At 67.0% G+C, this 56,274-nt stretch carries 54 protein-coding genes and 2 tRNA genes (2 of these 56 cut by a window edge); 23 read left to right on the forward strand and 33 right to left on the reverse strand.

Annotated features, from left to right (window positions below):
- Window positions 1-473, forward strand: partial view of an HpcH/HpaI aldolase/citrate lyase family protein gene (locus tag AC04ME_RS10615; protein WP_475434891.1) — the 3' portion only. Its footprint begins 334 nt before the window's first position; the window shows 473 of its 807 coding nt (coding positions 335-807); the start codon falls outside the window, past its left edge; its stop codon occupies window positions 471-473.
- A gap of 26 nt (window positions 474-499) precedes the next feature.
- On the opposite strand, the gene AC04ME_RS10620 is transcribed toward AC04ME_RS10615, so the two are convergent.
- Window positions 500-1,087, reverse strand: coding sequence for a histidine phosphatase family protein (locus AC04ME_RS10620; RefSeq protein WP_042536690.1), 588 nt, complete (start codon window positions 1,085-1,087; stop codon window positions 500-502).
- Window positions 1,084-1,923, reverse strand: coding sequence for a Sir2 family NAD-dependent protein deacetylase (locus AC04ME_RS10625; protein ID WP_042536689.1), 840 nt, complete (start codon window positions 1,921-1,923; stop codon window positions 1,084-1,086). The genes AC04ME_RS10620 and AC04ME_RS10625 overlap by 4 nt, the downstream gene beginning before the upstream one ends.
- Window positions 1,924-2,020: 97 nt before the next feature.
- On the opposite strand from AC04ME_RS10625, the gene AC04ME_RS10630 reads away from it, so the two are divergent.
- A complete protein-coding gene (locus tag AC04ME_RS10630) occupies window positions 2,021-2,824 on the forward strand; it encodes a TrmH family RNA methyltransferase (RefSeq protein ID WP_475434894.1) in 804 nt (267 codons plus the stop codon).
- A gap of 13 nt (window positions 2,825-2,837) precedes the next feature.
- Here AC04ME_RS10630 and AC04ME_RS10635 read toward each other — a convergent pair whose 3' ends face one another.
- Window positions 2,838-3,665 (reverse strand): SGNH/GDSL hydrolase family protein, encoded by an 828-nt coding sequence (locus AC04ME_RS10635; RefSeq protein ID WP_079112780.1) that lies wholly within the window; start codon window positions 3,663-3,665, stop codon window positions 2,838-2,840.
- Window positions 3,666-3,810: 145 nt separating this feature from the next.
- Between AC04ME_RS10635 and AC04ME_RS10640 the strand changes: the two genes are divergently transcribed.
- Both AC04ME_RS10640 and AC04ME_RS10645 read left to right on the forward strand, forming a co-directional pair.
- Window positions 3,811-5,553, forward strand: coding sequence for a DEAD/DEAH box helicase (locus tag AC04ME_RS10640; RefSeq protein ID WP_042536686.1), 1,743 nt, complete (start codon window positions 3,811-3,813; stop codon window positions 5,551-5,553).
- A 124-nt stretch (window positions 5,554-5,677) separates the two neighbouring features.
- Window positions 5,678-6,775, forward strand: coding sequence for a VIT1/CCC1 transporter family protein (locus AC04ME_RS10645; protein WP_042536685.1), 1,098 nt, complete (start codon window positions 5,678-5,680; stop codon window positions 6,773-6,775).
- A 122-nt stretch (window positions 6,776-6,897) separates the two neighbouring features.
- Here the strand turns inward: AC04ME_RS10645 and AC04ME_RS10650 are convergent.
- Window positions 6,898-6,980 (reverse strand) — tRNA-Leu (locus AC04ME_RS10650).
- Window positions 6,981-7,093: 113 nt separating this feature from the next.
- On the opposite strand from AC04ME_RS10650, the gene AC04ME_RS10655 reads away from it, so the two are divergent.
- Together AC04ME_RS10655 and AC04ME_RS10660 are read left to right on the forward strand one after the other, a co-directional pair.
- Window positions 7,094-8,389, forward strand: coding sequence for a M20/M25/M40 family metallo-hydrolase (locus AC04ME_RS10655; protein ID WP_042536684.1), 1,296 nt, complete (start codon window positions 7,094-7,096; stop codon window positions 8,387-8,389).
- Window positions 8,390-8,434: 45 nt separating this feature from the next.
- A complete protein-coding gene (locus AC04ME_RS10660; protein WP_079112782.1) occupies window positions 8,435-9,259 on the forward strand; it encodes an undecaprenyl-diphosphate phosphatase in 825 nt (274 codons plus the stop codon).
- A gap of 26 nt (window positions 9,260-9,285) precedes the next feature.
- Here AC04ME_RS10660 and AC04ME_RS10665 read toward each other — a convergent pair whose 3' ends face one another.
- The gene (locus AC04ME_RS10665) at window positions 9,286-10,134 is read right to left on the reverse strand and encodes a PAC2 family protein (RefSeq protein ID WP_042536682.1); all 849 of its coding nucleotides are present in this window, start codon (window positions 10,132-10,134) and stop codon (window positions 9,286-9,288) included.
- Between the two features lie 124 nt (window positions 10,135-10,258).
- Between AC04ME_RS10665 and AC04ME_RS10670 the strand changes: the two genes are divergently transcribed.
- The 9 genes from AC04ME_RS10670 to lnt are packed head-to-tail and all read left to right on the forward strand — an operon-like array spanning window position 10,259 to window position 19,941.
- Complete coding sequence (locus tag AC04ME_RS10670; protein WP_475435045.1) at window positions 10,259-10,909, forward strand: HAD family hydrolase; 651 nt, start codon at window positions 10,259-10,261, stop codon at window positions 10,907-10,909.
- Window positions 10,906-11,925, forward strand: a complete 1,020-nt coding sequence (locus tag AC04ME_RS10675) for a tRNA (adenine-N1)-methyltransferase (RefSeq protein ID WP_042536680.1) — start codon at window positions 10,906-10,908, stop codon at window positions 11,923-11,925. Before AC04ME_RS10670 ends, AC04ME_RS10675 begins: the two co-directional genes overlap by 4 nt.
- 10 nt (window positions 11,926-11,935) lie before the next feature.
- The gene (locus tag AC04ME_RS10680) at window positions 11,936-12,853 is read left to right on the forward strand and encodes a hypothetical protein (protein WP_475434898.1); all 918 of its coding nucleotides are present in this window, start codon (window positions 11,936-11,938) and stop codon (window positions 12,851-12,853) included.
- On the forward strand, window positions 12,853-13,848 hold the full coding sequence (locus AC04ME_RS10685; protein WP_475434900.1) for a helix-turn-helix transcriptional regulator: 996 nt from the start codon (window positions 12,853-12,855) through the stop codon (window positions 13,846-13,848). The genes AC04ME_RS10680 and AC04ME_RS10685 overlap by 1 nt, the downstream gene beginning before the upstream one ends.
- Complete coding sequence (locus AC04ME_RS10690) at window positions 13,845-14,834, forward strand: helix-turn-helix transcriptional regulator (protein WP_042536677.1); 990 nt, start codon at window positions 13,845-13,847, stop codon at window positions 14,832-14,834. The genes AC04ME_RS10685 and AC04ME_RS10690 overlap by 4 nt, the downstream gene beginning before the upstream one ends.
- Window positions 14,835-14,861: 27 nt before the next feature.
- Window positions 14,862-15,119: a Sec-independent protein translocase subunit TatA gene (tatA, locus tag AC04ME_RS10695; protein ID WP_042536676.1), complete on the forward strand. Its 258-nt coding sequence runs from the start codon at window positions 14,862-14,864 to the stop codon at window positions 15,117-15,119.
- A gap of 54 nt (window positions 15,120-15,173) precedes the next feature.
- The gene (gene tatC, locus AC04ME_RS10700) at window positions 15,174-15,932 is read left to right on the forward strand and encodes a twin-arginine translocase subunit TatC (protein ID WP_475435047.1); all 759 of its coding nucleotides are present in this window, start codon (window positions 15,174-15,176) and stop codon (window positions 15,930-15,932) included.
- Complete coding sequence (locus tag AC04ME_RS10705; protein WP_475434902.1) at window positions 15,929-18,406, forward strand: DEAD/DEAH box helicase; 2,478 nt, start codon at window positions 15,929-15,931, stop codon at window positions 18,404-18,406. Before tatC ends, AC04ME_RS10705 begins: the two co-directional genes overlap by 4 nt.
- A gap of 11 nt (window positions 18,407-18,417) precedes the next feature.
- A complete protein-coding gene (gene lnt / locus AC04ME_RS10710; RefSeq protein ID WP_475434904.1) occupies window positions 18,418-19,941 on the forward strand; it encodes an apolipoprotein N-acyltransferase in 1,524 nt (507 codons plus the stop codon).
- Here the strand turns inward: lnt and AC04ME_RS10715 are convergent.
- From AC04ME_RS10715 to AC04ME_RS10730, 4 genes are all read right to left on the reverse strand, one after another.
- Window positions 19,938-20,321: an RNA polymerase-binding protein RbpA gene (locus AC04ME_RS10715; RefSeq protein ID WP_042536672.1), complete on the reverse strand. Its 384-nt coding sequence runs from the start codon at window positions 20,319-20,321 to the stop codon at window positions 19,938-19,940. The two genes, lnt and AC04ME_RS10715, sit on opposite strands and share 4 nt — an antisense overlap.
- 125 nt (window positions 20,322-20,446) lie before the next feature.
- Window positions 20,447-21,220 carry a glycerophosphodiester phosphodiesterase family protein gene (locus tag AC04ME_RS10720; protein WP_475434907.1) on the reverse strand — a complete coding sequence of 258 codons (774 nt, stop codon included), beginning with the start codon at window positions 21,218-21,220 and terminating at the stop codon, window positions 20,447-20,449.
- On the reverse strand, window positions 21,217-22,143 hold the full coding sequence (locus AC04ME_RS10725) for an SPFH domain-containing protein (RefSeq protein WP_042536670.1): 927 nt from the start codon (window positions 22,141-22,143) through the stop codon (window positions 21,217-21,219). The genes AC04ME_RS10720 and AC04ME_RS10725 overlap by 4 nt, the downstream gene beginning before the upstream one ends.
- Window positions 22,144-22,152: 9 nt before the next feature.
- Window positions 22,153-22,626: an NfeD family protein gene (locus tag AC04ME_RS10730; RefSeq protein WP_056376841.1), complete on the reverse strand. Its 474-nt coding sequence runs from the start codon at window positions 22,624-22,626 to the stop codon at window positions 22,153-22,155.
- A 120-nt stretch (window positions 22,627-22,746) separates the two neighbouring features.
- Between AC04ME_RS10730 and AC04ME_RS10735 the strand changes: the two genes are divergently transcribed.
- The gene (locus AC04ME_RS10735) at window positions 22,747-23,511 is read left to right on the forward strand and encodes an SDR family oxidoreductase (protein WP_042536668.1); all 765 of its coding nucleotides are present in this window, start codon (window positions 22,747-22,749) and stop codon (window positions 23,509-23,511) included.
- 63 nt (window positions 23,512-23,574) lie between these two features.
- Here AC04ME_RS10735 and AC04ME_RS10740 read toward each other — a convergent pair whose 3' ends face one another.
- Window positions 23,575-24,174: an HdeD family acid-resistance protein gene (locus AC04ME_RS10740; RefSeq protein ID WP_309688469.1), complete on the reverse strand. Its 600-nt coding sequence runs from the start codon at window positions 24,172-24,174 to the stop codon at window positions 23,575-23,577.
- Window positions 24,175-24,356: 182 nt separating this feature from the next.
- Between AC04ME_RS10740 and AC04ME_RS10745 the strand changes: the two genes are divergently transcribed.
- Genes AC04ME_RS10745 through AC04ME_RS10755 form a run of 3 tightly spaced genes read left to right on the forward strand, consistent with a single transcriptional unit; the run spans window position 24,357 to window position 27,548 of the window.
- Complete coding sequence (locus AC04ME_RS10745) at window positions 24,357-24,755, forward strand: helix-turn-helix transcriptional regulator (RefSeq protein WP_228385702.1); 399 nt, start codon at window positions 24,357-24,359, stop codon at window positions 24,753-24,755.
- A 5-nt stretch (window positions 24,756-24,760) separates the two neighbouring features.
- Window positions 24,761-25,171: a VOC family protein gene (locus AC04ME_RS10750; protein ID WP_079113976.1), complete on the forward strand. Its 411-nt coding sequence runs from the start codon at window positions 24,761-24,763 to the stop codon at window positions 25,169-25,171.
- A 25-nt stretch (window positions 25,172-25,196) separates the two neighbouring features.
- Complete coding sequence (locus AC04ME_RS10755) at window positions 25,197-27,548, forward strand: ATP-binding cassette domain-containing protein (RefSeq protein ID WP_475434911.1); 2,352 nt, start codon at window positions 25,197-25,199, stop codon at window positions 27,546-27,548.
- A gap of 14 nt (window positions 27,549-27,562) precedes the next feature.
- Here the strand turns inward: AC04ME_RS10755 and AC04ME_RS10760 are convergent, their stop codons facing one another.
- The 5 genes from AC04ME_RS10760 to AC04ME_RS10780 all read right to left on the reverse strand — a co-directional run bounded on the left by AC04ME_RS10760 (window position 27,563) and on the right by AC04ME_RS10780 (window position 30,604).
- Window positions 27,563-28,408 (reverse strand): class I SAM-dependent methyltransferase, encoded by an 846-nt coding sequence (locus AC04ME_RS10760; protein WP_475434913.1) that lies wholly within the window; start codon window positions 28,406-28,408, stop codon window positions 27,563-27,565.
- A 251-nt stretch (window positions 28,409-28,659) separates the two neighbouring features.
- Window positions 28,660-29,220 carry a GNAT family N-acetyltransferase gene (locus tag AC04ME_RS10765; protein ID WP_475434915.1) on the reverse strand — a complete coding sequence of 187 codons (561 nt, stop codon included), beginning with the start codon at window positions 29,218-29,220 and terminating at the stop codon, window positions 28,660-28,662.
- Window positions 29,221-29,314: 94 nt separating this feature from the next.
- Window positions 29,315-29,647 carry an ArsR/SmtB family transcription factor gene (locus AC04ME_RS10770; RefSeq protein WP_079112789.1) on the reverse strand — a complete coding sequence of 111 codons (333 nt, stop codon included), beginning with the start codon at window positions 29,645-29,647 and terminating at the stop codon, window positions 29,315-29,317.
- Between the two features lie 27 nt (window positions 29,648-29,674).
- Window positions 29,675-30,124: a GNAT family N-acetyltransferase gene (locus AC04ME_RS10775; RefSeq protein ID WP_475434917.1), complete on the reverse strand. Its 450-nt coding sequence runs from the start codon at window positions 30,122-30,124 to the stop codon at window positions 29,675-29,677.
- A gap of 111 nt (window positions 30,125-30,235) precedes the next feature.
- Window positions 30,236-30,604, reverse strand: a complete 369-nt coding sequence (locus AC04ME_RS10780) for a VOC family protein (protein WP_042536660.1) — start codon at window positions 30,602-30,604, stop codon at window positions 30,236-30,238.
- Window positions 30,605-30,698: 94 nt separating this feature from the next.
- Here AC04ME_RS10780 and AC04ME_RS10785 point away from each other — a divergent pair, with 94 nt between their 5' ends.
- The gene (locus AC04ME_RS10785; protein ID WP_475434919.1) at window positions 30,699-32,024 is read left to right on the forward strand and encodes an MFS transporter; all 1,326 of its coding nucleotides are present in this window, start codon (window positions 30,699-30,701) and stop codon (window positions 32,022-32,024) included.
- A gap of 20 nt (window positions 32,025-32,044) precedes the next feature.
- Window positions 32,045-32,470 (forward strand): GNAT family N-acetyltransferase, encoded by a 426-nt coding sequence (locus AC04ME_RS10790; protein ID WP_079112791.1) that lies wholly within the window; start codon window positions 32,045-32,047, stop codon window positions 32,468-32,470.
- 2 nt (window positions 32,471-32,472) lie between these two features.
- Here the strand turns inward: AC04ME_RS10790 and AC04ME_RS10795 are convergent, their stop codons facing one another.
- From AC04ME_RS10795 to polA, 6 genes are all read right to left on the reverse strand, one after another.
- Entirely contained in the window at window positions 32,473-33,213 is a 741-nt protein-coding gene (locus tag AC04ME_RS10795; protein WP_475435049.1) for a formylglycine-generating enzyme family protein, read from the reverse strand.
- An 11-nt stretch (window positions 33,214-33,224) separates the two neighbouring features.
- Window positions 33,225-33,983 (reverse strand): SGNH/GDSL hydrolase family protein, encoded by a 759-nt coding sequence (locus tag AC04ME_RS10800; RefSeq protein ID WP_475434922.1) that lies wholly within the window; start codon window positions 33,981-33,983, stop codon window positions 33,225-33,227.
- Window positions 33,984-34,020: 37 nt separating this feature from the next.
- The gene (locus tag AC04ME_RS10805) at window positions 34,021-35,373 is read right to left on the reverse strand and encodes an MFS transporter (protein ID WP_475434924.1); all 1,353 of its coding nucleotides are present in this window, start codon (window positions 35,371-35,373) and stop codon (window positions 34,021-34,023) included.
- A 43-nt stretch (window positions 35,374-35,416) separates the two neighbouring features.
- Entirely contained in the window at window positions 35,417-36,451 is a 1,035-nt protein-coding gene (locus AC04ME_RS10810) for an LLM class flavin-dependent oxidoreductase (RefSeq protein ID WP_309688551.1), read from the reverse strand.
- A 53-nt stretch (window positions 36,452-36,504) separates the two neighbouring features.
- Window positions 36,505-38,181, reverse strand: coding sequence for a DUF885 domain-containing protein (locus tag AC04ME_RS10815; RefSeq protein ID WP_475434926.1), 1,677 nt, complete (start codon window positions 38,179-38,181; stop codon window positions 36,505-36,507).
- A 93-nt stretch (window positions 38,182-38,274) separates the two neighbouring features.
- A complete protein-coding gene (gene polA / locus AC04ME_RS10820) occupies window positions 38,275-40,908 on the reverse strand; it encodes a DNA polymerase I (RefSeq protein ID WP_475434928.1) in 2,634 nt (877 codons plus the stop codon).
- A 45-nt stretch (window positions 40,909-40,953) separates the two neighbouring features.
- Here polA and AC04ME_RS10825 point away from each other — a divergent pair, with 45 nt between their 5' ends.
- Window positions 40,954-41,382, forward strand: coding sequence for a hotdog fold thioesterase (locus tag AC04ME_RS10825; RefSeq protein ID WP_079112796.1), 429 nt, complete (start codon window positions 40,954-40,956; stop codon window positions 41,380-41,382).
- Here the strand turns inward: AC04ME_RS10825 and AC04ME_RS10830 are convergent.
- Window positions 41,357-41,920 carry a GNAT family N-acetyltransferase gene (locus tag AC04ME_RS10830; protein ID WP_082040985.1) on the reverse strand — a complete coding sequence of 188 codons (564 nt, stop codon included), beginning with the start codon at window positions 41,918-41,920 and terminating at the stop codon, window positions 41,357-41,359. The genes AC04ME_RS10825 and AC04ME_RS10830 overlap by 26 nt on opposite strands.
- 3 nt (window positions 41,921-41,923) lie before the next feature.
- The gene (locus AC04ME_RS10835; RefSeq protein ID WP_042536652.1) at window positions 41,924-42,544 is read right to left on the reverse strand and encodes an ANTAR domain-containing response regulator; all 621 of its coding nucleotides are present in this window, start codon (window positions 42,542-42,544) and stop codon (window positions 41,924-41,926) included.
- A gap of 101 nt (window positions 42,545-42,645) precedes the next feature.
- Between AC04ME_RS10835 and AC04ME_RS10840 the strand changes: the two genes are divergently transcribed.
- A tRNA-Leu gene (locus AC04ME_RS10840) sits at window positions 42,646-42,728 on the forward strand.
- 7 nt (window positions 42,729-42,735) lie between these two features.
- On the opposite strand, the gene AC04ME_RS10845 is transcribed toward AC04ME_RS10840, so the two are convergent.
- From AC04ME_RS10845 to trpC, 10 genes are all read right to left on the reverse strand, one after another.
- Window positions 42,736-43,221: a hypothetical protein gene (locus AC04ME_RS10845; RefSeq protein ID WP_475434931.1), complete on the reverse strand. Its 486-nt coding sequence runs from the start codon at window positions 43,219-43,221 to the stop codon at window positions 42,736-42,738.
- 116 nt (window positions 43,222-43,337) lie between these two features.
- Window positions 43,338-44,015, reverse strand: coding sequence for an esterase/lipase family protein (locus AC04ME_RS10850; protein WP_475434932.1), 678 nt, complete (start codon window positions 44,013-44,015; stop codon window positions 43,338-43,340).
- Window positions 43,994-44,749, reverse strand: a complete 756-nt coding sequence (locus AC04ME_RS10855) for an alpha/beta fold hydrolase (protein ID WP_475434934.1) — start codon at window positions 44,747-44,749, stop codon at window positions 43,994-43,996. Before AC04ME_RS10855 ends, AC04ME_RS10850 begins: the two co-directional genes overlap by 22 nt.
- Before the next feature lie 124 nt (window positions 44,750-44,873).
- Window positions 44,874-46,325, reverse strand: coding sequence for a pyruvate kinase (pyk, locus tag AC04ME_RS10860; RefSeq protein ID WP_042536648.1), 1,452 nt, complete (start codon window positions 46,323-46,325; stop codon window positions 44,874-44,876).
- Window positions 46,326-46,381: 56 nt separating this feature from the next.
- Window positions 46,382-47,848 carry a glutamate synthase subunit beta gene (locus AC04ME_RS10865; protein WP_079112801.1) on the reverse strand — a complete coding sequence of 489 codons (1,467 nt, stop codon included), beginning with the start codon at window positions 47,846-47,848 and terminating at the stop codon, window positions 46,382-46,384.
- The gene (gene gltB / locus AC04ME_RS10870; RefSeq protein ID WP_153302177.1) at window positions 47,841-52,364 is read right to left on the reverse strand and encodes a glutamate synthase large subunit; all 4,524 of its coding nucleotides are present in this window, start codon (window positions 52,362-52,364) and stop codon (window positions 47,841-47,843) included. The genes AC04ME_RS10865 and gltB overlap by 8 nt, the downstream gene beginning before the upstream one ends.
- A 135-nt stretch (window positions 52,365-52,499) precedes the next feature.
- Window positions 52,500-53,528, reverse strand: coding sequence for a prolipoprotein diacylglyceryl transferase (lgt, locus tag AC04ME_RS10875; protein ID WP_475434937.1), 1,029 nt, complete (start codon window positions 53,526-53,528; stop codon window positions 52,500-52,502).
- Window positions 53,529-53,538: 10 nt separating this feature from the next.
- Window positions 53,539-54,342, reverse strand: a complete 804-nt coding sequence (gene trpA / locus AC04ME_RS10880) for a tryptophan synthase subunit alpha (protein ID WP_079112803.1) — start codon at window positions 54,340-54,342, stop codon at window positions 53,539-53,541.
- Window positions 54,339-55,607 carry a tryptophan synthase subunit beta gene (gene trpB / locus AC04ME_RS10885; protein WP_309688587.1) on the reverse strand — a complete coding sequence of 423 codons (1,269 nt, stop codon included), beginning with the start codon at window positions 55,605-55,607 and terminating at the stop codon, window positions 54,339-54,341. Before trpB ends, trpA begins: the two co-directional genes overlap by 4 nt.
- On the reverse strand, window positions 55,607-56,274 hold the 3' portion of the coding sequence (gene trpC / locus AC04ME_RS10890; protein ID WP_475435052.1) for an indole-3-glycerol phosphate synthase TrpC. Its footprint extends 103 nt past the window's final position; the window shows 668 of its 771 coding nt (coding positions 104-771); its start codon lies off the right edge, out of view; its stop codon occupies window positions 55,607-55,609. The genes trpB and trpC overlap by 1 nt, the downstream gene beginning before the upstream one ends.

The following is a 56,274-nucleotide window of genomic DNA, read 5'->3' on the forward strand; positions in this document are numbered from 1 at the left end:
AAACGGCGAGGGGCGTTCACGCCGCAGATCGCATCGCCGCCCACCCTCAGGTCGTCGCGATGATGTGGGGCGCGGAGGACCTGGTCGCCTCCCTCGGCGGCACGTCGAGTCGCACGGCGAAGGGCGGCTATCGCGACGTCGCCCGCTATGCGCGCTCACGGGTGCTCCTCGAGGCCGGAGCCCAGGGCAAGGGAGCCATCGACGCGGTGCACGTCGACATCGAGGACGTCTCCGGTCTCGAATCCGAGGCGGTCGATGCGGCCGCTTCGGGGTTCGTCGCCACCGCGTGCATCCACCCGAGTCAGGTGGCGGTGATCCGCGGCGCGTACGCACCGGATGAAGCCAGCGTCGACTGGGCCCGCGGAGTGCTCGAAGCCGCCGGGCGCGAACGAGGCGTCTTCCGCTTCAGGGGACGCATGATCGACGAACCCGTGCTGAGGCACGCGCGATCGGTGCTCAGCCGCGTTCGCTGATCAGACGTGCTGCACGGGTTCCCGGGTCAGACGAGCATGCCCTGGTCGATCAGGCGCAGCGAGCCGGGGGAGGCCTCGAAACGGTGGACCGAGCCGTTCGCGAGGACCTCGCCGACGCGCGGCAGTGTGCCACCGGAGACATGGTCGATCAGCGACCGGATCACGCCTCCGTGCGTCACGACGATGACGGACTCCGCCACCGGTGCGGAACGACGCCGAGCGTCGCGAGCGATCGTGTCGAGTGCGATGAGCGCTCTCTCTGCGACCCCCTCCAATGTCTCCGCCCCGGGGACCGGAGACAGCCAGTCGCCGTACTTCTCGATGTAGTCCGACACGAGCATGCCCTCGCCCTCGCCGAACTCGCGCTCGCGCATGTCCGGCACCAGCACCGGTGAGCCGAGGCCGAGACTCCCCGAGATGATCTCGGCCGTCTCCCGCGCGCGTTTCAGCGGGCTGGCGTAGATCGAATGGTGCGTGGTGCCCTCGAGGAGACCTGCGGCGGTCCGTGCATCCTCGCGGCCCTTCTCGTTCAGCGGGATGTCGGTGGAGCCCTGGATCCGACGGGCGAGGTTCCAGTCCGTCTGGCCATGGCGGATGAGCGTGAGCAGAGTCATTCGAGGAGCTCCTGGATCGCGGGGAGCACATCGCTGGTGCCTGCGGCGATGGTGGCATCGGCCCAGACGTCCGCGCGCGTGGGCTCACGGTTGATGATGATGAGCGGGATGCTGCGTCGTCGTGCGCGTTCGACGAGCCGCACGCCGGAGTTGACGACGAGAGACGAGCCGGCGACGATCAGAGCGTCGCTGGCACGGAGCAGGGACTCGGCAGCCTTGAAGCGGTCTTGCGGGACGTACTCGCCGAAGAAGACGACGTCAGGCTTCAGCATCCCTTCGCAGACGGTGCACACGGGGACGATGAAGCCGTCGGTGCTCTCCGGGAGCACATCGCCGTCGGGGTTCAATGCCACGTTCTCGGGGACGGTGATCCAGGGGTTGCGCTCTTCGATCTGCACCGCGACGTCGCGGCGATCGAACACCTGACCGCATTTCAGGCAGAGGACCCTGCGCATCGTTCCGTGCACTTCGATCACATGAGAGCTGCCTGCACGCAGATGCAGGCCGTCGACGTTCTGGGTGATGACGCCGCTGACGTGACCTGACGACTCCATGTCGGCGAGCGACAGATGACCCGGATTCGGCTCGGCCCGAGCGAACGCCCGCCACCCGAGATGGCCGCCGACCCAGTAGCGGCGCCGTGCAGCCTCGTCGGCGAGGTACCGCTGGATCGTCATCGGATCGGACCGGTTGCGGGATCCTTCGCCACGGTAGGCGGGGATTCCCGAGTCCGTGGAGATGCCGGCGCCTGTGAGCAGTGCGATCTTGCGACCACGCAGGAGTTCAGCGGTGCGAGCGATGGTGGCCGACAGTTCGACCGGACTCGATGCGCTCACAGGACCTCCCTGTGCGAGTCTACGACGTGCGCAGCGTGGTCGACGCGTCGCGGCTGACCGCGGAGCCGGTGGACCAAGCGATGGCAGACTGGGCCGCGTGGAACTGCTGCGCGTGACCGATCCGGACGACCGACGACTCGACGACTACCGCGGGCTCACCGACACCGCGCTCCGGACCGTGAGAGAACCGGCGGGTGGGCTCTACATCGCCGAATCGACGAAGGTGATCGCTCGGGCGGTCGGGGCTGGTCATCGTCCGCGTTCCGTGCTGGTGCAGGAGCGGCGGGTGGACGACATTCGGGCGATCGTCGGCGACCTCGACGTGCCGGTGTACGTCGTCCCCGACGAGGTGGCTGAATCGGTGACCGGTTTCGCCGTTCACCGGGGCACGATCGCGTCGATGCATCGCCCCGTGCTTCCGACCGTGCGCGAGGTCCTCGACGCCGCGAACCTCGTGCTGATCCTCGAGAACGTCGGCGATCACACCAACGTCGGTGCGGCGTTCCGTGCGGCCGCGGGCCTCGGGGCGGACGCGGTGCTGGTGTCGCCCGGGGGAGCGGACCCGCTGTACCGACGCAGCGTGCGCGTGAGCATGGGGACGGTGTTCCAGGTGCCATGGACTCGCATCACGGATTGGGAGTCTGCCGTGGCGGACCTCCACGCGGCGCGGTTCGACATCGCAGCTCTCGCTCTCAGCGATGACGCCGTGGCGCTCGATGCCTATGTCGCGAACCGCCCCGAGCGAGTCGCCATCGTCATGGGTTCGGAGGGCGACGGGCTCTCCCGCACGGCCCTCGACCACGCCGACACGGTCGTGACGATTCCGATGTCCGGTGGCGTGGATTCCTTGAACGTCGCGTCTGCCGCCGCAGTGGCGCTGTGGGCGCTCACCTCGCCCTGACCGCTGGCCGTCGTCAGTCTGACTTCGGGAGGATGATCGGGGAGGGCTCGGGGCGCTTGGCCACGATGTGATCGCCGGATGACTGGTGGCGCAGACGACGCAGGACCCAGGGCACGAGATGCTCTCGGGCCCAGCCGAAGTCCTCGGTGCGGGCCTCGCGCCAGGTGCGGAGCGGGATGGTCTCGGGCTGCATGGCCTCGAGATCGTTGGGCACGTTGAGCGCGCGCAGAACCATGCGGGCGACCTCGTGGTGGCCCAGCGAGTTGTAGTGCAGGCGGTCGTCGTCGAAGAACCGCATGTCCTGCACGACCTTGAGCGCCCACTGATCGGCGACGATGCAGTCGTGTCGCTCGGCGATCGCGCGCACGTTCTCGTTGTAGATGGCGACCTTGCCGCGGAAAGCCCGGAAGACCGGAGTGAAGGCCGTGTCGACTCCGGTGAAGAGCAGAATCGCGGCGCCCGTCGACGACAGACGCGCGACGGCGTCCTCGAGCTGGGCGGCGATCGCGTCGGGGTCGGTTCCCGGTCGGATCACATCGTTGCCCCCGGCGCAGATCGAGATGAGGTCGGGATGCAGCGCCACGGCGGGCTCGATCTGATCGCGCACGATCTGGGAGATCAGCTTGCCGCGCACGGCGAGGTTCGCATAGGCGAAGTCGTCGACCTGGCGCGAGAGCACCTCGGCGACACGGTCTGCCCAGCCACGGTGGCTGCCCGGCTGCGACGGGTCCGGGTCGCCGATGCCTTCGGTGAACGAGTCGCCGATCGCGACGAACCTCCGCCAGGGGTGCGGATTCTCGTTGTCGAGCTCGGGGGTTCGGATCGAATCCTGATCTGTCATCCAGCTCTCCTTCACGACGAGCGCAGCCGTGCGGTGGAGGCCGCGCAGTGACCGAGCCTACCCGGGTACGAGCGTGCGGGCGAGACGCGCGCGGCGGAACTCGTGAGCGTGCCGAGTGTCGGCGGCAGCGATTATCGTTGTCTCGATGCTCTCTCCGTCCTTTCCTCAGCGTGCCCCTTGGGGAACCGCGAACAAGCTGCGCGCCTGGCAACAGGAAGCGCTGGAGCAGTACTTCCAGGCCGATCAGCGAGACTTCCTCGTGGCGGCGACACCGGGTGCAGGAAAAACCACGTTCGCCCTCACCCTCGCCGTCGAGCTCATGCGCATGGGCGAGGTCAACCGCATCATCGTGGTCGCCCCGACCGAGCATCTGAAGACGCAGTGGGCGGATGCCGCCGCTCGCGTGCACATCCGTCTCGACCCCCGGTTCCGCAACAGTCATTGGGCGCCGGCACGGCATTACCACGGCGCCGTGGTCACCTACGCGCAGGTGGCGGCGAAGTCGTCGGTCCACCGTCATCTGACCGAAGACGCGAAGACGCTCGTCGTGCTCGACGAGGTGCATCACGGTGGCGACGCGCTCAGCTGGGGCGACGCGATCCGCGACGCCTACGGACCGGCGAAGCGCCGACTGCTGCTCTCCGGCACCCCGTTCCGCAGCGACACCGCACCGATCCCGTTCGTCGAGTACCACCCTGACGAGTCCGGCGCGCGCATCTCCCGCACCGACTACAACTACGGCTACGGCCGGGCGCTGGCAGACGGCGTGGTCAGGCCCGTGCTGTTCCACATGTACGCGGGCAAGATGCGGTGGCGCACGAGCAGCGGCGACGAGCTCGAGACGCATCTCGGTCAGGACAACACGAAAGACGTCACGTCGCAGGCCTGGCGCACCGCGCTCGACCCCGAGGGCGAGTGGATGCCTGCCGTGCTCTCGGCTGCGGATCGTCGTCTGACCGAGATCAGGCACCACGTGCCCGACGCCGGAGGACTGGTGCTCGCGACCGACCAGACGGTGGCACGCGCCTACGCCAAGATCCTGCACAGCATCACGGGACAGCAGCCGACGATCGTCCTGTCCGACGACGCGACAGCCTCGGAGCGGATCGAGAAGTTCAGCAACAGCGAGGATCGCTGGATGGTCGCGGTGCGCATGGTGTCGGAAGGCGTCGACGTGCCCCGACTGGCCGTCGGGGTCTACGCGACGTCGTCGTCGACGCCGCTCTTCTTCGCCCAGGCGATCGGTCGCTTCGTGCGGGCGCGTCGACGGGGCGAGGCGGCGAGTGTCTTCCTTCCGCAGGTTCCGGTGCTCATGGGACTCGCGAACGAGATGGACAAGCAGCGCGACCACGCTCTCGATCGTCAGTCGAAGGACGACGACGGGCTCGAGGACTCGCTGCTCGAGTCGGCGAACCGCGAAGACGACGCCTCGGATGCGCTGACACAGGAGTTCAGCTATCAGGCGCTCTCGTCTGTTGCGCACTTCGACCGGGTCGTGTTCGAGGGTCAGGAGTTCGGCCAGCTCGCCGAGCCGGGCACCCCCGAGGAGGAGGAGTTCATCGGGTTCCCCGGTCTTCTCGAGCCCGAGCACGTGCACGAGCTGCTGATGCAACGCCAGGCACGTCAGACTCGCCTGCGAGAGACACGGGAGGCCGAGGCAGGGCCGACCGAGACGACCACGCTCCCGGCGCCGCTGCACCGCACGCTTCGCGAGCAGCGCCAGCTGCTGAACAGCCTCGTCGGCCTGTACGCCCGCCAGAAGGGCGAGCCGCACGGGGCCGTGCACGCGGAGCTGCGCCGGATCTGCGGCGGGCCTGCTGTCGCGCAGGCGACCGTCACGCAGTTGCAGTCGCGCATCGACGTGCTCCGCAAGCGCGTCCGATCCTGAATCGCGCCTTCGGTTCGGAGGCCCGAAAAGCTGGCAATCCTGCTCCCAGTGCCGCCGAGAGAGTGGCTCGAAGCTAGCGTTGAACGGTTGCCCCGTTCCCGGGGATCGTCGATCAGGAGACTTCATGACAGCCCCCGCTGCCGCCGAGCCGACCGCCGCAGACCGTCGCCGCTGGGCGCGCTACCTCGTGGAAGAACGCGCCGAAGGGCTCGTCTACCAGAAGCTCGCGAACCGTCGCACGGGCGAGGAGCGCGAGATCCTGCTCAGCCTCGCCGATGCCGAGCGTCGCCACGAGCAGCACTGGCTCGATCTGCTGGGCGCAGAACCGGCGCGACTGCCGCGAGCCGGTATCCGGTCGCGCCTGCTGGGCTGGATGGCCGGGCGGTTCGGATCCATCTTCGTCCTCGCACTCGCGCAGAGCGCCGAGGACAGATCTCCGTATGATTCCGAGCAGTACGCGACTCCTGCCATGCGCGCAGACGAGAAGGTGCACTCCGAAGTCGTCCGAGGTCTCGCCGCTCGTGGGAGGCGCCGTCTGTCCGGGTCGTTCCGTGCTGCCGTCTTCGGAGCGAACGACGGCCTGGTGAGCAACCTCGCACTCGTGCTCGGCATCGGCGCCACGGGTGTCAGCTCCGCCTTCGTCCTGTTCAGCGGGATCGCGGGTCTGCTCGCCGGGGCTCTGTCGATGGGCGCGGGGGAGTTCGTCTCCGTGCGCTCCCAACGCGAGCTGCTGGCGTCGACGGAAGCCAACGAGGATGCCGCGGCATCCGCCGCAGATCTCGACATCGACGAGAACGAACTCGCTCTGGTCTACCGCGCGCGCGGAATCGGCCAGCAGGAGGCGCTCGAGCGCGCACGGCGGATAGTGGACGCCGCGCGTGCCGGAGTCGAGCGCACGACGACGGGGCCGATCCACCTTCACGCCGGAGACGACCACGAGATCGTCGGCAGCGACTGGACGGCGGCCATCTCGAGCTTCCTGCTCTTCGCGTCCGGCGCGATCATCCCTGTGCTCCCGTGGATCTTCGGACTCGATGGGACGACTGCGGTGGTCGTCGCGCTCGTGCTGGTGGGTGTCGCTCTGCTGTCGACCGGAGCGATGGTCGGCATCCTGTCGGGTGGACCGCCCCTGCGTCGCGCGCTGCGGCAGCTGGCGATCGGCTTCGGCGCTGCGGCCGTCACGTACGTGCTCGGGCTGGTGTTTGGCGTGAGCGCGCTCTGACGCGCCCGCCGGCCCGTGGGGCAGGGCTCGGGGGATTCACCTCGAGTTCTGCCGGACGACACGTCGACACCGAAGGTACGAAGAAGGCCTCGGATATCGTATGGATATCCGAGGCCTGTCTGTGCGCGGAGGGGGACTTGAACCCCCACGCCCTTACGGGCACTACGACCTCAACGTAGCGCGTCTACCATTCCGCCACCCGCGCAGGTGTTGGATGTTCGTTGCCGAACGAAGATTTACATTAGCACGAGCTTCGAGGCACTCAGAAACCGGCGGTGACGCCCGGGCGCGCCACGACGTTTCGATAGCCTGGACCTCATGACTGACGTGGCTCTCCCCGAGGTGGTTCGCATCGCGAGCGACCTGATCCGATTCGACACCTCGAACTTCGGCGGAGGCAACGCGAAGGGTGAGCGTGAGGCAGCCGAATATGTCGGCGCCTATCTGCAGGACCTGGGTCTGGATGTCGAATACTACGAGCCGATCCCGCGGCGCACGAACGTGATGGCGCGCGTGCCGGGGCGCGATCGGAGCAAGCCGGCTCTCGTCGTGCACGGGCACCTCGACGTCGTCCCGGCGATGGCCGAGGACTGGAGCGTCGACCCGTTCGCGGGCATCGTCAAGGACGGCATGCTCTGGGGGCGTGGGGCTGTCGATATGAAGAACATGAACGCGATGATCCTCACGGCCGTCGCAGACCTCCTGCGTGCGGGGGAGCAGCCGGAGCGCGATCTGGTGCTCGCCTTCTTCGCCGACGAGGAGAACGGCGGCGTCGAGGGCTCGGCGCTCGTCGTCCAGAACCACCCGGAGTGGTTCGCGGGAGCGACCGAGGCCATCAGCGAGGTGGGAGGCTATTCGATCACGGTCGACGATCGCCGCGCCTACCTGCTGCAGGTGGGGGAGAAGGCGCTCATCTGGATCCGCCTCGTCGCGCGGGGGCGTGCCGGCCACGGAAGCCGACTGCACGACGACAACGCCGTCACGAAGCTCGCAGAAGCTGTGGCGGCCCTCGGGCGCACTCGATGGCCCCTTCGTCTCACTCCCACCACGGAGGCGCTGTTGCAGGGCCTGAGCGCTCTCACAGGCCGCTCCATCGACGACCCGGACGCGCTTGCTGCCGCCGCCGGCCCCGCTGAGGCGTTCCTCCGCTCATCGTTCCGCACGACGACGAACCCCACGGCGCTCACCGCGGGGTACAAGCACAATGTGATCCCCGAACGAGCCGAAGCGCTGATCGACGTGCGGGTGATCCCGGGAACCGAGGACGAGGTGCTCGCCGAGCTGCAGCAGATCGTCGGCGATGACATCGAGATCCAGACCGTCGTTCGCGACATCGGCATGGAGACGCCGTTCGAGGGCGAACTCGTCGAGGCGATGGTGGCGAGTCTGGGGCGGCACGACCCGGGAGTGCCGGTCATTCCGTATCTGCTCGGCGCCGGAACCGACAACAAGGCGCTGGCCTATCTGGGGATCACCGGGTACGGATTCGCGCCACTCCGCCTCCCTGCCGACCTCGACTTCACGGGGATGTTCCACGGTGTCGATGAGCGAGTGCCCGTAGAATCGCTTGTCTTCGGTCAGCGGGTGCTGGCCGATCTGCTGCGCACGTATTGAGCTCTCTGCTCCACGTCCGCGCACCACGAATCAGAAAGCTCCTCCATGCACTTGTTCGAAGCGCTCATCCTCGGCATCGTCCAGGGACTCACCGAGTTCCTCCCGATCTCCTCCAGCGCCCATCTGCGCATCCTCGGCACGTTCCTGCCGTCCGGCGAGGACCCTGGTGCCGCGTTCACCGCGATCACGCAGATCGGCACGGAGGCGGCGGTCGTGGTGTTCTTCTGGCGCGACATCGTCCGCATCATCGCGCAGTGGTTCCGCTCGCTGACGGGCAGAGTGCCGCGCAGCGATCCGGATGCCCGGATGGGCTGGATGATCATCATCGGGAGCATCCCGATCGTGCTGCTCGGCCTGCTCTTCCAGGATCAGATCGAGACCGTCTTCCGGTCGCTCTGGATCGTCGCGATCATGCTGATCGTGTTCGGCATCCTGCTCGGCGTCGCCGACCACGTGGGCGCGAAGCGACGCAAGCTCGATCAGCTCACCTATCCGCATGGCATCGCATACGGCTTCGCGCAGGCGCTCGCGCTGATCCCGGGTGTGTCGCGCTCGGGCGGGACGATCACGATGGGACTGTTCCTCGGTTATGAGCGCGCGGCTGCCGCGCGCTACGCGTTCCTCCTGGCGATCCCCGCGGTGTTCGGCAGTGGCTTCTATCAGCTGTTCAAGAGCTGGGACGAGCCTTCGTTCTTCTCGTTCGGCGACACGCTCGCAGCGACCGGCATCGCGTTCGTCGTGGCACTGGGCGTGATCGCGTTCTTCATGAACTACATCTCGAAGCGCAGTTTCCTGCCGTTCGTGATCTATCGCATCCTGTTGGGCACGGTGCTCCTGGTCCTTCTCGGCACCGGCGTCATCGCGGCATAGCAGCGCGGCACCGGAGACCTCCGGGCTCAGCGCTTGTGGTCTCCGGGGCCGTCGCCTCTGCGCTTCAGATAGCGCTCGAAGGCCTGAGCGATCGCATCGCCGGACGCATCGGGGGAGTCCCACGTGTCGCGGGTCTGCTCGAGCTGGCGGATGTACTCCGTCATGTCCTCGTCATCGGCGGCGGCGGCGTCGATCGACGCCTCCCACGCGGCGGCCTCGGTGCGAAGGTGATCGCGCGGGACGTCGACGCCGGTCAGCTCCTCGAGCCTGTCCAGAAGAGCGAGGGTGACCTTCGGTGACGGAGTGGCGGAGGCGACGTAGTGAGGCACGCTGGCCCACAGGCTCGCGGTCGGGATTCCGGCGCTCTCGGCGAAGTGCTCGAACACGCTGAGGATGCCGACGGGGCCCTCATAGAGAGACCGCTCGAGGCCATGCGCTGCGCGGACCTGCTCGTTCTGGCTCGAGGCGAAGATCGAGATCGGCCGCGTGTGGGGCACATCCGAGAGCATCGCGCCGAGGGTCACGAACCCGGTGATGTCGTCGCGAAGAGCGACGTCGATGAACTCGGCAGCGAACGACTGCCAGGTGCGCGCGGGCTCGACTCCCGTCAGCACCCAGAACTCGGGACCGGGCCCCGGGTCGCGCGGGCGCCACAGACCGGCCTCGGGCCAGGTGAGCTGGCGGCGGCCTTCGGCGTCCGTCTTCGTAGCCGGGCGGGTGTACTGATAGTCGAAGTACAGCTCCGGGTCGATGGAGTGCACGAGGTCGTAGTCGTTCGCGGAACGCAGCGCGGCGATCGCACCGCTCGCGGCCTCACCCGCGTCGTTCCAGCCATCGAAGGCGACGATGACGATGCGTGAACCGAGGACATCCATCGTGGGCTCCCTTCGCCAATTCCGGATCGGTATCCCTCCAGGCTAGTCCGACCGCGCGGGGACCGGGCGGAGCCACGGGTAACATGGTTCGGTGAGCAGACAGCCCCGCGCGATCCTCTGGGACATGGACGGAACCCTCGTCGACACCGAGCCGTATTGGATGGCAGCCGAGACGGCGCTGGTCGAATCCTTCGGCGGGTCATGGACCCACGAGGACGCCCTTCAGCTGGTCGGCAACGGTCTCATCGACAGTGCGATCATCCTCCAGCACGCGGGGGTGGACATGGACGCGGAGGCGATCATCTCGCTCCTCACCGATGGAGTGCAGGAGGCGCTGCGCACGCAGGGAGTGCCTTTCCGCCCCGGTGCCCGCGAGCTGCTGCAGGACCTGAAGTCGGCGGGGATCCCCACCGGCCTCGTCACGATGTCGCTGCGCCGCATGGCGTTGAGCGTCGTCGACCTGATCGAGTTCGACGCCTTCGACATCGTCGTCGCGGGCGATGACGTGATCCACCCCAAGCCTCACCCCGAGCCGTACCTGCACGCGGCGTCGCTGCTCGAGATCGACATCGCCGAGGCGGTGGTCATCGAGGACTCGCCGACCGGACTCCGTGCAGGCATCGCCTCCGGCGCCGTCGCTCTCGGCGTGCCGCACATCGTCTCCCTCGACGACGTCGGCGCTCACGAGCTCTGGCCGACCCTCGAAGGCCGCACCGCCGCAGACCTGATCGAACTCTTCGACCGCAAGTCCTCCATGACGGGAGCCACCCGATGACCGACATCACCTCACCGCGGCCGAGCGGGCCGTTCCGGGAGGGCGATCGGGTGCAGCTGACCGGCCCCAAGGGTCGTCTGCATACCGTGACCCTCCGCGAGGACGGCGAGCTGCACACCCATCAGGGAGTGCTGCGGCATCGTGACCTCATCGGTCTTCCCGACGGTTCGGTCGCCGCGAACAGCTCGGGGCACGAGTACCTCGCGCTGCGGCCGCTGCTGCGCGATTTCGCGATGTCGATGCCGCGCGGCGCGGCGATCGTCTACCCGAAGGATGCGGCGCAGATCGTGATGCAGGCCGACATCTTCCCCGGCGCGGTTGTCGTCGAGGCGGGCGTCGGTTCGGGCGCCCTCTCGCTCTCGCTGCTCCGGGCCATCGGTCCGGTCGGTCGACTGGTGTCGTTCGAACGTCGTGAGGACTTCGCCCAGGTCGCCCGCGGGAACGTCGAGACATTCTTCGGCGAGACGCCGGACACCTGGAACGTGGTCGTCGGGGATCTCGCCGAGGCGCTTCCAGCCGAGTTCCCGGCCGGCACGGTCGATCGCGTCGTGCTCGACATGCTCGCACCGTGGGAATGCATGGACGTCGTCGCCGACGCACTCACACCCGGCGGCGTCGTGCTCTGCTACGTCGCGACGGCCACACAGCTCTCGCGCGTCGCCGAGTACATCCGCGGTACCGGGCTGTTCACCGACCCCGAGGCGTCCGAGACGATGGTGCGAGGGTGGCACGTCGAAGGCCTCGCCGTCAGGCCCGATCACCGCATGGTGGCGCACACCGGCTTCCTCCTCACGGCGCGCCGGCTGGCACCGGGTGCCGTGGCGCCGCAGGTGAAGCGCAGGGCCTCGAAGAGCAGCTATGGCGATGCGGATGTCGACGCGTGGACGCCCGGCGCCGTAGGCGATCGGGAGATCAACGACAAGAACCTGCGCAAGCGTGCCAGGGAGGCCGCGAAGGCCGCCGAAGGGGCACGTCTCGCATCGGGTTCGCGCGAATCCGAGCCACCGACGGAATAGACTGGAGCGCGTGCGTAAAACGTCCGCCGTTCTGGCAACCCTCAGCCTCGCCGTCCTCACTCTGACCGGATGCGCTTCGGCGCCGTCGTTCGCCGGTGATGTCTGCGATCGTGCGGCCGCGTCTACCCCATCCATCAAGGATTCGGTGTCCGTGGAGGGCGATCTGGGTGAGGCGCCCGACGTCACGGTTTACAGCCCCGTGAAGGCGGACGAGACCTCATTCGCCGACGTGATCACCGGCGAGGGGAACACCCTGACCTCGACTTCTCAGCCCATGGTGCTCGACATCGCCTTCTACGGCGGAGAGAGCGGCGAGAAGCTGTACGAGTCCGAATTCAACGGCGACCCGAGCCGCGTGCACAGCATCTCGTACTGGGCCGAGCGGTCCGCCGGACTCGAGACGGTGCTCGAGTGCGCCACTGGCGGAAGCCGGATCATCGCCGTGCTGACCCCCGAGGACTTCGGTGAAGCCAATGCCGAGGCATTCGGACTCGCGAAGGACGAGAACGTCGTCGCGATCGTCGACCTGCAGGATGTCTACCTGGCCCACGCCGAAGGCGCATCCCAGTTCAACGACGCCCGTGGCCTGCCGACCGTGGTGCGCGCTCCTGACGGGACCCCTGGCGTGATCATCCCCGACAGCGATGCTCCGACGGAGGCTGTGACTCAGACGCTCATCAAGGGCGATGGTGCGAAGGTCGAGAAGGATTCGACGATCGTGACCAACATCATGGCCCTGGGCTGGGATGACAAGACCGTCACATCGAGCAGCTGGGGCGCGGAGCCCAACATCGGTCCGGCAGCGGAGGAGCTCGTCGGCGCGACCGTCGGGTCGCAGCTGCTCGTCGTCGTGCCCGAAGCCGACGGAAACCCGGCGACCGCCATCGTGGTCGACATCCTCGGCATCGTTCCCGTTCCGGAGCAGTGATGGCCGCCCGTATTCCCGCGGAAGAGCGTCTGACGAACCTCGTCGTGGCGCTCATGGCCACGGAGATCGGGCTCACCAAGCAGCAGATCCTCGACAACGTGTCGGGCTACCGTCAGCGTGCCGATGCGGGCGTGCGCTCGGATGCGCTCGAGAAGATGTTCGAGCGCGACAAGGACGAGCTGCGCACTCTCGGCGTCCCCGTCGAGACGATCGGCGACCAGGCTGATCCCAATGACCTCCGCGAAGCCCGGTATCGCATTCCGCAGGCGGAATACGACCTGCCCAGCGACATCGAGTTCACCGCTGCTGAGCTCGCTGTGCTGCAACTCGCCGGCAGTGTCTGGAGTGCCGAATCCGCGTCGGGCGACGCCAAGGCCGGCGTGCGCAAGATCCGGGCACTCGGGATCGACGGCGACGAGCCGATCATCGGCTTCGCGCCACGGATCACCGCTCGCGATGCGGCGTTCCCGCAGCTGCAGGACGCGATCGAGAAGAGCCGCGTCGTCGTCTTCGACTACCTCAAGCCGGGGGAGGACGCACCGCGCCGCCGCAGCATCCGTCCGCTGGCTCTTGTCGACTACGAGGCGAGATGGCATGTCTTCGGCGTCGACGTGGACATCGAGGAGGACCGCATGTTCCTGCTCAGCAGAATCGTCGGGGATGTGAAGATCACATCGAGGGCCTTCGACTCCGCCCTGCGCGAGGGAGCGGGGGAGCGTGCACTGAGCGGTCTCGAGCGCGTCGCCTCTCAGAACTCGGCGCTGCTCGAGGTCACCCCTGGCACCGAGGCCTCGCTGCGTCTGGGCCGCCGTGCGACGCCTGCGGCGACACAGGGAATCCTCGTGCCGTTCGTCGACCTGCATATCTTCGCCGACGAACTCGCCTCGTACGGCCCCGAGGTGCGGGTGGTCGAGCCGGTCGCGCTGCGCACCGCAGTCGTCGATCGCCTGAGCGCGGTCGTCGCGACCAATTCGGACGCAGGGGAGTCACGATGAGCGCTCAGACGAAGCCGCTGCTCGCCGCCGACCGCGTCCGCGTCTACCTGACGCTCGTGCCTTACCTGCTCGAGCACGGCCAGGTCTCGCTCGCTGAGGCGGCTGCGGAGTTCGGGGTGACTCCGGCAGAGATGCGACAGATGGTCGAGAAGCTGACCGTCATCGGCCTGCCCGGTGATTCCGGCTTCTGGCAGCAGCCGCAGGAGATGTTCGACATCAACTGGGACCTCCTCGACGAAGAGGACGTCATCGAGATCACCAACGATGTCGCCCTGCGTCGGGTTCCGCGCTTCACCGCCCGCGAGGCCGCAGCGCTGCTCGCCGGTCTGCAGATGGTCGCCGCCGTGCCGGCGGTCTCCGACTCCGGACTCGTCAGCGGTCTCATCTCGAAGCTGTCGCGCGGTGCGGCAGACGCCCCGGCAGAGGTCGTCGTCGCGCCGAGCGCTGTCGACGAGGTGCGCCAGGTCGTGTCGCGCGGTGTGCAGAACGGTGTCGCCGTGTCGTTCACATACCAGGCGCCCGATGCCGCACCCACCACGCGAACCGTGGATCCTGTGCAGGTGCTGATCACGAACGCACAGTGGTATCTGCAGGGGTGGTGCCACATGCGACAGGCGATGCGGACGTTCCACCTCGATCGGGTGAGCGATGCGCGTCTGACGGACATTCCGATCACACATGCCGGTGACCACGTCCCGGAGGCGTTCACCGCCGTCGAGGACGAGGGCGAGGTCAGAGTGCGTGTGCCCGAGCGGATGGCGCCTCTGCTCGGTGACTTCCTCACCGCGGACAACGCCGACGTCAGTGACGGGATCGTCACCGTGCGGCTGCACCTGGCCGACCCTCGGGGTGTGAAACGACTGGCGGCGAAGTTCGGCGGAGCCCTCGAAGTCGTGGATCCCGGCGTCGCCCGCACGGCTGCACGCGAGTGGGCCGCCGCAGGACTCGCGCTGTATCGCCGACCAGACGGCGACAACGCCGGTTAGACTGCTACTAAACGACGAAGGAGAATCATGGGCGCTTTCGGTTGGCCACATCTGCTGATCATCCTCGCCGTCATCCTGCTGCTCTTCGGTGCGGCGAAGCTGCCGGCACTCGCGAAGAGCCTCGGGCAGTCCGCCCGGGTTTTCAAGGGCGAGATGAAGGCGATGAAGAACGAGGACGCGACTGACGCCGCGGATCCGGCATCCCCGACTCCCGCGGCCACCACCGCGGACACCACGGTGACGGCTCGCGACACGGATCCGGGTCAGCCTCCTCGATCCGCATAGTTCGTGTCCGCTCTCGAATCCGCCGATCCGGGGACGCCGGGCCGCGACAGGCGGATGTCTCTCGGCGCGCATCTGATCGAGCTGCGTCGGCGACTGTTCATCGCGGCCGGCGCTCTCGTGGTCGGCATGATCATCGCGTTCATCATCACCGGACCGGTCATCGATCTCCTGTCGATTCCGATCGCTGCGATCGCCGAAGAAGAAGGCCGCGAGTACGTCGGCCTCAACTTCACGACCGTCACGAGCGGGTTCGATCTCCGAATGCGCATCGCGTTCGCGATCGGTCTGCTGATCTCAGCCCCGGTCTGGCTCTGGCAGGTCTGGGCGTTCGTGATGCCTGGACTCACGAAGAAGGAGACCCAGTACACCTGGGGGTTTCTGGGAGCTGCCATCCCGCTGTTCTTCGGCGGATGCACTGTCGCATTCTTCGTGCTCCCGCACGTGATCGAGATCATGGCGGGCTTCGTGCCGACGGGAATGGCGCAGTTCTTCGACTACGCGACCTATTACGACTTCGTCTTCAAGTTCCTGCTCGTGCTCGGCATCGCCTTCGTGCTCCCGGTCTTCCTCGTCGCGCTCAACCTCGCGGGGGTCGTCTCGGGCAAAGAGATCCTCAAGGGATGGCGCGTCGCCATCCTCGTGTGCACGATCTTCGCGGCCGTCACCACACCGCCCGCCGATGTCTTCTCGATGCTGCTGCTGATGGGGTCCATGATCGTGCTGTACTTCGCGGCCTCACTGATCTCGATGCTCTTCGATCGGCGCAAGCGCAAGGCTGATGCGGCCGCGGGCATCGAACCCGTGAGCGCATGAGCTCGCCGGCAGAGCGATACGCCGCGGCTCGCGAAGCCGCAGGGCACCCGGCGACGGTCGCCTTCGCCGCGAACCAGAAGTTCGAGCTCGACCCGTTCCAGATCGAAGGGTGCCACGCGCTCGAAGACGGGAGCAGCGTGCTGGTCGCCGCTCCCACCGGGGCGGGAAAGACCATCGTCGGAGAGTTCGCGATCCATCTCGCGATGCAGACGCCGCGCGACAAGGCGTTCTACACGACGCCGATGAAGGCCCTCTCCAATCAGAAGTTCCGCGAGCTGGTCGACGTCTACGGCGCCGATGACGTGGGTCTGCTCACGGGTGACACCAACATCAACGGCAACGCTCGGATCGTCGTCATGACGACCGAGGTGCTGCGCAACATGATCTACGCCGATTCCGCAGCGCTGCGCGACCTTCGGTATGTGGTGATGGATGAGGTGCACTACCTCGCCGACCGATTCCGCGGGGCGGTGTGGGAAGAGGTGATCATCCACCTCCCGCAGCAGGTGCGGCTGGTGTCGCTGAGCGCCACGGTGTCGAACGCCGAGGAGTTCGGCGATTGGCTCGACACGGTGCGCGGAAACACCGAGGTGATCGTCTCGGAGATCCGACCGGTGCCGCTCGAGCAGCACGTGCTGGTGCGTGATGATCTGCTCCCGCTGTTCGACGACCGCGCGGGCATCGCGACGGCTCTGGTGAATCAGGAGCTGATGCGAATCCGCTCGTCCACCGGTTCGAACTACGACAACAACCGTGAGGCGCAGTCCTACCGCAGCAATCGTCATGCGGGACGGCAGGCGCAGCGTCCGCCACGCGGAGGACGCCGTGCGGTCCGCTCGGCGAACGTGCAGCGGATCGAGCGCATGGACCGCCCCGACGTGGTGCGGCTGCTCGAGGCGGCCAACCTGCTGCCGGCGATCTTCTTCATCTTCAGCAGGGTCGGCTGCGACGCTGCGGTACAGCAGGTCCGCAGATCGGGTGTCCGTCTGACCTCGACCGAGGAGCGGGCCGAGATCCGCGCGATCGTCGAAGACAGGACGCGGACACTGCAGGACGAGGATCTCGGTGTTCTCGGATACTGGGATTGGCTGGAGAACCTCGAACGCGGCGTGGCCGCCCACCACGCCGGGCTCCTGCCCGCCTTCAAAGAGGTCGTCGAGGAGCTCTACAAGCGCAAGCTCGTGAAGGTCGTGTTCGCGACCGAGACCCTGGCGCTGGGCATCAACATGCCCGCACGCACCGTGGTGCTCGAGAAGATGGAGAAGTTCAACGGTGAGGCCCGGGTGGCGATCACCTCGGGGGAGTACACCCAGCTCACCGGGCGAGCCGGGCGACGGGGCATCGACGTCGAAGGCCACGCCGTGGTGCAGTGGACCGCGGGGATGGATCCGCAGGCGGTCGCCGCACTCGCCTCACGTCGCACCTACCCGCTCAACTCCAGTTTCCGTCCGACGTACAACATGGCGGTCAACCTGATCGACCTGTTCGGCAAACAGCGGGCGCGCGAGGTGCTCGAATCGTCCTTCGCTCAGTTCCAGGCCGATCGCGCGGTGGTCGGACTCGCCAGGCAGGTGCGTGAGGCCGAGGAATCCCTCGACGGCTACAAGGCGGCGATGGTCTGCGACCACGGCGACTTCTTGGACTATGCCTCGATCCGCCGGGAGCTCAGCGACCTCGAGAAGAAGAACCGTCAGGACTCGAACGCTCCGCGGGCATCGCGCGACAAGCGCATGAAGCAGATCCAGAGCCTGCGCACCCGGATGCAGCGGCACGGCTGCCACCGCTGCCCCGATCGCGAGGCCCACGCCCGCTGGGCGGAGCGGTACTGGAAGCTCAAGAGGCAGAACGACCGCATCCGTCGTCAGATCGAGACGAGGACCGGAACGGTGGCTCGCGTCTTCGATCGTGTCGTCGAGGTGCTCGAGACGCTCGACTACCTCCATCGAGACGAGAACGACGAGACCACTCTCACCGAGGCCGGTCGGACGATGCGTCGCATCTACGGAGAGCGTGATCTCCTGGTCGCAGAATCCCTGCGGCAGGGTCTCTGGAGCGGCCTGGACGCTCCGTCGCTCGCCGCCATGGCCTGCTGCCTCGTCTACGAGCCGCGTCGCGATGAGGCGAACGCGGGCGAGCGCGATCTGCCGAGAGGGGCTTTCCGCGCAGCCTACGAGAAGACCACGACTCTCTGGGCCGAGCTCGACGACCTCGAGAAGGATCACCATCTTCCGGGGTCCGAGCCCTTGGCTGCCGGTCTCGCGGGCGCAATGCACTCGTGGGCCCGGGGCGGGATGCTCGATCGCGTCCTGATCGACGCCGACATGGCCGCGGGCGACTTCGTCCGGTGGGCCAAGCAGACGATCGACCTGCTCGACCAGCTCTCGATCGTCGCGGAGGACGGCGCCCTGGCGCGCAATGCCCGCGTCGCTCTCGACGGCGTGCGCCGCGGCATCGTCGCCTACTCCTCGATGTGAGAACGGGACCGATGCCTGATTCCCCAGCGCGACAGCGCCCTCTTCTGCCGCTTTCGCTCGCCCTTCCCGTTGCGGCCCTGGCTGCGCTCCTGATGAATCTCTCCTACCCGGATGCCGCGGTGTGGGCACTGGCGTTCCCGGCAACCGCGTTGCTGCTCGTCGCGCTCATCGGCCGTCGGGTCGGAGGCGCGCTCGCGGTGGGGCTGGTCTACGGGGTGATCTTCTTCGGACTGCTCGTGTCGTTCACCTCGCGCTACCTCGGCCCGCTGCCCTGGGCCGCACTGAGCGTCCTCGAAGGCGTCCTCACGGCGGTGGCGCTGATCCTGATCACGCTCGCCTATCGATGGATCCCCACAGCCTTCCCTGGCGCCTGGGCGCGCCTCCTGCTTCTTCCGGCCGTCGTGGCTGCGCTGTGGGTCGGGCGCGAGGTGTTCGTCGGCTCCTGGCCGTACGGAGGCTTCCCGTGGGCCCGTCTGGGCATGAGCCAGGCCGAGAGCCCGCTGGCCCCGGTCACCTCGTGGATCGGCGTCAGCGGTCTCAGCTTCCTGATGGTGTTCCTCGTCGCCCTCCTCATCCAGGTGATTCGCGAACGTGCCTGGCGACGCCCGACCGCGCTGATCGCACCGGTCATCGTGACGGTGGCCCTGCTCATCACGCCCCTGTTCCCCACGACCGTCACCGGGTCGATGCGCATCGCCGCGGTGCAGGGGAACGGGCCGAGCGGGTATTTCGACGAGCGCCAGCCCTACTCGCTCATCGACGCGCAGACGGACGCGACCGAACCGCTCTACGGCGAAGACGTCGATCTGCTGGTCTGGCCCGAGGGATCGCTCGACTTCGACCCGTTCCAGTCGGATTCGTTGGCGCGGAGGATGAGCGCGATCACCTCGCGAATCGGCGCGCCGCTGCTTGCCAACGCCGCGACGGAGCGAGAGGGCCTGTTCTACAACACCTCACTGCTGTGGACGGAAGACGGCGGGGACGGGCAGCTGCACGACAAGCGGCACCCGGTTCCCTTCGGCGAGTACGTGCCCGACCGTGCCTTCTTCAATGCACTCGCGCCCGATCTGATCGGACTCATCCAACGCGAATACACCCCGGGAACGAACCCGCCGGTCATCGATGTCGACGGCGTGAGGGTCGGATTGGCGATCTGCTTCGACGTCATCTACGACGACGTGATCAGCGAGGGAATGGCCGAAGGAGCCGAGGTTCTCGTCTTCCAGACCAACAACGCCGACTTCCGAGGCACCAACGAGAATCTGCAGCAGCTGGCATTCGCGAGGATGCGGGCGATCGAGACCGGCCGCAGCGTCGTGAACATCTCGACGGTGGGCACGAGCCAGATCATCCGCCCGGATGGGTCCACCGTATCGAGCCTCGACGCAGGAAAGGCCGGAGCGCTGCTCGAGGATGTCGAGCTTCGCTCCGGCCTGACAGCCGGTGTCGTCACCGGCCCCTGGATCCAGATGCTGCTGCTGTGGGGCGGGCTGGGCGCGCTGGCCTTCGGATGGTTGCGCGCCCGTCGGCGCTAGGCGCCGATCTTCTCGCGGGTCGGGTCTTCACCTGCACCGCGGCGCGCGCGAATGAAGGCGAGTCGCTCTTCGAGCAGTTCTTCGAGTTCTGCGCGTGTACGACGCTCGAGAAGCATGTCCCAGTGCGTTCGCGCTGCCTTCTCGTCGGTCGCGTCGAGCGTGACGGCCTGGCCGTCGACGTTCAGGCGGGCGTCCGCTCCGCAGGCACGGCATTCCCAGGTCTGGGGCGGTTCTGCGTCCGCCGAGAACATCAGGTTCGTGACATGGCCGCAGGTGTCACAGATGTAGGTGGTTTCACGGCGCTCCATGAAAACGACGCCCTCTTCGCTCTGTAGGCTCTGGGCGCCGAGTCGGATGCCGCGTAGGCTGCGATCTGCCATTGTGTGGTCCTCTCGTCGCTGTCAGGTATAACGCTCCAGCCTGTGCGCTTCATCCACGCGGGCGGAATCTCGGCGCGATTCACAGCGGAATCCCAGCGCCACAGCGTAGAGGCGGCGTGGCGCGATCAGCGGCCGATCGTCGCCAGCGCGAGGTCCGCGCGGTCCGTGACGATCCCGTCGACACCTGCATCGACCAGCCGTCGCATGGAGTCGGCGTCGTTCACCGTCCACACGTGGACCTCGACGCCGCGTCGGTGCGCGGCGCTGATCAGAGGGGGAGTGAGAACCTTCACACCGCGGTGACGCTCGGGGATCTGGAGGACGTCGATGTCGCGCAGCGCGCGGCCGGGGGAGACGCGGACAGCCGAGAGGGCGCGAACTGCGGCGATGGTGCGACTGCCACCCGATGTGGCCGGTCTGAGAGCGGCACCTGCACGGAGCACCGATGCGATCGTGGCGCGACGGTCGGAATCCGAGAAGCTGGTGACGAGCACACGGTGCGTGTGATCTTCGAGAATCGGGCCGAGGGGCTCGGCGGCCTCGGTGGTCTTCACATCGATGTTGAAGCGCGTCGTCGGGAATGCCGACAGGGCCTCGGCGACGGTGAGGAGACCGCCGTGATCGGCGAAGATCGCGGCGAGCTCACGCGTGCGTACATCCCGCACGGGTCGGGGGTCGCCGACAAGGCGCTGCAGCGTCGCATCGTGGAAGAGAACGACGTCACCGTCGGCCGTCATCCGGCAGTCCGTCTCGATGAACTCGGCGCCGGCGGCGTGAGCCGCGGCGAAGGCCGCTGCCGAGTTCTCCCAGACGCCGGAGTCCTCGCCCGCCGTGGTGATCAGACCGCGGTGAGCGAGGACTCGGGGGTGGGCTGCCTTCTCGAAGTAGGGGTGCGTCACGCGCCCGGGTGGTTCGTCGGAGGCTGTCCGGGCTTCGGCGTGAACGCGGTGCCGATGCCCTTGAGCGCCTCGGTCAGCTCGCTCGGGATGATCCAGAGCTTGTTCGACTGTCCCTCGCTGATCTTCGGCAGCATCTGCAGGTACTGGTAGGCCAGCAGCTTGTCATCCGGCTCACCCTGGTGGATGGCGGTGAAGACATTCTGGATCGCCTCGGCCTCACCCTGGGCGCGCAGCACAGCCGCCTGCTTGTCACCCTCTGCGCGGAGAATCTCCGCCTGCCGTGCGCCCTCCGCCTCGAGGATCGCGGACTGCTTGGTTCCCTCGGCCGTGAGGATGGCCGCACGGCGGTCACGCTCGGCGCGCATCTGCTTCTCCATCGAATCCTGGATGGAGATGGGCGGGTCGATCGCCTTCAGCTCCACTCGCCCGACGCGGATGCCCCATTTGCCGGTCGCCTCGTCGAGAACGACGCGGAGCTGGCCGTTGATGTTGTCGCGGCTCGTCAGAGCCTCTTCGAGGTTGAGGCCACCGACCACGTTTCGGAGGGTCGTCGTCGTGAGCTGCTCGACCGCACCGAGGTAGTTCGCGATCTCGTATGTCGCGGCGCGAGCGTCGGTCACCTGGAAGTAGACGACGGTGTCGATCGAGACCACGAGGTTGTCCTCGGTGATCACAGGCTGCGGCGGGAACGAGACCACCTGTTCGCGCATGTCGATGAGGGGCCGGAGGCGATCGATGAAGGGCACCAGGATGTTGAGTCCGGGCATCAACGTCTTGTGATAGCGGCCCAGGCGCTCGACCACGCCGGCTGTGGCCTGCGGGATGATGCGGATGGAGCGAGCCAGCGTGACCACCACGAAGATGATGATCGCGATGACGAGTATCCACCCGATCGCGGCGGGGATGAACGATGCATCGTCCAAGAGGTTCTCCTAGTCGTTGACGGGACGGACGGTCGCGGTCGCGCCGTTGATCGCGATCACTGCGATCGGTGAGCCCTGGGGGATCGGCACGGCACCTGCGGTGCGGGCGGTCCAGGTGTCGCCGTTGCTCAGCTTCACCTGTCCGGAGATCTGGGTGATGTCCTGCAGGGCCGTGCCTCGCAGATTCAGCAGGGCCTCGACGTTGGACTTGGTCGGGTCTTCGCCGCGATGCAGACGCTTGATCAGCGGCGGACGCAGGAAGAGGATGAACAGTGCGGCCGCCGCCGCGGCGATCAGCACCTGGACCCACACCGGGATGCCGAGGAAATCGGTGACGAGGCCGACTGCGCTGCCGAAGCTCAGCATCAGGAAGGTGAAGTCGAGAGTGAGCATCTCGATCACGAGGAAGATGGCGATCAGGATCAGCCACCCGATCCATGCCCATTGGTCGATGAACTGTACGAATGTCGCGAAGTTGTCCATGCGGCCTCCTTTGCGGTCAACCTATCACGCGGCACGAGCCGGTTCCCGGTTCGAAGGGGCCGGCTTGATAGTCTGAAAGCGCCGTGTCATCACGGCGATTCACGCATCAGAGGAGTCACCGTGACCGACGTTCTTCCCGCAGGTTCTCTCGAGGGCAAGGTCGCCCTCGTCACCGGCTCGTCTCGAGGAATCGGGGCGGACACCGTGCGCTACCTCGCCGAGGCGGGGGCCGACGTGGTCATCAACTTCCGCAACAAGGCGCCGCGCGCCGAGAAGCTCGCCGCTCAGCTGCGCGAGCTGGGGCGACGCGTGCTCGTCGTCGGCGCCGACCTCACCGACCCCTCGTCGGTCGGCGAGATGTTCGATGCGGTGAAGGCCGAGTTCGGTCGCCTCGATGTGCTCGTGCTGAACGCATCAGGGGGCATGGAATCCGGGATGGCTGAGGACTACGCGCTGACGCTCAACCGCGACGCGCAGCTGAACGTCCTCGACGCCGCTGCCCCTCTGCTCGGCGATGGGTCGCGGGTCGTCTTCGTGACGAGCCACCAGGCCCACTTCATCCGCACCACGCCGACGATGCCGGAGTACGAGCCGGTCGCGCTGTCGAAGCGTGCAGGTGAGGATGCGCTCCGCGAGCGCATCCCCGGTCTCGCCGAGAAGGGCATCGGGTTCACCGTCGTCTCCGGCGACATGATCGAGGGCACCATCACGGCGACGCTGCTCGAGCGCGCCAACCCCGGCGCGATCGCCGAGCGCCGCGAGTCCGCAGGCAAGCTCTACAACGTGTCGGAGTTCGCGGCGGAGATCGCACGTGCGGCAGTCGACGCCGTTCCCGCAGACAACACCCGGTTGGTCGGCGACGTCAGCGCCTTCGAGGCCGAGTGAGTCTCTGACTCCAACAGAGAGAGCCCCGTCCGGATGGACGGGGCTCTCTCTGTTGGAGGCGAGTCAGATCGCGGAGTCGGCCTTCGCCGAGGCCACGAACTCCTTCGCGTCCTTGCCGAGGGTGATCGCGCGGACGATCTGCACGATTCCGAGAACGACGAGCGAGATGCCGAGCACCAGCCAGAGCACCGCCGCCGCGTACAGCGGGGAGAAGAGCACGACGATACCGGCGATGATGCTGAGCAGTGCGTAGAGCAGCGTCCAGACCCGCGAGCCGTCCTGTCCGAGGAGGGACAGCGCCACCACTCCGTCGACGATCCAGCTGATGCCGATGAAGATGACGACGACGAGCGCGAGGGTCGCCGCGGCGACTCCGAGGTTCGCGAACGCGATCACGCCGGCGACGATGTAGACGAGGCCCAGCACGATGTGGCCGACTCGAGCCCATCCGCCCTTGACCTTGGAGAAGATGCCCAGTCCTATGTAGACGAGACCTGCGATCACGAGGTAAGTGGCGAAGATGCCTGTGACGATCACGGCGGACTTGAGCGGCCAGACGAGCAGGACGATGCCGGCGATGAGGGCGATGGCGCCCGAGACCGCCAGCACCACGCGAATGGACTTGAACAGTGACTTCGCTTCGGTTGCGAGTGGATCAGACATGGTTGGGGACCCCTTTCTGAGAAAATCCTGTGAGGGATGGTCACAGAGTAGCGCTGTCCGGGGCGGGATGGGGGGAGGTCGACATCGATATGTCGCGGACGTTCACACGCTGTTACGCGAGGTCATGCGAAAATCGGGGGGTGACCCCGGACGACGATGCGCGGCTCCGCGAGCTCGTCGTGATGCGCAGAGTGCGGGATCGCATCGATCGCGAGTATGCGACGCCTCTCGATGTCGAGGCTCTGGCGCGCGGCGCGCACATGTCGGCGGGGCATCTGAGCAGGCAGTTCAAGGAGACCTACGGCGAATCGCCGTACTCCTATCTGATGACGCGGCGGATCGAGCGGGCCATGGCATTGCTGCGCCGCGGCGACCTCAGCGTCACCGAGGTGTGCTTCGAGGTGGGGTGCTCATCGCTCGGCACCTTCAGCACACGATTCACCGAGCTCGTCGGTGTCTCACCCCGCGTGTATCGTGAGCGCGCAGCGGATGTCGACGGCATCCCCACCTTCCAGGCGAAGCACGTGATCAGACCGATCAGGAATCAAGAAGCGCCGCGCACGGGCGCGCACCTAACGTGAATCCCATGAGAATCAGCATCCACTACGCATTCCTTCCGCACACCGACGCCGATGCGGCCCTCGGCTTCTATCGTGACGCCCTCGGGTTCGAGGTGCGCAACGACGTCGGCTACGACGGTCTCCGATGGCTCACGGTCGGTCCGCAAGGGCAACCGGAGACGTCGATCGTGCTGCACCCGCCGGCCACAGACCCCGGGATCACCGACGCCGAGCGACAGACGATCCTCGAACTCATCGCCAAGGGCAGCTACGGCGCGCTGACGCTTGCGAGCGACGATCTCGATGCCGTGTTCGAGCGGCTCGTCGAGAGCGGCGCGGACGTGGTCCAGGAGCCCATGGACCAGCCGTACGGCGTGCGCGACTGCGCGTTCCGCGACCCTGCGGGCAACCTTCTCCGAATCAACCAGGCCGGCTGACCCCGGTCGCTACTCGAGGATCCTCATGACGACGCACCCCGCTGACGGCCACGACATCATCCGCGTGCAGGGTGCGCGCGAGAACAATCTGAAAGAAGTGAGCGTCGACATCCCCAAGCGTCGTCTCACCGTGTTCACCGGCGTCTCGGGGTCGGGCAAGAGCTCGCTGGTCTTCGACACGATCGCCGCCGAGTCCCGGCGCATGATCGATGAGACCTACAGTGCGTTCGTGCAGGGATTCATGCCGTCGGTGCCTCGCCCCGACGTCGATGTGCTCGAGGGACTCACGACCTCGATCATCGTCGATCAGGAGCGCCTCGGGGCGAATCCGCGGTCGACGGTCGGCACGGTCACCGATGCGAACGCGATGCTGCGGATCCTCTTCAGCAAACTGGGTCAGCCCTACATCGGGGGCCCCACAGCCTTCTCCTTCAACATCCCCACCCAGAGGGCCAGCGGGGTGATGACAGGTCCGGGGGGCGAGAAGAAGATCGTCAAGGACGCGATCTACCTCGGTGGCATGTGCCCTCGGTGCGAGGGCAGGGGAGCGGTGTCCGACCTCGACCTCACTCAGATCGTCGACGAGTCGAAGTCCCTCGACGAGGGGGCCATCATGGTCCCGGGGTACACCGCGGACGGCTGGATGGTGAAGGGCTTCTCCGCGTCGGGGTTCTACCCGGCCGACAAGCCGGTCGCCGAGTTCACCGAGAAGCAGCGCCACCTGTTCCTCTACGGCGAGGTCACCAAGGTCAAGATCTCGGGAATCAACATGACCTACGAGGGGCTCATCCCCAAGATCACGAAGTCGATGCTGTCGAAGGACCTCGACGCCCTGCAGCCGCACATCCGCGCCTTCGTCGAGCGCGTGGCGACGTTCGCGACCTGCCCGGAGTGCGACGGCACCCGTCTCACCGAGGGTGCTCGGTCGTCGAAGATCGACGGCATCAGCATCGCGGATGCGTGCCGCATGCAGGTCACGGATCTGGCCGAATGGGTGCGCGGTCTGGAGCTCCCTGGCGCAGCTCCGCTCCTCGAGGCGCTGCGTGCCAACCTCGACGCATTCGTCACGCTCGGCCTGGGGTACCTGAGCCTCGAACGGCCCTCAGGTACGTTGTCCGGCGGAGAGGCGCAGCGCATCAAGATGCTGCGCCATCTGGGGTCGTCTCTCACCGACGTCACCTATGTGTTCGACGAGCCGACCATCGGCCTGCATCCGCATGACATCCAGCGCATGAACACGCTGCTTCTGCGCCTGCGCGACAAGGGCAACACGGTGCTGGTCGTGGAGCACAAGCCCGAGACCATCGTGATCGGTGATCATGTGGTCGACCTCGGTCCCGGCGCGGGAAGCGCGGGAGGCGAGATCTGCTTCGAGGGAACCGTAGAAGGCTTGAAGGCCAGTGGCACGCGCACGGGTGATCATCTCGACGATCGAGCAGTGCTCAAGGAATCGGTGCGCAGCAGCACCGGTGCGATCGAGATCCGCGGTGCCAACGCCAACAACCTGCAGGACGTCGACGTCGACATCCCCACCGGCATTCTCACTGTGGTCACCGGGGTCGCCGGTTCGGGCAAGAGCTCGCTGATCCACGGATCGGTGTCGAAGCTCGAGGGCGTCGTCGCGATCGACCAGGGGGCGATCAAGGGATCACGACGGAGCAACCCCGCCACATACACCGGCATGCTCGAGCCCATTCGGAAGGCGTTCGCGAAAGCCAACGGCGTCAAGCCCGCGCTGTTCAGTGCGAACTCCGAAGGAGCGTGCCCGACATGCAAGGGCGCCGGGGTGATCATCACCGAGCTCGGGTTCATGGACACGATCGAGACGCCGTGCGAGGACTGCGGCGGCAAGCGGTTCCAGGCTGCCGTCCTCGAGTACAAGCTCGCAGGCAAGGACATCACCGAGGTGCTGGATCTGCCTGTCGCCGAGGCGAGGGTGTTCTTCTCCGAAGGGGACGCGAAGCTGCCCGCCGCCGCCACGATCCTCGGTCGCCTCGAAGACGTCGGTCTGGGGTATCTCTCCCTCGGGCAGCCGTTGTCGACGCTGTCGGGCGGCGAGCGTCAGCGCATCAAGCTGGCCATCCAGATGGGGGAGAAGGGCGACACGTACGTGCTCGACGAACCGACCACGGGCCTGCACCTCGCGGACGTCCAGAACATCCTCGGCCTTCTCGATCGACTCGTCGAATCCGGCAAGACCGTCATCGTGATCGAGCACCACCAGGCGGTGATGGCTCACGCCGACTGGATCATCGACATCGGACCGGGCGCGGGCCATGACGGAGGTCGGGTCGTCTTCGAGGGAAGCCCGGCGGATCTCGTCGCGGCCAAATCGACGGTCACGGGGGAGCACCTGGCGGAATACGTCGGCGCGTAGGGGAGGGGCCTGCCTCAGTCCCGGCGCGCGACGATGGTGAAGGTGCAGGGGATGAGGTTCCGTTCCGCCTCTGGCCACGCGTAGCCGCCGGACACCTCGACCATCCGCGGGCTGAACTGCCAGGGAAGTGTTCGTCCCTCATCGAAGTGCAGGAGGCGGAGACCGGCTCTCAACAGCGATCCGAGGATCTCGGAGAGGGGGTGCGGCCACTCGTAGGTGCGCGGGTGAGCGACCTTGCCGTCTCCGGCGTAGGTCGACTCGTCGTCCCATTGCTGCGCACGGCCGTCGCCGAAGTACGGGTAGCGGGTCGTGAGTTCTTGGGCGCCCTCGTCGAGAGCCAGCAGCGCAGGATGGCCGTCGCGGATGAAGAACGTCCCACCCGGACGCAGCAGAGCGACGATCTGGGCCGCCCATCGGTCGAGATCCTCGAGCCAGCAGATCGTCGCGATGCTCGTGTAGACGATGTCGAAGTCGCCTGACACCACGTTGCTCGCATCGAGGACGTCGGTCTGGACCCACGTGGCCGAGACCCCGACGCGGTTCGCGAGTGCCTCTGCGGCTTGCAGCGCCGGCTCCGAGAAATCGACGCCGGTCACGATCGCCCCGGCACGCGCCAAGGAGATCGTGTCCGTGCCGATGTGGCACTGGAGGTGGCACACGTCCAATTCCGCGAGCGTTCCGCCGCGCGCGAAACGGTTGAGCACCGGCAGGTCGTCGCTCACGACGTCGCTGATGTGAGTCGGCTCGTCGTACGCGTCCAGACCGTATGCYGCTTCGTGCAACGGGACGCGATCATCCCAGTTCTGTCGGTTGGCGTTTCGCGCCGCTTCCCAGTCGATCTCGACGTTGCTTCCGTTCACGTCACGAGCCTATCGACCGCTCCGATCGCGGCAACGTAGTAACGCCGATAATGCACATTATGTCAGAACACGTCAGAATCGGCCTCCCCGTCGCTTATGGACCCGCGGTGTCGAAGCCAGTCACACTCCCATAGCTGTCACGACCAAACCCGCGCCCGCAGCGGTGAAGGCGCCTCCGAGCGCGCCCCGCAACGGAGCCGGCTGTCTGCGGGCTGCATCTGGCTGTGGAACACGTGTCCGCCTCGTTACGGTCACCATGGAGTGCCTCGCAGGTCGATGTCACCCTCCGGCCATAGATCTGCGTCAGCGCCCGAGCCGGCCGAGAAGACGAGTATCGGCCCCGCCGAAGATGTCACCGTCTCGTTCGAGTCGATCATCGAGACATGACGTTCTACGGCGTTCACCCGTGACCAGCCGGTGCGCTCGTAGAACGGCACGACCTCCTCTCGGCACCCGAGGTAGCCGAAACTCACACGATCGTCGTCGCGCATCGCCTGCTGCGCGTGCGACATCACGAGGCGACCGAGTCCGTCGGAGCGCGAGTCTGGATGGACGAGGACTCCCCCGGTTCCGGCGACCGCGACCTCGCGTGCGCCGACGCGTATGAGGCGCCGTTGAAACCCGACGTGCGCGACAGCGATGGTGCCACGGAACACGATCGCGTGCACATCTGCGGGCGAATACCCGTACGGGCGATCGGGGTTCCACTCTCCATGCTCCGCTCGGTACTCACGATCGAAGAGTTCTCTCAGTGCCGCCGATTGCGATTCGGACAGGGCATCATGCTCGACGATGTCGACTTGGTGAGTCATTCAGAGCCCCCGTGCGTCGGATCGACGGCGGTGGGGGTCGCAGGCAGCGCCGTCTCGAGAGTCAGGTCGAGTCGCGGGTCGAGTGCGGTGCGGGTCATCGGTTCTCCTCCGGATCGGCCATCAGGGCGTCAAGGCGGTCAGTGCGGTCTTCCCAGACTCGCCGTTGCTCGTCGAGCCAGTGCCCCACGACCGCGAGGCGGTCGCGATCGAGTGTGCAGGTGCGCACGCGACCGCTCTTGGATGTGCGGATGAGTCCGCTGTCCTCCAACGCGTGGATGTGCTTCATGAACGACGGAAGCGTCATCGCGAAGGGCTGCGCGAGCTCGCCCACGCTCGCCGGGCCGCGACCTAGTGTGCGAACGACCTCGCGGCGAGTCGGATCCGCGAGAGCAAGGAAAACCGCGTTCTCGTCCTGATCGTTAGCCATGAAGATAAGTATTGATCACGGGAACAGTTAGCGCAAGGGCAAAGTTTCTGCGGGTCTCTCCATGCAGATGAGCCCCTCTCGGTCGTCCCACGACGCGACGCGTTCGAAACCGCGCGATTCGTAGAGCCTGATCGCCGGCGCCCGCCACTCCCAGACGGACAGCCGGACGCGTCCTGTTGTCAGCGCCAGTGCAGCATCCAGCAACGCGGATCCGAGACCACGTCCACGGAGGTTCGGATCTGCCCAGAGTCGCTTGATCTCGGCCTCTCCCCCATCGACCCGTACGATCACCACACCGACGGGCCCCTGCTCGGTCATTGCGAGCAGAGTGGTGCAGTCCGCGTAGGCGGCGACCGGATCGGACACCTCGCGCTCGTAACTCGGCGGCAACGCTGCCAGCCCTGCAGGCGATGCCTCGGCATACTCGACCTTCTCCGCCTCGGTCTGCAGCAGATACGTGCGGACGAGTTCACTCACCGCGGTCGTGTCAGCGTCATCCCACGTCGATGCACGGACGCGGAGCGACCGACGGAGTTCGTCATACGGAGGATGATGATGAGGATGAGACGTCACACACTCATTCTGGCGTCACCGCGCAGCCCAGACCCCGAGCTCGTTGCCACTCGGGTCGATGAAGTGCAGTCGCCGTCCACCGGGGAACTCGTACGGCCCCTGGACCACTGCGCCGCCCGCGTCGGTGATCGACTTCTGTGTGGCGTCGAGATCGTCGGAGTACAGCAGCACGAGCGGCCCGCCGGGCGGACGCCCCTGGTCGGAGAGAAGCAGACCGCCCACCTCCGTGCCGTCTCCGGTCAGCGAGGCGATACCCGCGTAGGCGGGACCGTAGTCCACGAAGACCCAGCCGAACGCGTCTCGGTAGAACCGCTTCGCCGTCTCGAGATCATTGACGACGAGCTCGACGTAGTTGATGGAGTGGTGCACGGGTACAGGTGTCATGCGGCCACGGTAGCGAGAGCGTCGGACATCCGGCACCCTCTGCTCGAGTGTCCTCGCGTCGGGAGACTCTCCCACGAGGAGTACCGTGGGAGGAGTGCAACAGGTTCCCCGCTCCCCCGTGACCACCCCGGGTTGGAGGGCCTGGCTCATCTGGGGCGTGGGTGTCGCAGCCTACGTTCTCGCCATCACCAACCGCACGTCGCTCGGCGCCGTCGGCGTGGAGGCCGCTGATCGGTTCCAGGCCGATGCGTCGACCCTCGCGCTGTTCGCCGTGGTGCAGCTCGCCGTCTACGGCGGGATGCAGATCCCCATCGGAATCCTGCTCGACCGCTTCGGTTCCCGCCCCATCATGACGATCGGCATGCTGCTCATGGCAGCGGGTCAGCTCACGATGGCCCTCTCCCCCGGCATCGGGATCGCGATCTTCGCCCGCATTCTTCTCGGCGCAGGTGACGCGGCGATCTTCCCCGCCGTGCTGCGATTGGTGGCGACCTGGTTCCCGGCGCAGCGGGGACCGATCATGGTGCAGTTCACCGGCATCATCGGTCAGGCGGGCCAGTTGATCGCACTCGTACCGCTCGCAGCTCTTCTGCACTTGACCACGTGGACGGTCACCTTCGGCAGCATCGCGGGACTCGGCGTCCTGTTCACGATCCTCGTCGCGCTCGTCATCCGCAATCACCCCGCCGAGCGCGGCGCTGACGTGACGATCGACACCGACACGGGCGTTATCCGCGTCGTCACCTCGGCCATCGATACGGGCGTCGGCATCCGCGCGGCCTGGGCCCACCCCGGCACGCGTCTCGCGTTCTGGTCGCACTTCACGACGCCGTTCGCCGGCACCGCCTTCATCCTGCTGTGGGGAATGCCGTTCCTCACCGCGGCTCAGGGACTCGACACCGCGCACGCCGCGGGGATCATCTCGGTGTATGTGGTGGCCGGAATGGCGCTGGGTCCCATCATCGGCGACCTCTCTCGTCGTCTGCCCAACCAGCGCTCGCTCGCACTCGTCCTGCCTGCCGTCGGTGTGCAGGTCGTCGCATGGGTGGCCGTCCTCGCTCTGCCCGAGCCGGCTCCGCTCTGGCTGCTCTACCTTCTCGCCGTGGCTCTCGCGACGGGAGGCCCGGCGAGCATGATCGCCTTCGACCACGCACGCACGCACAATCCCTCGCACCGCCTGAGCACCGCGACCGGAGTGACGAATGCGGGCGGGTTCATCGCTGCTCTGATCGCGATCTTCCTCATCGGGCTCGCTCTCGACCTGCAAGGGGCGGGAACGCCGGAGACCTACTCACTCGAGGCATTCCGGGTCGCGTTCCTCATGCCCATCCCGCTCTGGATCCTCGGCGTCACCTTCATCCTGATCGAGCGCAAGCGCACACGCATCAGGATGGGCTTGGATCCCGAGAGGCGACGCTGACTGCTTCTAGGATGAGGCTCATGCCCACGAGCTTCACCTTCTCGAACGACCGCGCCCTGATCGATCGCGACCTGGTGCACCGATGGCTGAGCGAGGAGTCGTACTGGGCGAAGGGCCGCAGCCGCGCGACCCAGGATGCCGCGATAGACGCGTCACGCAACTACTCGATCCGCGACGACGCTGACCGGCAGGTCGGGTACGCCCGCGTCGTGACCGATGGAGTCACCTTCGCGTGGCTGTGCGATGTGTTCGTCGACGAGAAGGCCCGAGGACACGGAATCGGGCGGATGCTGGTCGAGGGGGTGCTGGAGGATCTCCGCGAATCCTCGACCGTCAAGCGCATCATGCTCGCCACCAGCACTGCCGGCGGTCTGTACGCACAATACGGCTTCGCACCGTCGGCCGACCCCGACCACTACATGGTGAAGCTGATCGACCGAGGGTGATGTCAGCGCCCCGGTCGCCTCATCGGTGTCCATCCGAAGGGCACGGGGCCGTCGACCGCTGCACGCTCGCGATCTGCTCGCGCTGACCAGCCCTGGGCGTCATCCGATGAGTCGAAGCCTCCTCGGGCGACACGCATGCCGACGTCCTCGTGATGCATGCGGGGTCCTCCCCCGCGGCGCACCGACGCCCGGACGCTCCAGGAGTCGTCGGCGAATCCGCCGCCTCGGAACACCCGATAGTCGTCGTAGCGGGCCGGATCCAGAAGATCCCAGCACCACTCCCAGACGTTGCCGAGAGTGTCGAAGAGGCCGTGCAGGTTCGGCAGCTTGCCACCGACATCCTGAGGAGAGGAGACCGCATCGGCGCTCGTCCAGGCGGCGTCGGCGAGCGGCGCGTAATGAGGACCGACCGAGCCCGCCCTGCAGGCGTACTCCCATTCGGCCTCAGTGGGCAGCCGATACCCGTCACCTGTCGCATCCCAGCTGACGTCTTCGCCGTCGAAGCGATAGACCGGATCGAGCCCCTCCCATTCGGAGGCGGCATTGCAGAAATGGATCGCCCGGAGCCAGCTCACGTCGACTGCAGGACGCCGCGGATGCCGTGATGCGATGGGGAGGATCTCCGCGAGCTGCTCCTCGGTGATCGGGAACACGCCGATCTCGAAGTCCTCGACCGCGACGGTGCGCTCGACCTTGCGACGCGCATCATGCAGAGTGACCGAGCCTCCTGTGATGCGGCGCATCTCGATGTCGGTCACGCGTGCGGAACCCTCTCGACMCAGTCCGGGTACTTCGCGGCGCGGCCGTCTCCGGAAGAGGTGCGTGTGACGCGCCGTCGGACCCAGGGGCCGACGAACTCACGGTAGTAGGCGAGACCGGCCGGGCCACCTGCGGTGAGAGCGGTCGGAGACCACCACGTCGACGGCGGCTCGAACCCCAGGCCGTGGAGCACTCGCGCGGCGACACGATGGTGACCGGCGGAGTTCATGTGGAGCCGGTCCGCAGACCAGTACTTCGCATCGGCGAGTTCTCGGTCTGGCCAGTTGAGTGCCCGCACGACGTCGTCGCGACCCTCCACCCGGCGCAGCACCGCGTCGGAGAGCAGGTCGCCGCGCCGTTGCACGAGCGACCCCATCGGAAGCTGACCACTCGGATTCGCCCCGGAGAGCAGGATCAGGGTGACGCCCTCTTCGTCACACCGGCGCAGAACCCGACTGAACGCGTCGGCGATGTGCTCGAGGTCGGTCCTCGGTCGGAGCATGTCGTTTCCTCCGCCGTTGAACGACAGATGCGTCGGACGCAGCGCGAGCGCGGGTTCGAGCTGCTGCTCGACGATCGGCCAGGCGAGCTTGCCGCGGATCGCGAGGTTCGCGTAGCTGATCGGGTGTCCGGCGGCATCGGCCCATCCCTGAGCCACGAGGTCCGCCCACCCTCGCTCACGGCCGTCGGGGAGATCATCACCCACTCCCTCGGTGAAGGAATCTCCGATGGCCACATAACGTACTTCTGTCACCTCGACAGCCTATTCCCGCGCACGGACACTGAGGCGTTCACCGGTCGTCGAGCGCCATTCCCCCGCGATCGACCAAGCCCCAGGCCGCTCCTGCCGCAACGATGAAGCACGCGCCGAACACCGCGAACAGCACCGGCGCCCCGCCCGCGACGAGCACGATGGGCACGGCGAGCGGAGCGACGATCGACGCGATGCGGCCCACTCCCGCCGCCCAGCCCGCTCCTGTGCCCCGCAACGAGGTCGGGTAGATCTCGGGAGTCACGGCGTACAGCGCGCCCCAGGCGCCGAGGTTGAAGAACGAGAGGGCCATGCCCGAGGCGATGATGGCGGTCTCGGTCGTCGATGTCCCGAAGAAGACAGCCGACACCGCCGAGCCGACGAGGAAGACCGAGAGCGTCGTGCGCCTGCCCCACACCTCGATCAGCCACGCGGCGACCGCATATCCGGGCAGCTGAGCGAGAGTGATGATGAGCGTGAACCCGAAGGACCGTACGAGATCGAATCCCGCATCGACCAGGATGCTGGGGATCCAGATGAACGCGCCGTAGTACGCGAAGTTCACGCAGAGCCAGACGAGCCAGAGGCACATGGTGCGAACCCGGAACTCCGCGTTCCACAGCGTGGTCAATCGCGCGCGGGTTGTGACGGCGATCGCGCGCGACGCCGGCTCTCTCCTGATCGCAGGCGCCGGTTCGACACCCGCGTCAGCCTCGAAGGTCGCCACGATCCGATCGGCCTCGGCGATGCGGCCGCGCGAGGCGAGCCATCGCGGCGACTCCGGGAGCCCCCACCGGACGATCAGGGCGTAGACGGCGGGGATCGCGCCGAGTGCGAAAGCCCAGCGCCAGCCGTCGTCGGATGCGGGGATCACGAAGAACCCGATCAGGGCTGCCGCCGTCCACCCCAGCGCCCAGAAGGCCTCGAGGACGACGATGAGCCGGCCTCGGATGCGAGCGGGCGCGAACTCGCTCACATACGTGGAAGCGACGGGAAGCTCGGCGCCGAGACCCAGTCCGACGAGGAACCGCAGCAAGAGGAGCGCGGCGAGACCGCTCACGAGTGCGCTCGCGCCCGTGGCGACGCCGTAGATCAGCAGCGTCAATGCGAAGACCTGGCGCCGCCCGAGCCTGTCGGCGAGGAGGCCGCCGAGGGTCGCGCCGATCGCCATTCCGATGAAGCCGACCGATGCGATCCATCCGGCATCCGTCTTCGTCAGACCCCACTGCTGGGTGAGAGCCGCGAGGATGAACGAGATGAGTCCGACGTCCATCGCGTCCAGAGCCCAGCCGACGCCTGAGCCGGTGAGAAGACGCAGGTGACGGCGCGTGAACGGGAGCTCATCGAGACGTCCGGCGATCGACGCCCGGCTCGGCAGCGCGGTGTTGGCCATGGCTACATCGTAGATGTGACGCGCGCGCCGCCGAGCACGTGCGTCAGTCGCGGTCGGCGAGCAGCCGACGTACCCGAGGGATGACCTCTGAGCCGTAGAGCTCGATGCTGCGCATCATCGCGTCGTGAGACAGCGTGCCGGTGGCGTACTTCAAGTCGAAGCGGCCGAGTCCGAGCGTCGTGACGGTGTCGGCGATCTTGGCCGCGACCCGATCGGGCGAGCCGACATACAGAGCTCCCGCAGGTCCCACGTCGTTCTGGAAGCGTGCCCGGCTGTACGGGGGCCATCCGCGCTCGCGACCGATGGTGTTGTTCATCGCCTCGAACCCGGAGTACGCGGCCTCCCATGCCTCCTCATCGGTGTCTGCGATGTGGCCCGGCGAGTGCACGGCGATCGGGTGCGAGGTCGTGCCGAAGGATGCCACCGAACGGTGGTAGAGATCCACGAACTGACGGAAGCGACCGGCAGGGCCTCCGATGATCGCGAGCATGAGACCGAGACCGTGACGTGCCACCCTCACGACGGACTCAGGGCTGCCGCCCACCCCGACCCAGGTGCGCAGACCGTTCTCCGTCTTCGGGAAGACGTTCGCGTTCTCGAGCGAGGCGCGCATCGATCCCGACCAGGTCACCGGTTGCTCTTTGAGGAGTTCGACGAAGAGTTCGAGCTTCTGCTCGAAGAGGGCGTCGTAGTCGCGGAGATCGTAGCCGAAGAGCGGGAAGGACTCGATGAAAGAGCCCCGGCCGAGCACGACCTCGGCTCGTCCGTTCGAGAGGGCATCGAGGGTGGAGAAGCGTTCGAACACGCGCACAGGGTCATCCGAGGACAGCACGGTGACGGCGGTTCCGAGACGGATGCTCTTCGTGCGACCTGCGATGGTGGCGAGCACCATCTCCGGTGCCGACACGGCGAACTCCGTGCGGTGGTGCTCCCCCACGCCGAAGAAGTCGACACCGACGCTGTCGGCGCGCTCCGCCTGCTCGACGATGTTGCGGATCGTCTGCGCGCCGGTGAGCAGCTCGCCGTCGTCGCCTCTCGTGATGTCGCCGAAGGTGTCCAGCCCGAACTCGATGCTCATGTCAGCCCTTTCTATTCAGCTGAATGAACAGCGGATCCGGTCGGCGCATTCCCTCAGCGCGACAGAAGCGCGGTTCGGAGTGTGTCGAGTCCGACCCCGCCCATGTCGAGAGCACGCTTGTGGAAGTCCTTCACATCGAAGTCCGCGCCCCGCTCTGCCTGATACGCGTCTCGCACCTGCTCCCAGATGCGCTGACCCACCTTGTAGGAGGGCGCCTGGCCCGGCCAGCCGAGATAGCGGTTGACCTCGAACTGCACGAACTGATCGGACATGTTCACGTTCTTGCGCATGAAGTCGAGTGCGTAGTCGGCGTCCCAGGTGCCGTCGCCATCGAGACGCGGCTTGCCGAGGTGCACTCCGATGTCGAGCACGACACGGGCCGCGCGCATCCGCTGGCCGTCGAGCATGCCCAATCGGTCGGCCGGATCGTCGAGGTAGCCGAGTTGCTGCATCAGACGCTCGGCGTACAGCGCCCAACCCTCTGCATGGCCCGAGGTGCCGGCAAGCAGTCGCCGCCACGAGTTGAGCTCGGTGCGGTTGTAGACGGCCTGCGCGATCTGCAGGTGATGCCCCGGGACGCCCTCGTGATAGACCGTCGTCAGTTCGCGCCATGTGTCGAACTCGGTGACGCCCTCGGGAACCGACCACCACATGCGGCCCGGACGCGAGAAGTCGCCGGTCGGACCGGTGTAGTAGATGCCGCCCTCTTGCGTCGGCGCGATCATGCATTCGAGAGTGCGAATCGCCTCGGGGATGTCGAAGTGCGTGGCGCCGAGCTCTGCGACGGCGCGGTCGCTCGTCTCCTGCATCCACTTCTGGAGAGCGTCTGTTCCGACGAGCTTGCGAGCGGGATCGGCCTCGAGGTGGGCGACGGCCTCTTCGACCGAGGCGCCGGGGAGGATCTCGTTCGCGATCGCGGTCTGTTCGGCGACCATGCGGGCCAGTTCCTCGCGGCCCCAGTCGTAGGTCTCATCGAGGTCGATCGTGGCACCGAGGAAGCGACGGGAGTTCAGCGCATAGAGCTCTCGTCCGACGGCATCGACCTCCGTCGCGACGGGAGCGAGCTCCTCGGCCAGGAAGCTGCGAAGTTCGTCGTACGCGACCCGCGCCGCAGCGGAGTTGTCGGCCAGAGTGCGAGCGAGGGATGCGGGGAGGTTGCCCTCTTGAGGAGTCGCTTCGGCCACGAATGCGGCGAAGAACCCGTCGTCGGCCGTGTAGCGGTCGATCTGCGTGGCGACCTCCACCACCTGGCGCCGAGCGGGGGTGACTCCGGCGGCGATGCCCGCGCGGAGCGTCTCGGTGTATCCGCGGAGCGCGTCGGGCACCGCGGCGAGACGCGTCGCGATGACGCTCCAGTCGTCCGCTGTGGCCGTCGGCATCAGATCGAAGGCCGACCGCACGTCCTGCGGCGCTGAAGCGATGACGTTCAGGTCTCGCAGGTGCCACTTCGCGTCGTGCAGCTCGAGATCCAGGCTGAGCTCTGCCGAGAGATCGGTCTTCGTGACTTCGTCGATCGCGTCGACCGGGTCGAGTGCCTGCAGCTTCGCGAGCGTCGATCGCGTTGCAGATGCGATCTGCTCGTGCCCCTCGGGGCTCAGATCGCCGAAACGGTCGTTGACCTCGTCTCTGCCGATGTAGGTGCCGAGCGTCGGGGCGAGCACCGCAATGGTGTCGACCCACTCATCGGCGACTTTGTCGATGGCAGACGGGGTGCGGGGAGCTGAAGTCATCCCTCCAGCGTAGCCCCGCACCCCCGGCGCACGATATCGGTGTGCCGCGCAGCCGTGCTCTGCACCGTGGAAGTCACGACGCGTCGGCCAGCCTCAGTGCGCGGCCTCGTTCCAGTCGTGTCCGCGGCCGACCTGAACGTCGAGAGGCACGGTGAGGTCCGCTGCGTCGCCCATGCGGGTCCGCACGATCCGCTCCGCCGCATCCCACTCCCCCGGTGCCACTTCGACGACGAGTTCGTCGTGGATCTGCAGCAGTGCGCGCGAGCTGAGACCTTCTGACCTCAGGTCCTCGTGGATGTGCAGGAGTGCGATCTTCATGATGTCCGCCGCGCTTCCCTGGATCGGGGCGTTGAGCGCTGCGCGCTCGGCGTTCTCGCGAAGCACGCGGTTCGGGCTCGCAAGGTCGGGGAACGGGCGGCGGCGGCCGAAGATGGTCTCGGTGTAGCCGACCTCCTTGGCCTTCATGACGGATGCCCGCAGGTAGTCGCGAACCGCTCCGAACCGAGCGAAGTACTCGACCATCAGCTGCTTCGCCTCGGACTGCTCGATGCGGAGCTGCTTCGACAGCCCGAACGCCGACAGGCCGTAGACGAGCCCGTACGACATCGCCTTCACCTTCGTGCGCATCGCCGAGGTCACGTCGCTCGGCTCGACACCGAACACCCGCGCACCGACGAACCGATGCAGGTCCTCACCGCTGTTGAACGCCTCGATGAGACCTTCGTCGCCCGAGAGATGTGCCATGATCCGCATCTCGATCTGGGAGTAGTCGGCGGTGAGCAGAGACTCGTAGCCCTCTCCCACCTGGAAGGCGCTGCGGATGCGACGTGATTCCTCGGTGCGCACCGGGATGTTCTGGAGGTTCGGATCGGTGCTCGACAGGCGTCCGGTCTGGCTGCCGGTCTGCACGTACGTCGTGTGCACGCGGTGATCGTCCTGGATGGCGGTGTCGAGCGACTCGATGATCTGGCGCAGCTTCGTCGCCTCGCGGTGCTGCAGCAGCAGGCCCAGGAACGGATGCGGGTGGGACTCCTGCAGGTCGGCGAGCACTGCGGCATCCGTCGAGTACCCGGTCTTCGTCTTGCGAGTCTTGGGCAGCTGCAGGTCGTCGAACAGCACCTCCTGGAGCTGCTTCGGAGAGCCGAGATTGAACTCGCGACCGACGATGCCGAACGCCTCCTGAGCGAGACCCTCGGCGCGCGTCGCCAGCTCGCCGGAGAAGGTCGACAACACGTCGTGCGACACCGCGACACCGGCGACCTCCATGTCGGCCAGGGTCAGCAGCGTCGGGAGCTCGATGTCGGTGAGCACGGCGGCGACGGATTCGGGAATGTCCTCACGCAGCGCGGCGGCGACACGGAGCGCGAACCAGGCCTCCTGCGAGGGAGTTGCGCCCTCGGTCTCCGGAACGAGCTGCGTCGGGTCTGCCTCCGGCAGCTTCTCGCCGAGGTAGCGCTCGACGAGGTCGCCGAGCGTCTTGTCAGGGAAGCTCGGGCGCAGCAGCCATCCCGCCAGACTCGTGTCATAGGCCAGGCCGCTCATTCGCACCCCCAGGCGGAGCAGAGCCTTCACCTGGGGCTTCGCGTCATGGAGCACTTTGGGGCTCGCGGACTCGAGCCACGGCCGCAGGACTTCGACGACCTCGTCGTTCCAGTCGAGTTCACGGAGCTCGTCCCCGGAGGCGGCACCGAGTCTCGTCGGAGCCCCGCCCTGCACGACGATCCGCACGGCGACGTCGTCGGTCTGCGCCCCGGCCCAGCTGACAAAGTCCGCCGCGGTGACCTCGGTCGGCTCGGGCAGCACCACTGTCGTCGTCGGATCATCGGCGACTTCGCCGGCGCCGACGGCCTCGAAGACGCGAGGCAGCAGGGTGCGGAACTCGAGGCGGGCGAAGATGTCTCGCACTGCCTGGGCATCGATCGGTGCGACGGCGAGGTCGTCAGGCGCGACAGGAAGTTCGACGTCACGCAGCAGTCGGTTGAGGCGGCGGTTGCGACGCACGTCTTCGATGTGATCGCGCAGATTGCCGCCCACGACGCCCTTGATCTCGTCTGAGCGCTCGAGCAGGTCGTCGAGCGAGCCGAACTGGGTCAGCCACTTCACGGCCGTCTTCTCGCCCACCTTGGGCACACCGGGAAGGTTGTCGCTCGTCTCGCCGACGAGAGCCGCGATGTCGGGGTACTGCTCGGGTCGGACCCCGTAGCGCTCCTGCACGGTCACCGGGTCGTACCTCTTGAGCTGCGAGACGCCCTGCACCGACGGGTACAACAGCGTGACGTCGTCGGTGACCAGCTGGATCGTGTCGCGGTCTCCCGAGACCACCAGCACGTCGTATCCCTGCTCCGCTCCCTGCGCCGCGAGCGTCGCGAGGATATCGTCGGCTTCGACTCCCTCTTTGGTGAGCACCGGGATGGACATCGCGGCGAGACAGTCCTGCAGGAGCGGGATCTGCCCCTTGAACTCCTGCGGGGACTCGGAGCGGGTCGCCTTGTACTCCGGGTAGACATCCGTGCGGAACGAGTGGCGCGAAGTGTCGAAAGCGATCGCCATGTGCGTCGGCTGCTCGGCCTTGATGAGGTTGACCAGCATCGACAGGAAGCCGTAGATGGCGTTCGTGTGCTGATTGTCTTTGGTCGTGAAGTTCTCGACCGGCAGGGCGAAGAAGGCACGATAGGCGAGCGAATGGCCGTCTACGACCATGAGGGTAGGCTTTGCGGAGTCCGTCACCCTGTCAGCCTAACGAGGACGACAGACACCCGCTGAGGAGGAACCATGAGCGACACCGCGACCAGTGCAGGACTCGACTGGGCGACAGCCCGGGGAATGGGTGCGCTCGCTCAGAAGATGGGCATGGAGTTCCTCGAGTTCACCACCGAGCGTTGCGTCGCGACGCTGCCCGTCGAAGGCAACACTCAGCCCGTCGGCCTCATGCACGGCGGCGCCTATGTCGTGCTCGGCGAGTCGCTGGGATCCATGGCCGCCAACCTGCACGCGGGTCCAGGGCGACTGGCCGTCGGGGTCGACATCAACGCGACGCACACGCGATCGGCGACGTCCGGCGTGGTGACCGGCGTGTGCACGCCCGTGCACCTCGGGCGCAGCATCACGGTGCACGAGATCGTCGTCTCCGACGATCAGGGCCGCCGGTGCTCGACGATCCGCATCACCAACATGATCAAGGACGCTCCCGAGGCTCGCTGAGAGGTTCGTCCAGCAGCAGCTGGAACAGCAGGTGGTCCTGCCACTCCCCCGCGATGCGCAGGTACTGCGGTGCGATGCCGATGCGCTCGAAGCCGTTGTCAGCGAGAACACGCTGTGAGCCGGAGTTGTGCAGCAGTGTCGCTGCCTGCAGGCGGTGCAGTCGCACCTCGTCCCGCGCGTAGGCGGCGACAAGGCGCACCCCGCGGGAGGCGAGACCGCGACGGAGCCGTGTGTGATCGACCCAGTAACCCAGATCGGCGTTCCAGAACGCGCCGCGCACGATGTTGTTGAGGTTGATCCGTCCGCGGATCTCGCCGTCGGACGACTCGATCACGAAGCGGATGTTCCGGCCTGCAGAGGCTTCGATCACGCACTGCTCGGCGTGGAACTCCTGCCACTCCGGGGTGAAGAACTCCGGTGACCTGAGCGGCTCCCACGGTGCGAGGTGCTCTCGGTTGGCCGAATACGCCCTGGCGAGTGCAGGACCGTCGCCGACCTGCACAGGACGCAGCAGATGCTCCGCGTCGAGCGGAAGCAAAGGCTACTTCTTCGGAGCGAGCTGCTCGATGATCGCCTTGGCGACATCCTGCATCGTGAGGCGGCGGTCCATCGATGCCTTCTGGATCCAGCGGAATGCCTCGGGCTCGGACAGGCCCATCTTCTCGTTCAGCAGGCCCTTGGCACGATCGACGAGCTTGCGGGTCTCGAAGCGCTCGACCATATCGGCGACCTCGGCCTCGAGCGTGATGATCTGCTCGTGACGGGCGAGGGCGATCTCGATGGCGGGCAACAGGTCGTTCGGGGTGAAGGGCTTGACGACGTAGGCCAGTGCTCCGGCCTCGCTCGCGCGCTCGACGAGCTCCTTCTGGCTGAACGCCGTGAGAAGGACGACGGGTGCGATGTTGCCCTTGTGCAGCTTCTCGGCTGCGCTGATGCCATCGAGCTGCGGCATCTTGACGTCCATGATGACGAGGTCGGGGCGGAGCTCGGTCGCGAGAGCCACGGCCGTCTCGCCGTCACCTGCCTCACCGACGACATCGAAGCCGTTGTCGCGAAGGATCTCGACGATGTCGAGACGGATCAGCGACTCGTCCTCGGCGACGACGACGCGTCTGGGTGCGGATGACGTGGGCTGTTCTGCTGCCTGTTCTTGCTCGGTCACAGACCCATCCTAGTGGAGACCACCTCTGAGGTCCCCCGATGGTGTGCCGGGTGACGGTGAGCACGGATCGCCTGCGCTAAAGTCGAAGACGCTACACACGAGCCGGCGTGGCGGAATGGCAGACGCGGAGCACTCAAAATGCTTTGTCCGAAAGGGCGTGTGGGTTCGAGTCCCACCGCCGGCACATCAGTTCAGATGCTGATCCATACCTGACCGTCGATCAACAGATATCGATCGAGGGCGGGGCCCATCGCCTCGAGGATCATCCGCTCAGCGACCGCAGGGTGGTCGGCTGTGACGACGTCTCGCGGAACCACGGACCGGATGATCGCGTCGAGGTTCTCATCGGTTGCATCGACATGAAGTCCGCCGACCAGCACCGGTTCATATGTCTGCCCGTCGTGCACCCGGTGTCCGTCGGAGTCGAGGACGGTGTCGCATGCGTGACTCTGCGCAAGATAGGCGGGGACGCACGCGATGGCCTCGTGGGTGCGGAAGCGACCTTTGAGGCGGAACCTGACGCCAATGCTTCCCGGCTTCCTCGCGAGGAGGGGCATGTCGTCGGGCTCCGGGAGAGCGCCGGCGGGATACCGCTGAGGTGCGGATGGCGCTCCGACCAGCGGGCGGGAGCTGTCGGGTCGCTCGGCCACGGCGGGGTCGATGGTCAGGTCATCCATGTGTGCGGGTGCGGGCCTGCCGCCGTGCGGGCGGCCTGCGCCTGACCAGAGTACTAGTCCGCGGCTGAGAAGCCGTGGAGCAGTGGGGCGGTGAAGCCCGAGGGGTGACACGTCGTTCACCGCTCGGACAGCGCAGCGACCTCTGCGAGAACCCGGGGGTCCGCGAGAACCCGGAAGTGCCCGCCGGAGTCGAGACGCACGTTCTTCATCGCGCCGCTGAGCTCGCTTCCCTCGGGGATGTGCGGGTCGAAAGCCGCGTAGATCGACACGATCCGACGGTTGACGTCCACCTGGCGCGCGAGCTGCATGATCGAGGGGTCCGAGGGTGAGAACGCGCGGAGAGAGCGGACGGGAAGCATCCGCGCATAGCGGGAGCCGCCGAAGGGCGTGGCCACCGCCACCATGGCGCGCACCCGGAAGCCCGAGGGACCAGCCATCGCCATCTTGCCCGCGAGTCCGCCCTTGCTGTGCGCGACGATGAGCGCATCGGTGAGTTGCGCCGACTCGAGGAAGTCGGTCATGAGCTGGGCCGATTCGATGACGGGGCGGCGGTTGCGCCTGAGCGAATCGAGGACATGCACGGGGTGCCCCCGGGCGTGCAGAGCTGTGATGAGGGGCTGCATGAACCGCCATGTCTCGTACACGCCCGGAAGGATCACGATCGGAGCCTCGGAGCCGGTCGCGAAGGAAGCGGCGTCGCGTCGGTCGACGGCAGCGCGCAACTGCCAGTACACGGCATAGGTGTAGTCGGCGATCCACCAGGCGGCTCGTCTCAGCGTGCGGATGGCGCCCATCCTTCGATCGCTTCGGCGACTGCCTGCGGCGCCGAGAAGTGCACGTTGTGCTGCTGCCCGGGGATCTCGACGACCACACCGTCATGCGCCGCGGCGCCGAGAGCGTGGCTCCATTCCGACCCCGCGACCGGGTCGTCGCCTCCGCGGATGACCAGCACCGGCATCTGCAATGCAAGAACCGTCGACGCCGTCGAGTACTCGATCATCCGCCGTGCCTGCTTCAGATACCGGCGGATGCCGCAGCGCAGGTAGTCGACCAGGACGACGGCGTTCGCTGCCGGGGTCTCCCCCAGCGTGTCGACGACCAGAGCACGCGCCTGCGCTCCGAGCGTGCGGTGCCGCTCATCGACGACCGCGCCGATCAACACGACTCCCTCGACAGGCTCCTGACGCGCACGCGTAGCTTCGAGCACCCACTGGGCTCCCATCGAATGCCCGACGTAGACGACGCGTCCGAGCCCCAACACCGCGACGAGCTCTGCCAGCAGGCGCCCCATGTCCTCGACCTCGAGATCGCGCTCGGGCTGCGGCAGCCCGGCGAAACCGGGGAGGTCGATCGAGATCACCCGTGCAGATCTCGGCAGGGCCGCGTGCAGAGGAGCGAAATACCGATGGGACATGCCGATGCCGTGGACCAGCACATATGTGACGACGCCTGGCGCGTGCGTGTCGGTGCTCTCGTGCAGACGGAAGGCGTGGCCCGCCACGACGATGCGCCGAGAGAGAAGGGTCATCCGCTCACCGTAGGTGCGACGCGCTCTCCCGCACCAGACGCTTGACATGGCCGCCCTGGAACACCGCCGAACGGACGACGAAGGGGCGGAACAATCGTTCCGCCCCTTCGCTGTGCGACCTGGATCAGATCGTGGCTTCCTTGTAGATCGGCGCTGCGCCGTTGACGGCGTCCCCGACCTTGTGGACGCGGATGTCGTTGGTCGAGCCCACGATTCCGGGAGGGGAACCCGAGATCACGACGACCTTGTCTCCCTCGACGGCGAGTCCGCTCGAGAGCAGATAGTCGTCGACCTGCAGATACATCAGGTCGGTGTGCTGCACCATGTCGACGAGCTTCGAGCGGATGCCCCAGGTGAGGGCCATGCGCCGACGGATGCTCGGCTCGGGGGTGAACGCGATCATCGGGATGCGCGAGCGCAGACGCGAGAGGCGGCGAGCCGAGTCACCCGACTGCGTGAACACGCAGAGGTACTTCGCGTCGACGAACTCTGCGACCTCGAGAGCGGCGAGGGTGATCGCACCTCCCTGGGTGCGCGGCTTGGTCGTGAGCGGAGCGATGCGCTCCAGGCCGTGCTCCTCGGTGGACTCGATGATGCGAGCCATCGTCTCGACGACGACCACGGGGTAGTCGCCCACGCTGGTCTCGCCCGAGAGCATCACGGCGTCTGCACCGTCGAGCACGGCGTTCGCGACGTCCGAGGTCTCGGCGCGCGTGGGCACCGGGCTGTTGATCATCGACTCGAGCATCTGCGTCGCGACGATGACCGGCTTCGCCATGCGGCGCGCCAGTTCGACGGCGCGCTTCTGCACGATCGGCACGGCCTCGAGCGGAAGCTCGACGCCGAGGTCACCACGGGCGACCATGATCGCGTCGAACGCGTCGACGATCTCTTCGAGCGCATCGACGGCCTGAGGCTTCTCGACCTTGGCGATGACGGGGACCTTGACGCCCTCTTCGGCCATGATCTCGTGCACGCGGCTGATGTCCTCCGCGTTGCGGACGAACGACAGGGCGATGAGGTCGGCGCCGATGCGAAGGCCCCAGCGGAGGTCCTCCTCGTCCTTCTCACTCAGAGCGGGGACGTTGACTGCGACACCGGGCAGGTTGATGCCCTTGTTGTTCGACACGGCGCCAGCGACGATCACGCGGGTCGTGACGGTGACGCCGTCGGTCTCGACGACCTCGACGCGGACCTTGCCGTCGTCGATGAGCAGGAAGTCTCCCGGCTTCACGTCGTTGGGCAGGCCCTTGAATGTCGTACCGGAGATCTCCTTGTTGCCGATGATGTCCTCGGTCGTGATCTTGAAGATGTCGCCGGCGGCGAGCTCGTAGGGGCCGTTCTCGAACTTGCCGAGGCGGATCTTCGGTCCCTGCAGGTCGACGAGGATGGCGACGGCGCGGCCCGCGTCGTCGGCGGCCTTGCGCACGTTGGCGTAGTTGTTCTCGTGCACGGAGTAGTCACCGTGGCTGAGGTTCAGGCGCGCGACGTCCACGCCGGCGTCGATCAGTGCACGCACGGTTTCATAGGTGGAGGTGGCGGGGCCCAGGGTGGCGACGATTTTCGCGCGTCTCAACAGATTGCTCCAGGGTAGTGGGGGATGGAAATCAGGCGACGGTGCCGCGGCTCAGCCTACGCGGGCTGGAGACCGATAGCGACTTCATGCGGTCGCACAGGCTCGGGCAGAACGGTCGTGCCCATGAGGAAGCGATCGACGTTGGCCGCGGCTGCACGGCCCTCCGCGATCGCCCACACGATGAGGGACTGCCCCCGCCCGGCGTCGCCGGCGACGAAGACACCGGGCACGGTCGACTCGTAGGTGTCATCACGACGGAAGGCACCGCGGTCGGTGACCTGAGGAAGCGTGTCCTCGGTGTAGCCGTCCTGCTCCGGACCGGTGAAGCCCATGGCGATCAGCACGAGGTCTGCGGGGATCTCGCGCTCGGTGCCGCTCTTGGGCACGCGGCGGCCGTCGATGTACTCGGTCTCCGCGACACGCAGAGCACGAACCTCGCCGACGTCGTTGGAGAGGAACTCGACGGTCGAGGCGAGGAAGACGCGCTCACCGCCTTCTTCATGAGCCGAGGAGACCTCGAAGAGCGTCGGCATCATCGGCCATGGCTGGTGTCCCGGACGCTCGGTGCCGGGCTGCTTGCCGATCGCGAGGTTGGTGACGCTGATCGCACCCTGACGGTGTGCGGTTCCGATGCAGTCCGCACCGGTGTCGCCGCCGCCGATCACGATGACGTGCTTGCCTTCGGCGCTGATCTGCTCGGGGACCTTGTCTCCGGCGACCGCATGGTTGGACTCGACGAGGTACTCCATCGCGAAGTGCACTCCGTCGAGGTCACGTCCCGGGATCGACAGGTCACGGGGAACCGTCGATCCGGTGGCGATCACGACGGCGTCGTAGCGGGCGCGGAGATCGGACCACGAGATGTCCTTGCCGATCTCGACTCCGGCACGGAACCTCGTCCCCTCCTCCTGCATCTGGCGCAGGCGGGACTCGAGCTGCCCCTTCTCCATCTTGAAGTCGGGAATGCCGTAGCGCAGCAGACCCCCGATGCGATCGTCTCGCTCGAAGACAGCGACCGTGTGACCTGCACGGGTCAGCTGCTGTGCTGCCGCGAGCCCCGCGGGGCCGGAGCCCACGACGGCGACCGTCTTGCCGGTCAGACGAGCGGGAGGCTGCGGCTCGACCCAGCCCTTGGCGAACGCCTCGTCGATGATCGAGACCTCGATCTGCTTGATCGTGACCGCGGGCTGGTTGATGCCCAGGACGCAGGAGCTCTCGCACGGCGCAGGGCACAGCCGACCGGTGAATTCCGGGAAGTTGTTGGTCGCGTGCAGACGGTCGATCGCCGCCCGCCCTTCTCCGCGCCAGGTCAGGTCGTTCCATTCGGGGATCAGGTTGCCCAGCGGGCAGCCCTGATGGCAGAACGGCACACCGCAGTCCATGCATCGCCCGGCCTGACGCTTCAGGACCGCCTGATCGCCGGCCTCGTAGACCTCTTTCCAGTCCATGATGCGCACGGGCACAGGACGACGCTTCGGAAGCTCACGCTCAGTGACCTTCAGAAAACCTTTGGGATCAGCCACCGGTCACCTCCAGGATGCGGTTCCAGACGATGTCGCCGTCGGGGTCGATGCCCTCGGCGACTGCTTCTTCGCGCATGCTGCGCACTGCGGCGTAGTCCCGCGGAAGCACCTTCGTGAACTGGCCTGCGGTCTCATCGAACCGCGCCAGGATGTCGGAGCCGAGCGGCGAGGCCGTGCGCTCCACGTGTGCGACGATCAGGCTGCGCAGCACTTCGAGGTCGGCACGGTCGAGCGGCTCGAGCCTGAGCTCTCCGCTGCCGAGCGACTGGGCGTTGATCTTGGCGCTGTCGAGCGAGTGGATGTAAGCGACTCCCCCGGACATGCCGGCGCCGAGGTTGCGACCCGTCGAGCCGAGGATCACAGCGACTCCACCGGTCATGTACTCGAGCGCGTGGTCGCCCACGCCCTCGACGACCGCCGTGGCACCGGAGTTGCGGACGAGGAATCGCTCGCCCACGACGCCGGAGAGGAACATGGTTCCCGACGTGGCTCCGTATCCGATGACGTTGCCGGCGATCACGTTCTCGTGCGGCGCGATGGCAGAGCCCCGAGCCGGACGGATCGAGATGTCGCCGCCCGAGAGCCCCTTGCCGACGTAGTCGTTCGCGTCGCCTTCGAGGCGCAGCACGATGCCGGAGGGAAGGAACGCTCCCAGCGACTGACCCGCCGTTCCGTGCAGCGTGACGTCGATGGTGCCGCTGGGAAGGCCCGCGGCGCCGTGGCGCGACGTGACCTGGTGACCCAGCATCGTGCCGACGGCCCGCTCGGTGTTGGCGATGGGCAGCTCGACCACGACCGGCTCTCCGTTGAGGAGGGCGGGCTTCGCGATGTCGATGAGCTGCACGTCGAAGTGCTTCTCGAGCTCGTGATCCTGGGTGCGGCGGCTGCGACGCGGCTCGCTCGCGGGGAACGCGGGGCCCTCGAGCACAGGGCTCAGGTCGAGACCCTCCGCCTTCCAGTGCTGCAGGGCCGCGTTCGCCTCGATGAGCTCTGCACGCCCCACGATCTCGTCGATCGAGCGGAACCCGAGCTCCGCCAGGATCTCGCGGACCTCCTCGGCGATGAACTCCATGAAGTTCACCACGAACTCCGGCTTGCCCGTGAAGCGCTCGCGCAGCACCGGGTTCTGCGTCGCGACGCCCACCGGGCAGGTGTCGAGGTGGCAGACCCGCATCATGATGCACCCGCTCACGACCAGCGGGGCGGTGGCGAAACCGAACTCCTCGGCGCCGAGCAGGGCGCCGATGATGACATCGCGTCCGGTCTTCAGCTGGCCGTCGACCTGCACCACCACGCGGTCGCGCATGCCGTTCAGCATGAGCGTCTGCTGCGTCTCGGCGAGGCCGAGTTCCCAGGGCGTTCCCGCGTGCTTGAGGGAGTTCATCGGGCTCGCGCCCGTGCCGCCGTCATGGCCGGACACCAGGATGACGTCGCTGAGCGCCTTCGCGACACCCGCGGACACTGCGCCGATACCCGACTGGCTGACCAGCTTCGTGTGGATCCGCGCCTCGGGGTTGGCCCGCTTCAGGTCGAAGATGAGCTGCTTCAGATCTTCGATCGAGTAGATGTCGTGATGCGGCGGCGGCGAGATGAGGCCGACGCCGGGCGTGCCGCCGCGTGTGCGCGCGACCCAGGGGTAGACCTTCTGCGGAGGCAGCTGACCGCCCTCGCCGGGCTTGGCGCCCTGGGCGAGCTTGATCTGGATGTCGTCGGCTTCGGTGAGGTACAGGCTCGTGACTCCGAAGCGTCCTGACGCGACCTGCTTGATCGCACTGCGGCGTTCGGGGTCGAGCAGCCGGTCGGTGTCCTCGCCGCCCTCGCCGGTGTTCGACTTGCCGCCGAGTCGGTTCATCGCGATCGCGAGAGTCTCGTGCGCCTCTTTCGAGATCGAGCCGTAGCTCATGGCGCCCGTCGAGAAGCGCTTCACGATCGCGGAGACCGGTTCGACCTCATCGAGCGGCACGGGCTTGCGGGTGCCGGTGCGCAGCGTGAACATCCCGCGAAGCGTCTTGAGCTCCGCCGCCTGGTCGTCGACCATCTTCGTGTACTCGCGGAAGATGTCGTAGCGGCGCTCGCGCGTCGCGTGCTGCAGCTTGAACACCGTCTCGGGGTTGAAGAGATGCGGTGAGCCGTCGCGGCGCCACTGGTATTCACCACCGGTCCACAGTCGCTCGTGCGCACGAGCGGCTTCGTCCTCGGGATAGGCGTAGTCGTGGCGAGCCTGGTTCTCGATGAAGATCTCTTGGATGCCGATTCCGCCGAGCTTCGACTCGGTGCGCGTGAAGTACTTGTCGATGAACTCCTCGCTCAGGCCGACGGCCTCGAAGACCTGGGCCCCGGCGTACGACGACACGGTCGAGATGCCCATCTTCGACATGATCTTCAGGACGCCCTTGCCGAGCGCGTAGATCAGGTTGCGGACGGCCTTCTCGGGGCTGATGCCCGTGATGTATCCGGTGCGCACGAGATGCTCGACCGTCTCCATCGCGAGATACGGGTTGACCGCCGAGGCGCCGTATCCGATCAGGGTCGCGACGTGGTGCACCTCGCGCACATCGCCGGCTTCGACGATCAGTCCGACCTTCATGCGGTTCTCGCGGCGGATCAGGTGGTGATGGATCGCCGAGACCATGAGCAGCGACGGGATCGGGGTCAGATCCTTGTTCGAGTCGCGGTCCGACAGGATGACGAACTCGGCACCCTGTTCGATGGCCTCGTCGACCTCGTCGCACATCTCGGTGAGACGCTTCTCGAGCGTGTTCGACCCGGCGTCGAAGTGGTAGAGACCCTTGATCGTCACGCTCGAGCGATCCGGAAGCGCCTTGTCGATGTGGCGGATCTTCGCGAGCTCGTCGTTGTCGATGACGGGGAAGTCGAGCGACACGGTGCGCGTGTGGTCCGGGCCCCACGTGAGCAGGTTGCTCTCGGGGCCGAGACCCAGCTTGAGGCTCGTGACGACCTCTTCGCGGATCGAGTCGAGCGGCGGGTTGGTGACCTGCGCGAACTGCTGCGTGAAGTAGTCGAAGAGCAGACGCGGGCGCTTGCTGAGCACCGCGATCGGAGTGTCCGATCCCATGGCACCGAGGGGCTCGACGCCGGTCTGACCCATCGGGGTCAGCAGCAGACGCACCTCTTCTTCGGTGTAGCCGAAGGTGCGCTGACGCCGGGTGATGGACGCCGGCGGGTGCACGATGTGCTCACGCTCGGGAAGGTCGGCGAGACGGACGGATCCGGCATCCAGCCATTCCTGCCACGGGTGCAGGGTCGCGAGATCGCGCTTGATCTCCTCGTCCTCGATGATGCGCTGCTGCGAGGTGTCGACGAGGAACATCTTGCCCGGCTGCAGGCGTCCTCGACGCTTGATCCGCTCGGGCTCGAAGGTGAGCACGCCGGTCTCCGAACCGATGACGATCAGGCCGTCGGTCGTCTCGGTCCAGCGCCCTGGGCGCAGACCGTTGCGGTCGAGGGTCGCTCCGACCACGGTGCCGTCGGTGAAGATGAGGGCGGCCGGGCCGTCCCACGGCTCCATCTGGTTCGAGTGGTACTCGTAGAACGAGCGCAGCTCTGGCGAGATGTCCGACTGCTTCTCGTAGGCCTCCGGCACCATCATCATGATGGCGTGCGGCAGGCTGCGACCCGTGAGCGTGAGCAGCTCGAGCACTTCGTCGAACGATGCGGAGTCGCTTGCGCCGTCGGTGCAGATAGGCAGCAGAGGTGCCATGTCCCCGAGCAGCTCGGACTCGAGCTGCGACTGACGCGCACGCATCCAGTTGCGGTTTCCGCCGACCGTGTTGATCTCACCGTTGTGCGCGAGCATGCGCAGCGGTTGAGCCAGCGGCCAGGACGGGAACGTGTTGGTCGAGTAGCGCGAGTGCACGACGGCGAGCTCCGACATGAAGCGCTCGTCCTGCAGGTCGGGGTAGAAGGGCTCGAGCTGGAGCGTCGTGACCATTCCCTTGTAGCCGAGCGTGCGCGCGGACAGCGAGACGAAGTACGCCCCCAGCTCGTGGCCGGCGCGCTTGCGCAGGCGGTAAGCGACGCGGTCGAGCGCGATCCCGGTGAGCGGCGCGTCGGAGTGGGTCGCTCCCCCGGCGCTCACGAAGAGCTGCTCGAAGGCGGGGCGGGCTTCGTCGGCGAGCTTGCCGAGGTTGTCGTTGACCGTCGGCACCTCGCGCCAGCCGAGGACGCGCAGGCCCTCGGCGCGGGCGATCTTCTCGATACCGGCCTTCTGCTGACGGCGCTCGCTGGAATCGCGCGGGAGGAATGCCAGACCCGCGGCGTACTCGCCGACCGGGGGCAGTTCGAAATCTGTGACCGCGCGCAGGAACGCGTCCGGCATCTGGGTCAGGATGCCTGCGCCGTCACCCGTGCCGGCATCCGAGCCGATGGCGCCGCGGTGCTCGAGGTTGCGCAGCGCCTCGAGCGCCAACGCGATGATGTCGTGGCCGGCTTCGCCACGAAGTGTCGCGACCATGGCGAGACCGCAGGCGTCCTTCTCGAACGCCGGGTTGTACATGCCCTGCTTCGGGGGGTAAGCGCCGGAAGCGCCGTAGGGAGGCTGAAAATACACCAGTACCGTCCTCAGATCTGCAGCTGACCCGGGGGCGTCATTGGCCGGGTGGATGTGATGGGGTCCGCACGGACCGGTCGGCTATCGAGCGCCTTCCGTGTCCGTGGGAGCGGTGCTTGTGGCGCTGGCTCCTGCGGCGACTTCTTCGGACGGAGGCTCACTCAGGTCCACGAAGTCGGAGGGATTGTTCTGCGATTCTACATCAGCGTCCAGGTCGGTCCGGCCGCGACCGGGCTGGTACGGCGACGGCTCGAGTCCGGGGTGACGGCGCGACTGCACGATGAGGATCGCAAGGCCGACGACGATGCCGAAGATCGCAGCCCAGACGTTGCTGCGCAGGCCGAGGAAGATCTCGCTCGGATCGATGCGGATCGACTCCCAGACCACACGGCCGGTGCTGTACCAGATGAGGTAGATCGCGAAGAGCCTGCCCCACTGGAACGCGGTCGCCTTGCGGCTCAGCCACAGCAGAACGATGACGCCGAGACCGTTCCACAGCACCTCGTAGAGGAAGGTCGGGTGGAAGAGCGTGCCCTCGGGAAGCCCCGGGGGGAATGCGGAGTTGTCGGCGGGGATCTCGAGACCCCACGGCAGGTCGGTGGGGAGTCCGTAGAGCTCCTTGTTGAACCAGTTGCCGAAGCGGCCCATGGCCTGCGCGAGCAGGAGTCCGGGCGCCAGCGCGTCGGCGAAGGTCCAGAAGCGGATGCCGGTCCAGCGGCAGCCGAGGTATGCACCGACGGCTCCACCGATGAGGGCGCCGAAGATGGCGATGCCACCCTCCCAGATAGCCCAGACGGAGCCGGGCTCGAACGGGTTCCAGGTGTTCCTGCCCTCGCCGAAGTAGAAGTTCGGGTGCGTGAGCACGTGGAAGATGCGCGCGCCGATGATCGCCAGCGGAACGGCGAGGATCGAGATGTCGATCACGACCCACGGCTCTGCCCCGCGCCTCGTGAGGCGGTGGTTGGTCAGCAGCACCGCGGCGATGATGCCGGCGATGATGCAGAGCGCGTAGAAGTGGATCCGTAGCGGCCCGAGGTCGATGTAGGAGACCGGGGGGCTCGGGATGCTGGCGAGCACGCCGCCGAAGGTGCTGTGAAGCGCGAGGGACATGAGTGCGATTCTAGTTCTCGTGTGTGGGGCGTGCCGACGACGTGCCGACTGCCAGGTTTCGGGTGACCTCTGCGAGCGCGGGGATGCCGCCGTCGCGGAGAGCGCGGACCAGCGCGGTGCCGACGATCGCGCCGTCCGCGTATTCGGAGACCCCGGCGATCTGCTCGGCGGTCGAGATGCCGATGCCGACGCAGGCGCGGACATCGCCGTGCTCGCGCAGGCGGCCGACCAGGGTGCGCGCAGCACGGTCGAGCTCGGTGCGCTCACCGGTGATGCCCATGGTCGAGACGGTGTAGACGAAGCCGGTCGATGACTTCACGACCAGCCCGAGGCGTTCGTCCGACGAGGTGGGAGCTGCGAGGAAGACACGGTCGAGACCGGTGCGCTCACTCGCTGCTATCCACTCCCCCGCGACCTCCGGGGTGATGTCGGGGGTGATGAGCCCGGCGCCGCCGGCTGCGAGCAGGTCGTCGGCGTACCGATCGACGCCGTACTGGAACACCGGGTTCCAGTACGTCATGACCAGCACGGGCACGTCTGTGGCGGCGGTGATCGCGCGCACAGCGGTGAAGAGGTCCTTCATCTTGAACCCGTTCGCGAGCGCCGCGGTGGTCGCCTCCTGGATCACCGCGCCGTCCATCACCGGGTCGCTGTAGGGCGGGCCGAGCTCGATGATGTCGACGCCGTTCTCAGCGAGTGCGATGGCCGCCTGAATGCTGGTCTCGAGGTCGGGGAACCCGACCGGGAGGTACCCGACGAACGCGCTGCGGCCGGCCTCGTGTGCTGCGGCTATCGCCTGTTCCACGCGGCTCACAGTTCCGGCTCCCCCTTCGACGCGGCTGCCTCGGCGTCGCTCTCGTCCTCGACGTCGTGCGCGAGCGCCTCAGCGTCGTAGAGGTCGAAGTACCGAGCCGCCGTGTCCATGTCCTTGTCGCCGCGGCCGGAGAGGCAGATGGCGAGCACGGCGTCGGGCCCCAGGTCACGGCCCAGGCGCAGAGCCCCCGCAAGGGCGTGCGCCGACTCGATCGCCGGGATGATGCCCTCGGTGCGGCTGAGCAGGCGCAGTGCCTGCATGGCCTCGTCGTCGGTCGCAGGAATGTACTCGGCGCGGCCGATGTCGGCGAGCCAGGAGTGCTCAGGACCGACGCCCGGGTAGTCGAGGCCGGCGGAGATCGAGTGGGACTCGACCGTCTGACCGTCTTCGTCCTGCAGCACGTAGGTCTTGGCGCCGTGCAGGATGCCGGGGCGCCCACGCTCGATCGATGCGGCATGCCGCGGAGTGTCGACGCCGTCGCCGGCGGCCTCGACGCCGTAGAGCTTCACGCCCTCGTCGTCGAGGAAGGCATCGAACATGCCGATCGCGTTCGAGCCGCCTCCGACGCAGGCGATGACCGCGTCGGGCAGACGTCCGACCTCGTCGAGGAGCTGCTGTCGAGCCTCCTCGCCGATGATCTTCTGGAAGTCCCGGACCATCGCGGGGAAAGGATGCGGGCCTGCAGCGGTGCCGAAGATGTAGTTGGTGGTCTCGACCGACGCGACCCAGTCGCGGTAGGCGTCGTTGATCGCATCCTTCAGGGTGCGCGAACCCGAGGTGACGGCGACGACCTCTGCGCCGAGCAGTCGCATCCGAGCGACGTTCAGCGCCTGGCGCTCCGTGTCGACCTCACCCATGTAGATCGTGCACTCGAGACCGAAGAGGGCGGCAGCCGTCGCCGTGGCGACGCCGTGCTGACCCGCGCCCGTCTCGGCGATCACGCGCTTCTTGCCGAGACGTTTCGTCAGCAGCGCCTGACCGAGCACGTTGTTGATCTTGTGCGAGCCGGTGTGGTTGAGATCCTCGCGCTTGAGGAAGACGCGCGCACCACCGGCGTGCTCGGCGAACCGCGCGACCTCGGTGAGCGGAGACGGGCGGCCGGCGTACGAGCTGAGCAGAGACGCCAGCTCGGCGCGGAACGCCGGGTCGACGATCGCGTCGGCGTACGCCGCTGAGAGCTCGTCGATCGCGGCGATCAGCGACTCGGGCATGTATCGCCCGCCGTACTCGCCGAACAGGGGACCATGCTGATCTCGCAGGCTCATCACGCCTCCAGGAAGCTCTTGAGAGTGGCGACCGGGTCGCCCGTGACGAGCGCCTCCCCGATCAGGACGACATCAGCACCCGCGGAGCGGTAGTGCGTGACGTCTGCAGGTGTGAGGACCGCGGACTCGGCGATCTTGACGGCTGAGTCCGGGATGCGGTCGACGAGACGGCCGAAGAGGTCGCGGTCGAGCTCGAGTGTCGTCAGATCGCGGGCGTTGACCCCGATCAGCGGCGCGCCGAGATCGATCGCCACCTCGAGCTCGTCGGCAGAGTGGGTCTCGACGAGCGGAGTCATGCCGAGCTCCGTGATGAAGCCGAACAGATCACGGAGCACGTGAGGATCGAGTCCGGCGACGATGAGCAGCACGAGGTCGGCACCGGCTGCTCGGGCTTCGAGCACCTGGTATCGGTTCGCGATGAAGTCCTTGCGCAGCACAGGCAGCGACACCCGGGCCGTGACGGCCTCGAGATCGGCGAGACTGCCGCCGAATCGACGCTCCTCGGTCAGGACGCTGATCGCAGACGCACCGCCCGTCTCATACAGGGAAGCCTGCAGTGCCGGGTCGGGGATCTCGGCGAGAGCACCCCGCGACGGACTCGCGCGCTTCACCTCGGCGATGATCTGCACGCGCTCAGCGGGAGCGAGGAACGCGAGCGCGTCCTTGG

The sequence above is a fragment of the Microbacterium sp. LjRoot205 genome (assembly GCF_056175745.1).

Bases quoted from the DNA above. Each gene is read 5' to 3' on its own strand.
- AC04ME_RS10620 (WP_042536690.1), bottom strand. From the start codon at position 1,087: ATGACTCTGCTCACGCTCATCCGCCATGGCCAGACGGACTGGAACCTC.
- AC04ME_RS10635 (WP_079112780.1), bottom strand. From the start codon at position 3,665: ATGACAGATCAGGATTCGATCCGAACCCCCGAGCTCGACAACGAGAAT.
- AC04ME_RS10640 (WP_042536686.1), top strand. From the start codon at position 3,811: ATGCTCTCTCCGTCCTTTCCTCAGCGTGCCCCTTGGGGAACCGCGAAC.
- AC04ME_RS10645 (WP_042536685.1), top strand. From the start codon at position 5,678: ATGACAGCCCCCGCTGCCGCCGAGCCGACCGCCGCAGACCGTCGCCGC.
- AC04ME_RS10655 (WP_042536684.1), top strand. From the start codon at position 7,094: ATGACTGACGTGGCTCTCCCCGAGGTGGTTCGCATCGCGAGCGACCTG.
- AC04ME_RS10660 (WP_079112782.1), top strand. From the start codon at position 8,435: ATGCACTTGTTCGAAGCGCTCATCCTCGGCATCGTCCAGGGACTCACC.
- AC04ME_RS10665 (WP_042536682.1), bottom strand. From the start codon at position 10,134: ATGGATGTCCTCGGTTCACGCATCGTCATCGTCGCCTTCGATGGCTGG.
- AC04ME_RS10670 (WP_475435045.1), top strand. From the start codon at position 10,259: ATGGACGGAACCCTCGTCGACACCGAGCCGTATTGGATGGCAGCCGAG.
- AC04ME_RS10675 (WP_042536680.1), top strand. From the start codon at position 10,906: ATGACCGACATCACCTCACCGCGGCCGAGCGGGCCGTTCCGGGAGGGC.
- AC04ME_RS10685 (WP_475434900.1), top strand. From the start codon at position 12,853: ATGGCCGCCCGTATTCCCGCGGAAGAGCGTCTGACGAACCTCGTCGTG.
- AC04ME_RS10690 (WP_042536677.1), top strand. From the start codon at position 13,845: ATGAGCGCTCAGACGAAGCCGCTGCTCGCCGCCGACCGCGTCCGCGTC.
- tatA (WP_042536676.1), top strand. From the start codon at position 14,862: ATGGGCGCTTTCGGTTGGCCACATCTGCTGATCATCCTCGCCGTCATC.
- tatC (WP_475435047.1), top strand. From the start codon at position 15,174: ATGTCTCTCGGCGCGCATCTGATCGAGCTGCGTCGGCGACTGTTCATC.
- AC04ME_RS10705 (WP_475434902.1), top strand. From the start codon at position 15,929: ATGAGCTCGCCGGCAGAGCGATACGCCGCGGCTCGCGAAGCCGCAGGG.
- lnt (WP_475434904.1), top strand. From the start codon at position 18,418: ATGCCTGATTCCCCAGCGCGACAGCGCCCTCTTCTGCCGCTTTCGCTC.
- AC04ME_RS10715 (WP_042536672.1), bottom strand. From the start codon at position 20,321: ATGGCAGATCGCAGCCTACGCGGCATCCGACTCGGCGCCCAGAGCCTA.
- AC04ME_RS10730 (WP_056376841.1), bottom strand. From the start codon at position 22,626: ATGGACAACTTCGCGACATTCGTACAGTTCATCGACCAATGGGCATGG.
- AC04ME_RS10740 (WP_309688469.1), bottom strand. From the start codon at position 24,174: ATGTCTGATCCACTCGCAACCGAAGCGAAGTCACTGTTCAAGTCCATT.
- AC04ME_RS10745 (WP_228385702.1), top strand. From the start codon at position 24,357: ATGCGCAGAGTGCGGGATCGCATCGATCGCGAGTATGCGACGCCTCTC.
- AC04ME_RS10750 (WP_079113976.1), top strand. From the start codon at position 24,761: ATGAGAATCAGCATCCACTACGCATTCCTTCCGCACACCGACGCCGAT.
- AC04ME_RS10755 (WP_475434911.1), top strand. From the start codon at position 25,197: ATGACGACGCACCCCGCTGACGGCCACGACATCATCCGCGTGCAGGGT.
- AC04ME_RS10765 (WP_475434915.1), bottom strand. From the start codon at position 29,220: ATGACTCACCAAGTCGACATCGTCGAGCATGATGCCCTGTCCGAATCG.
- AC04ME_RS10770 (WP_079112789.1), bottom strand. From the start codon at position 29,647: ATGGCTAACGATCAGGACGAGAACGCGGTTTTCCTTGCTCTCGCGGAT.
- AC04ME_RS10780 (WP_042536660.1), bottom strand. From the start codon at position 30,604: ATGACACCTGTACCCGTGCACCACTCCATCAACTACGTCGAGCTCGTC.
- AC04ME_RS10790 (WP_079112791.1), top strand. From the start codon at position 32,045: ATGCCCACGAGCTTCACCTTCTCGAACGACCGCGCCCTGATCGATCGC.
- AC04ME_RS10795 (WP_475435049.1), bottom strand. From the start codon at position 33,213: ATGCGCCGCATCACAGGAGGCTCGGTCACTCTGCATGATGCGCGTCGC.
- AC04ME_RS10805 (WP_475434924.1), bottom strand. From the start codon at position 35,373: ATGGCCAACACCGCGCTGCCGAGCCGGGCGTCGATCGCCGGACGTCTC.
- AC04ME_RS10810 (WP_309688551.1), bottom strand. From the start codon at position 36,451: ATGAGCATCGAGTTCGGGCTGGACACCTTCGGCGACATCACGAGAGGC.
- AC04ME_RS10815 (WP_475434926.1), bottom strand. From the start codon at position 38,181: ATGACTTCAGCTCCCCGCACCCCGTCTGCCATCGACAAAGTCGCCGAT.
- AC04ME_RS10825 (WP_079112796.1), top strand. From the start codon at position 40,954: ATGAGCGACACCGCGACCAGTGCAGGACTCGACTGGGCGACAGCCCGG.
- AC04ME_RS10845 (WP_475434931.1), bottom strand. From the start codon at position 43,221: ATGGATGACCTGACCATCGACCCCGCCGTGGCCGAGCGACCCGACAGC.
- AC04ME_RS10850 (WP_475434932.1), bottom strand. From the start codon at position 44,015: ATGGGCGCCATCCGCACGCTGAGACGAGCCGCCTGGTGGATCGCCGAC.
- AC04ME_RS10855 (WP_475434934.1), bottom strand. From the start codon at position 44,749: ATGACCCTTCTCTCTCGGCGCATCGTCGTGGCGGGCCACGCCTTCCGT.
- gltB (WP_153302177.1), bottom strand. From the start codon at position 52,364: ATGTACAACCCGGCGTTCGAGAAGGACGCCTGCGGTCTCGCCATGGTC.
- lgt (WP_475434937.1), bottom strand. From the start codon at position 53,528: ATGTCCCTCGCGCTTCACAGCACCTTCGGCGGCGTGCTCGCCAGCATC.
- trpB (WP_309688587.1), bottom strand. From the start codon at position 55,607: ATGAGCCTGCGAGATCAGCATGGTCCCCTGTTCGGCGAGTACGGCGGG.